Source organism: Oryzifoliimicrobium ureilyticum, assembly GCF_037199735.1.
Taxonomy (GTDB): Bacteria; Pseudomonadota; Alphaproteobacteria; order Rhizobiales; family Rhizobiaceae; genus Rhizobium; species Rhizobium ureilyticus.
The window spans coordinates 162,197-217,172 of the sequence record NZ_JBBBVQ010000009.1 but is presented as its reverse complement, the minus strand read 5'-3'; the positions used below and the strand labels follow the sequence as shown (position 1 = coordinate 217,172).

At 58.1% G+C, this 54,976-nt stretch carries 56 protein-coding genes and 1 pseudogene (1 of these 57 only partly in view); 33 read left to right on the top strand and 24 right to left on the bottom strand.

The window, feature by feature from the left end:
- Positions 1 to 275 carry the 5' portion of a DUF2000 family protein gene (locus tag VQ830_RS14505; protein ID WP_337268839.1) on the bottom strand. It extends 133 nt beyond the left edge of the window, so the window shows 275 of its 408 coding nt (coding positions 1–275); the start codon lies at positions 273 to 275; its stop codon lies beyond the left edge, outside the window.
- Positions 276 to 539: 264 nt separating this feature from the next.
- On the opposite strand from VQ830_RS14505, the gene VQ830_RS14500 reads away from it, so the two are divergent.
- The 3 genes from VQ830_RS14500 to ligD all read left to right on the top strand — a co-directional run bounded on the left by VQ830_RS14500 (position 540) and on the right by ligD (position 2,978).
- A complete protein-coding gene (locus VQ830_RS14500) occupies positions 540 to 1,331 on the top strand; it encodes an AraC family transcriptional regulator (protein ID WP_438617955.1) in 792 nt (263 codons plus the stop codon).
- A 130-nt stretch (positions 1,332 to 1,461) separates the two neighbouring features.
- Positions 1,462 to 1,779 (top strand): DMT family transporter, encoded by a 318-nt coding sequence (locus VQ830_RS14495; protein WP_337268837.1) that lies wholly within the window; start codon positions 1,462 to 1,464, stop codon positions 1,777 to 1,779.
- A gap of 140 nt (positions 1,780 to 1,919) precedes the next feature.
- Positions 1,920 to 2,978, top strand: coding sequence for a non-homologous end-joining DNA ligase (ligD, locus tag VQ830_RS14490; protein ID WP_337268836.1), 1,059 nt, complete (start codon positions 1,920 to 1,922; stop codon positions 2,976 to 2,978).
- 376 nt (positions 2,979 to 3,354) lie between these two features.
- Here the strand turns inward: ligD and VQ830_RS14485 are convergent, their stop codons facing one another.
- From VQ830_RS14485 to VQ830_RS14475, 3 genes are all read right to left on the bottom strand, one after another.
- Positions 3,355 to 3,852: a DinB family protein gene (locus tag VQ830_RS14485; RefSeq protein WP_337268835.1), complete on the bottom strand. Its 498-nt coding sequence runs from the start codon at positions 3,850 to 3,852 to the stop codon at positions 3,355 to 3,357.
- A 236-nt stretch (positions 3,853 to 4,088) separates the two neighbouring features.
- Positions 4,089 to 4,679, bottom strand: coding sequence for a hypothetical protein (locus VQ830_RS14480; RefSeq protein WP_337268834.1), 591 nt, complete (start codon positions 4,677 to 4,679; stop codon positions 4,089 to 4,091).
- Between the two features lie 403 nt (positions 4,680 to 5,082).
- Entirely contained in the window at positions 5,083 to 10,314 is a 5,232-nt protein-coding gene (locus tag VQ830_RS14475; RefSeq protein WP_337268833.1) for a beta strand repeat-containing protein, read from the bottom strand.
- Positions 10,315 to 11,104: 790 nt separating this feature from the next.
- On the opposite strand from VQ830_RS14475, the gene VQ830_RS14470 reads away from it, so the two are divergent.
- From VQ830_RS14470 to VQ830_RS14450, 5 genes are all read left to right on the top strand, one after another.
- On the top strand, positions 11,105 to 11,950 hold the full coding sequence (locus tag VQ830_RS14470) for a glycosyltransferase family 2 protein (protein WP_438617945.1): 846 nt from the start codon (positions 11,105 to 11,107) through the stop codon (positions 11,948 to 11,950).
- 181 nt (positions 11,951 to 12,131) lie between these two features.
- Positions 12,132 to 13,169, top strand: coding sequence for a glycosyltransferase (locus VQ830_RS14465; RefSeq protein WP_337268832.1), 1,038 nt, complete (start codon positions 12,132 to 12,134; stop codon positions 13,167 to 13,169).
- 89 nt (positions 13,170 to 13,258) lie between these two features.
- Positions 13,259 to 14,194 carry a hypothetical protein gene (locus tag VQ830_RS14460; RefSeq protein WP_337268831.1) on the top strand — a complete coding sequence of 312 codons (936 nt, stop codon included), beginning with the start codon at positions 13,259 to 13,261 and terminating at the stop codon, positions 14,192 to 14,194.
- Between the two features lie 47 nt (positions 14,195 to 14,241).
- Positions 14,242 to 15,162: a PRC-barrel domain-containing protein gene (locus VQ830_RS14455; protein WP_337268830.1), complete on the top strand. Its 921-nt coding sequence runs from the start codon at positions 14,242 to 14,244 to the stop codon at positions 15,160 to 15,162.
- Between the two features lie 121 nt (positions 15,163 to 15,283).
- Positions 15,284 to 15,610, top strand: coding sequence for a hypothetical protein (locus VQ830_RS14450; protein ID WP_337268829.1), 327 nt, complete (start codon positions 15,284 to 15,286; stop codon positions 15,608 to 15,610).
- Here the strand turns inward: VQ830_RS14450 and VQ830_RS14445 are convergent.
- Positions 15,601 to 16,509: a DMT family transporter gene (locus VQ830_RS14445; RefSeq protein ID WP_337268828.1), complete on the bottom strand. Its 909-nt coding sequence runs from the start codon at positions 16,507 to 16,509 to the stop codon at positions 15,601 to 15,603. The genes VQ830_RS14450 and VQ830_RS14445 overlap by 10 nt on opposite strands.
- Before the next feature lie 138 nt (positions 16,510 to 16,647).
- Here VQ830_RS14445 and VQ830_RS14440 point away from each other — a divergent pair, with 138 nt between their 5' ends.
- The 3 genes from VQ830_RS14440 (at position 16,648) to VQ830_RS14430 (ending at position 19,002) form a co-directional block, all read left to right on the top strand.
- A complete protein-coding gene (locus VQ830_RS14440; RefSeq protein WP_337268827.1) occupies positions 16,648 to 17,085 on the top strand; it encodes an Lrp/AsnC family transcriptional regulator in 438 nt (145 codons plus the stop codon).
- Between the two features lie 230 nt (positions 17,086 to 17,315).
- Positions 17,316 to 18,110, top strand: a complete 795-nt coding sequence (locus VQ830_RS14435) for an aldolase (protein WP_337268826.1) — start codon at positions 17,316 to 17,318, stop codon at positions 18,108 to 18,110.
- A 61-nt stretch (positions 18,111 to 18,171) separates the two neighbouring features.
- Positions 18,172 to 19,002: an EamA family transporter gene (locus VQ830_RS14430; protein WP_337268825.1), complete on the top strand. Its 831-nt coding sequence runs from the start codon at positions 18,172 to 18,174 to the stop codon at positions 19,000 to 19,002.
- 31 nt (positions 19,003 to 19,033) lie between these two features.
- Here VQ830_RS14430 and VQ830_RS14425 read toward each other — a convergent pair whose 3' ends face one another.
- Positions 19,034 to 19,564 (bottom strand): P-loop NTPase family protein, encoded by a 531-nt coding sequence (locus VQ830_RS14425; protein ID WP_337268824.1) that lies wholly within the window; start codon positions 19,562 to 19,564, stop codon positions 19,034 to 19,036.
- A 121-nt stretch (positions 19,565 to 19,685) separates the two neighbouring features.
- Here VQ830_RS14425 and VQ830_RS14420 point away from each other — a divergent pair, with 121 nt between their 5' ends.
- Positions 19,686 to 21,578, top strand: a complete 1,893-nt coding sequence (locus VQ830_RS14420) for an ABC transporter ATP-binding protein (RefSeq protein ID WP_337268823.1) — start codon at positions 19,686 to 19,688, stop codon at positions 21,576 to 21,578.
- Between the two features lie 19 nt (positions 21,579 to 21,597).
- On the opposite strand, the gene VQ830_RS14415 is transcribed toward VQ830_RS14420, so the two are convergent.
- The 3 genes from VQ830_RS14415 to VQ830_RS14405 form a co-directional block, all read right to left on the bottom strand.
- Positions 21,598 to 21,972, bottom strand: coding sequence for a hypothetical protein (locus tag VQ830_RS14415; RefSeq protein WP_337268822.1), 375 nt, complete (start codon positions 21,970 to 21,972; stop codon positions 21,598 to 21,600).
- Positions 21,973 to 21,992: 20 nt separating this feature from the next.
- Positions 21,993 to 23,006, bottom strand: coding sequence for a glycoside hydrolase family 5 protein (locus tag VQ830_RS14410; protein WP_337268821.1), 1,014 nt, complete (start codon positions 23,004 to 23,006; stop codon positions 21,993 to 21,995).
- Between the two features lie 141 nt (positions 23,007 to 23,147).
- The gene (locus tag VQ830_RS14405; protein ID WP_337268820.1) at positions 23,148 to 24,116 is read right to left on the bottom strand and encodes an alpha/beta hydrolase; all 969 of its coding nucleotides are present in this window, start codon (positions 24,114 to 24,116) and stop codon (positions 23,148 to 23,150) included.
- 713 nt (positions 24,117 to 24,829) lie between these two features.
- On the opposite strand from VQ830_RS14405, the gene VQ830_RS14400 reads away from it, so the two are divergent.
- The 3 genes from VQ830_RS14400 (at position 24,830) to glf (ending at position 27,953) form a co-directional block, all read left to right on the top strand.
- A complete protein-coding gene (locus VQ830_RS14400) occupies positions 24,830 to 25,495 on the top strand; it encodes a glycosyltransferase family protein (RefSeq protein WP_337268819.1) in 666 nt (221 codons plus the stop codon).
- A gap of 196 nt (positions 25,496 to 25,691) precedes the next feature.
- The gene (locus tag VQ830_RS14395; RefSeq protein ID WP_337268818.1) at positions 25,692 to 26,672 is read left to right on the top strand and encodes a UDP-glucuronic acid decarboxylase family protein; all 981 of its coding nucleotides are present in this window, start codon (positions 25,692 to 25,694) and stop codon (positions 26,670 to 26,672) included.
- A 150-nt stretch (positions 26,673 to 26,822) separates the two neighbouring features.
- On the top strand, positions 26,823 to 27,953 hold the full coding sequence (gene glf, locus VQ830_RS14390; RefSeq protein WP_337268817.1) for a UDP-galactopyranose mutase: 1,131 nt from the start codon (positions 26,823 to 26,825) through the stop codon (positions 27,951 to 27,953).
- 72 nt (positions 27,954 to 28,025) lie between these two features.
- On the opposite strand, the gene VQ830_RS14385 is transcribed toward glf, so the two are convergent.
- Positions 28,026 to 28,808, bottom strand: coding sequence for a glycerophosphodiester phosphodiesterase (locus VQ830_RS14385; protein WP_337268816.1), 783 nt, complete (start codon positions 28,806 to 28,808; stop codon positions 28,026 to 28,028).
- A 476-nt stretch (positions 28,809 to 29,284) separates the two neighbouring features.
- On the opposite strand from VQ830_RS14385, the gene VQ830_RS14380 reads away from it, so the two are divergent.
- From VQ830_RS14380 to VQ830_RS14370, 3 genes are all read left to right on the top strand, one after another.
- Positions 29,285 to 30,043: an outer membrane protein gene (locus VQ830_RS14380; RefSeq protein WP_337268815.1), complete on the top strand. Its 759-nt coding sequence runs from the start codon at positions 29,285 to 29,287 to the stop codon at positions 30,041 to 30,043.
- Positions 30,044 to 30,269: 226 nt separating this feature from the next.
- Positions 30,270 to 30,902 (top strand): histidine phosphatase family protein, encoded by a 633-nt coding sequence (locus VQ830_RS14375; protein ID WP_337268814.1) that lies wholly within the window; start codon positions 30,270 to 30,272, stop codon positions 30,900 to 30,902.
- Positions 30,903 to 31,025: 123 nt separating this feature from the next.
- A complete protein-coding gene (locus tag VQ830_RS14370) occupies positions 31,026 to 31,463 on the top strand; it encodes a YqaA family protein (RefSeq protein ID WP_337268869.1) in 438 nt (145 codons plus the stop codon).
- Between the two features lie 56 nt (positions 31,464 to 31,519).
- On the opposite strand, the gene VQ830_RS14365 is transcribed toward VQ830_RS14370, so the two are convergent.
- The 7 genes from VQ830_RS14365 to VQ830_RS14335 all read right to left on the bottom strand — a co-directional run bounded on the left by VQ830_RS14365 (position 31,520) and on the right by VQ830_RS14335 (position 36,947).
- Positions 31,520 to 31,777 carry a hypothetical protein gene (locus VQ830_RS14365; RefSeq protein WP_337268813.1) on the bottom strand — a complete coding sequence of 86 codons (258 nt, stop codon included), beginning with the start codon at positions 31,775 to 31,777 and terminating at the stop codon, positions 31,520 to 31,522.
- Between the two features lie 21 nt (positions 31,778 to 31,798).
- Positions 31,799 to 32,281: a GNAT family N-acetyltransferase gene (locus tag VQ830_RS14360; RefSeq protein WP_337268812.1), complete on the bottom strand. Its 483-nt coding sequence runs from the start codon at positions 32,279 to 32,281 to the stop codon at positions 31,799 to 31,801.
- Between the two features lie 124 nt (positions 32,282 to 32,405).
- Positions 32,406 to 33,452: an alpha/beta hydrolase family protein gene (locus VQ830_RS14355; protein ID WP_337268811.1), complete on the bottom strand. Its 1,047-nt coding sequence runs from the start codon at positions 33,450 to 33,452 to the stop codon at positions 32,406 to 32,408.
- 105 nt (positions 33,453 to 33,557) lie between these two features.
- Positions 33,558 to 34,394, bottom strand: coding sequence for a protein-L-isoaspartate O-methyltransferase family protein (locus tag VQ830_RS14350; RefSeq protein WP_337268810.1), 837 nt, complete (start codon positions 34,392 to 34,394; stop codon positions 33,558 to 33,560).
- A 110-nt stretch (positions 34,395 to 34,504) separates the two neighbouring features.
- Positions 34,505 to 35,260 (bottom strand): nucleotidyltransferase domain-containing protein, encoded by a 756-nt coding sequence (locus tag VQ830_RS14345; protein ID WP_337268809.1) that lies wholly within the window; start codon positions 35,258 to 35,260, stop codon positions 34,505 to 34,507.
- Positions 35,261 to 35,296: 36 nt separating this feature from the next.
- A complete protein-coding gene (locus tag VQ830_RS14340; RefSeq protein WP_337268808.1) occupies positions 35,297 to 35,977 on the bottom strand; it encodes a hypothetical protein in 681 nt (226 codons plus the stop codon).
- 250 nt (positions 35,978 to 36,227) lie between these two features.
- Positions 36,228 to 36,947, bottom strand: a complete 720-nt coding sequence (locus VQ830_RS14335; protein ID WP_337268807.1) for a DNA helicase — start codon at positions 36,945 to 36,947, stop codon at positions 36,228 to 36,230.
- 268 nt (positions 36,948 to 37,215) lie between these two features.
- Here VQ830_RS14335 and VQ830_RS14330 point away from each other — a divergent pair, with 268 nt between their 5' ends.
- Positions 37,216 to 37,545, top strand: a complete 330-nt coding sequence (locus tag VQ830_RS14330) for an HNH endonuclease (protein ID WP_337268806.1) — start codon at positions 37,216 to 37,218, stop codon at positions 37,543 to 37,545.
- Positions 37,546 to 37,548: 3 nt separating this feature from the next.
- On the opposite strand, the gene VQ830_RS14325 is transcribed toward VQ830_RS14330, so the two are convergent.
- The gene (locus tag VQ830_RS14325) at positions 37,549 to 38,211 is read right to left on the bottom strand and encodes a TetR/AcrR family transcriptional regulator (RefSeq protein ID WP_337268805.1); all 663 of its coding nucleotides are present in this window, start codon (positions 38,209 to 38,211) and stop codon (positions 37,549 to 37,551) included.
- A gap of 70 nt (positions 38,212 to 38,281) precedes the next feature.
- Between VQ830_RS14325 and VQ830_RS14320 the strand changes: the two genes are divergently transcribed.
- The 4 genes from VQ830_RS14320 to VQ830_RS14305 all read left to right on the top strand — a co-directional run bounded on the left by VQ830_RS14320 (position 38,282) and on the right by VQ830_RS14305 (position 41,120).
- Complete coding sequence (locus tag VQ830_RS14320) at positions 38,282 to 38,851, top strand: SDR family NAD(P)-dependent oxidoreductase (RefSeq protein ID WP_337268804.1); 570 nt, start codon at positions 38,282 to 38,284, stop codon at positions 38,849 to 38,851.
- Positions 38,800 to 39,012 carry a Rossmann-fold NAD(P)-binding domain-containing protein gene (locus tag VQ830_RS14315; RefSeq protein WP_337268803.1) on the top strand — a complete coding sequence of 71 codons (213 nt, stop codon included), beginning with the start codon at positions 38,800 to 38,802 and terminating at the stop codon, positions 39,010 to 39,012. The genes VQ830_RS14320 and VQ830_RS14315 overlap by 52 nt, the downstream gene beginning before the upstream one ends.
- Positions 39,013 to 39,201: 189 nt before the next feature.
- Positions 39,202 to 40,551, top strand: a complete 1,350-nt coding sequence (locus VQ830_RS14310; protein ID WP_337268802.1) for a DUF7256 domain-containing protein — start codon at positions 39,202 to 39,204, stop codon at positions 40,549 to 40,551.
- 323 nt (positions 40,552 to 40,874) lie between these two features.
- Positions 40,875 to 41,120, top strand: a complete 246-nt coding sequence (locus VQ830_RS14305) for a hypothetical protein (protein WP_337268801.1) — start codon at positions 40,875 to 40,877, stop codon at positions 41,118 to 41,120.
- Between the two features lie 127 nt (positions 41,121 to 41,247).
- Here the strand turns inward: VQ830_RS14305 and VQ830_RS14300 are convergent, their stop codons facing one another.
- Positions 41,248 to 42,429, bottom strand: coding sequence for a low temperature requirement protein A (locus VQ830_RS14300; protein ID WP_337268800.1), 1,182 nt, complete (start codon positions 42,427 to 42,429; stop codon positions 41,248 to 41,250).
- Positions 42,430 to 42,652: 223 nt separating this feature from the next.
- On the opposite strand from VQ830_RS14300, the pseudogene VQ830_RS14295 reads away from it, so the two are divergent.
- A pseudogene (locus VQ830_RS14295) lies at positions 42,653 to 43,477 on the top strand (DoxX-like family protein).
- Positions 43,477 to 43,959, top strand: a complete 483-nt coding sequence (locus VQ830_RS14290) for a DUF2269 family protein (RefSeq protein ID WP_337268799.1) — start codon at positions 43,477 to 43,479, stop codon at positions 43,957 to 43,959. Before VQ830_RS14295 ends, VQ830_RS14290 begins: the two are co-directional and overlap by 1 nt.
- 6 nt (positions 43,960 to 43,965) lie before the next feature.
- On the opposite strand, the gene VQ830_RS14285 is transcribed toward VQ830_RS14290, so the two are convergent.
- Positions 43,966 to 44,622 carry a glutathione S-transferase family protein gene (locus VQ830_RS14285; RefSeq protein WP_337268798.1) on the bottom strand — a complete coding sequence of 219 codons (657 nt, stop codon included), beginning with the start codon at positions 44,620 to 44,622 and terminating at the stop codon, positions 43,966 to 43,968.
- 87 nt (positions 44,623 to 44,709) lie between these two features.
- Positions 44,710 to 45,564: an alpha/beta fold hydrolase gene (locus tag VQ830_RS14280; RefSeq protein ID WP_337268797.1), complete on the bottom strand. Its 855-nt coding sequence runs from the start codon at positions 45,562 to 45,564 to the stop codon at positions 44,710 to 44,712.
- Positions 45,565 to 45,691: 127 nt separating this feature from the next.
- On the opposite strand from VQ830_RS14280, the gene VQ830_RS14275 reads away from it, so the two are divergent.
- The 3 genes from VQ830_RS14275 to VQ830_RS14265 all read left to right on the top strand — a co-directional run bounded on the left by VQ830_RS14275 (position 45,692) and on the right by VQ830_RS14265 (position 47,551).
- Positions 45,692 to 46,189, top strand: coding sequence for a GNAT family N-acetyltransferase (locus VQ830_RS14275; RefSeq protein ID WP_337268796.1), 498 nt, complete (start codon positions 45,692 to 45,694; stop codon positions 46,187 to 46,189).
- A 19-nt stretch (positions 46,190 to 46,208) separates the two neighbouring features.
- Entirely contained in the window at positions 46,209 to 46,700 is a 492-nt protein-coding gene (locus tag VQ830_RS14270) for an NUDIX domain-containing protein (protein WP_337268795.1), read from the top strand.
- Between the two features lie 218 nt (positions 46,701 to 46,918).
- On the top strand, positions 46,919 to 47,551 hold the full coding sequence (locus VQ830_RS14265; RefSeq protein ID WP_337268794.1) for a LysE family translocator: 633 nt from the start codon (positions 46,919 to 46,921) through the stop codon (positions 47,549 to 47,551).
- Positions 47,552 to 47,561: 10 nt separating this feature from the next.
- Here the strand turns inward: VQ830_RS14265 and VQ830_RS14260 are convergent, their stop codons facing one another.
- The gene (locus VQ830_RS14260) at positions 47,562 to 49,235 is read right to left on the bottom strand and encodes a flagellin N-terminal helical domain-containing protein (RefSeq protein ID WP_337268793.1); all 1,674 of its coding nucleotides are present in this window, start codon (positions 49,233 to 49,235) and stop codon (positions 47,562 to 47,564) included.
- A 388-nt stretch (positions 49,236 to 49,623) separates the two neighbouring features.
- Between VQ830_RS14260 and VQ830_RS14255 the strand changes: the two genes are divergently transcribed.
- Positions 49,624 to 50,352, top strand: a complete 729-nt coding sequence (locus tag VQ830_RS14255; RefSeq protein WP_337268792.1) for a haloacid dehalogenase type II — start codon at positions 49,624 to 49,626, stop codon at positions 50,350 to 50,352.
- Between the two features lie 46 nt (positions 50,353 to 50,398).
- Here the strand turns inward: VQ830_RS14255 and VQ830_RS14250 are convergent, their stop codons facing one another.
- Together VQ830_RS14250 and VQ830_RS14245 are read right to left on the bottom strand one after the other, a co-directional pair.
- Entirely contained in the window at positions 50,399 to 51,139 is a 741-nt protein-coding gene (locus tag VQ830_RS14250; RefSeq protein ID WP_337268791.1) for an SDR family oxidoreductase, read from the bottom strand.
- Between the two features lie 243 nt (positions 51,140 to 51,382).
- Entirely contained in the window at positions 51,383 to 51,787 is a 405-nt protein-coding gene (locus tag VQ830_RS14245) for a (R)-mandelonitrile lyase (RefSeq protein WP_337268790.1), read from the bottom strand.
- Positions 51,788 to 51,886: 99 nt separating this feature from the next.
- Here VQ830_RS14245 and VQ830_RS14240 point away from each other — a divergent pair, with 99 nt between their 5' ends.
- From VQ830_RS14240 to VQ830_RS14225, 4 genes are all read left to right on the top strand, one after another.
- A complete protein-coding gene (locus VQ830_RS14240; RefSeq protein WP_337268789.1) occupies positions 51,887 to 52,783 on the top strand; it encodes a LysR family transcriptional regulator in 897 nt (298 codons plus the stop codon).
- A 97-nt stretch (positions 52,784 to 52,880) separates the two neighbouring features.
- Positions 52,881 to 53,345 (top strand): aminoglycoside 6'-N-acetyltransferase, encoded by a 465-nt coding sequence (gene aac(6') / locus VQ830_RS14235; RefSeq protein WP_337268788.1) that lies wholly within the window; start codon positions 52,881 to 52,883, stop codon positions 53,343 to 53,345.
- 29 nt (positions 53,346 to 53,374) lie between these two features.
- Positions 53,375 to 54,217, top strand: coding sequence for an acyl-CoA thioester hydrolase/BAAT C-terminal domain-containing protein (locus VQ830_RS14230; RefSeq protein ID WP_438617928.1), 843 nt, complete (start codon positions 53,375 to 53,377; stop codon positions 54,215 to 54,217).
- A gap of 346 nt (positions 54,218 to 54,563) precedes the next feature.
- A complete protein-coding gene (locus VQ830_RS14225; RefSeq protein WP_337268787.1) occupies positions 54,564 to 54,893 on the top strand; it encodes a hypothetical protein in 330 nt (109 codons plus the stop codon).
- Positions 54,894 to 54,976: the final 83 nt, after the last annotated feature.

Genomic DNA, 54,976 nt, shown 5'->3' with positions numbered 1-54,976 from the left:
GTTGAAAACATTTCCTCCACATAGGCGGAGGCTTCAACGCTGCGTTCCAGGCAGCGGCGGTTGATGGTGCGCAGAGTTTCCTGGTCTGCGGCCAGCACCACCATTGGCTGTATGGCCATCGGATGATAGGAATTGCCGCTAGCGTCGCGATAGGCTTCGCCAGTGATCGTCGGATTCGCCGCCACGATGCCGCTCGTCAGGAACGCAGTGACATTCAATGCCTGCCAAGCAAGAAGATCGTTGCGCAGCACGATGGCAATCTTGGTATCGAACATGAAGAAAAGCTCCGTTCAGGAAATAAGGTCGAAAACTGGCTCGGAGCGGATCAGACTGGTGCGGCTCGGAACCATATGTGTCCCGCAGTTGTCGCTGCAGCTTGCAACGCCTATCTCTACAAGATGTCCCTGATGTCTCAGCGCAGCCTTGCTTCGAAATCGCACCAGCCGGATGGTCCGGACCAAGTCGGTCAACATCTAGCCGCCGCAGGCGGAAGCGGTATTGAACGTTCGTGCGGGCTGCTCGGTCCTTCCGAAAGCCTTGTGCAGGCGCCGGTCGTGCGCGGCATCGAGCGGATCGAGATGCGCTTTCATGGTGTGATGTACGAGCCGCATCGCCACGACACCTACGGCTTAGGCCTGACGCTTTCCGGAGTGCAAACCTTTCGCTATCGCGGTGCCTCGCGCGCCGGCACGCCCGGCGACATCATCATTCTGCATCCCGACGAATTGCATGATGGCGCGGCCGGTGACGAACAGGGCCTCTCCTATCGCATGCTTTACCTGCCGCCGGAGCGGCTGATCGAAGCATCTGATGGCAGCGACCGGCTGCCTTTCGTGCCTGCCCCTGTCATCAGGGATGAGGCTTTTCGTCTTTGCCTTGCCGAAGCTCTGATCGACCTGGAAGGCGAACCCGCCGATCTGGCGCTCGACGATTTGATTGCCCGGATTGCCGCTAGTCTTTGGCAGCATGCGGATGCGGCAGGTGGTGCTCGCATGAGCGCTGTTGCGCGCGAGGCAGTCTTTCGATGTCGCGACTATCTACGCGATCATCTCCACCGCAGCGTTTCCTCGCAGGAACTTGAGGCCATCACCGGCTTCGACCGCTATACGATCGCGCGCCAGTTTCGCCGTGTTTTTGGAACCAGCCCACACCATTATGTGGTGTTGCGCCGTCTCGACTATGCCAAGACCTTGCTGTTGGGCGAGGAGCCGCTTGCTGGCATTGCCGTCCACTCCGGCTTTGCCGATCAGGCGCATTTCACGCGTCACTTCAAAAAGGCCTTTGGCATAACGCCCGGTCATTGGCGCCGGCTTGCCGGCGTCGCGGTGTAACTGCGGCAGATCTTGCCCTTTGCTTGAATTTCGTATGCGCAGTCTCTAAATCGAGATGTAAGAGGCAACGCCCTCTTCCCATCTGGGTATAGCTGACCGGGACGGCCCGGCCTTTCGAAAGGAGGGCTCTGTGGCCTGGTTTTTACTCATCTGCGCTGGTCTGCTGGAAATTGTCTGGGCATTCTTCATGAAGCAATCCGAGGGCTTTTCGCGGCTCTGGCCTTCGGCGATCACGGTCAGTGCCATGCTTGGGAGCTTCTGGCTTCTGGCCCTTGCCATGCGCATCCTGCCGCTTGGCACCGCCTATACGATCTGGACCGGTATTGGCGCGCTCGGCTCGTTCCTGATCGGTATCGTCCTGCTTGGCGAGCCTGCCAATCCAATGCGCCTTGCCGCCGGCGGCCTCATCCTGTCGGGTCTCGTCTTGATGAAGCTCGCTACGCCTTAATGCCTGTCGGCTGTGCGTCGCGATCTTCTTAGCGATGGCGTCGCGAATTTCCCGTTTTCCACGCCGATGCTCCAGGTGATCCGCTCCGCTTTCGCGCTTCATGCATGAGTTGTTAAGCTTTGCCTGCTGCAATGGCCGGCATGGTCAAACCACCTCGGACAAAGACGCTTCTGGGCGACGACAAGGTGCTGCGCTCGCGCGGACGGCGTCAGCGTGACAAAGAGCAGCCCAATTTGCCGCTCGATCCGCTGCCCGATCGCATCGCGCCGTGCCTGGCACAGCTGCGCGATCGTCCGCCACAAGGCGAAAAATGGGCCTATGAAATCAAGTGGGACGGCTATCGGCTCGCTATTCATAAAGAGCTGGCAGGCGTTCGCGTTTTGACGCGCGGCGGTCATGACTGGACGCATCGCTTTCCCGGCATCGTCGAAGCGGTCGAAAATCTTGGGGTGGCCACGGCGATCTTCGATGGCGAAGCGGTGGTGCTCGACGAGGCTGGCCGCTCGGATTTCGGCCTGCTGCAAAAGGCGCTTGGCGGGCGCGGCGGTAAGAAGGCCGCCGGTGAAGCGCTCTTTATCGTTTTCGATCTTCTTTATCTCGACGGCTTCGACCTTCGTTCACTCGGTCTTACAGGTCGTCGCCAGCTGCTCGAAGGCGTCGTGCCGCCCGGCGAAAGCGGGATCATCCGCCTTTCGGAAAGCTTCGAAACCGATGGCGAGACGCTTTTGGAAACGGCCCGTCAGCACGGCCTGGAAGGCATTATCGCCAAGGACCGCAATGCGCCGTATCGATCCGGGCGGACTGGCGACTGGATCAAGGTCAAATGCATTGCCAGCGACAGTTTCTTCATCGTCGGCTACGAGCCATCGGCCGTTGCCCGCGGCGGTGTCGGCTCTTTGCTGCTGGGTGCTTATCAGGACGATGAGATCGTGCATGTCGGCGCTTGCGGGACAGGCTTCGGCGAAGATGAGGCGCGCGCCCTGAAGAAAATGATGGACCGGCTCGTCACCAAGAGACCGCCTGTCGTCTATGACGGTCGGCAAAAACATGTGGTTTGGCTGGAGCCGACGCTGATCGCGGAGATCGAATATCGCGCCTGGACTGACGACGAGAAGCTGAGGCACGCGTCCTATAAGGGCCTGCGCGATATTCAAGACAATGCCGAAGTCTATCGCTTCGACGCTGATCCTGCGCGCTGAAGCTCCGGCTCCGCGGCAAGCGACCTGCCGTGAAATCTTTCCTTGCAAGGAACCGCGGCTATGCGTGCCGGTTTGACGCGCGGCATCACAACCGGGATTCTTCAGCATGTCCGTCGAGGCTCACCCCAAGAAACGAAGCGATCTCGTCATTCAAAGCGCGTTACCACCTTGGCTGATCAAAGTTCTGCGCAACAACGGCGTGCGCCGTCTCAGCCGTCTTGAAGGCCTGAGCGACAGCAGTTGCTTGCTCTCAAGGGCATCGGCCTCAAATCCATCTGCATGATCCGCACCGAGCTTGAAAACAGCCAAAATGATCACAAGGCATACTGAGCAGGCAAAGGCCCTGCTCGGTATGGCGGTATTCTCGCAGATTACGCTATGCCAGAAGATCGAGGTCCGTTGGATCGGGCTTTGCGCCTGCTGCCGTCAGCATAGCGTGGATCTGGCCCCTGTGATGCGTCTGGTGGTTAAAGAGTTGCATGGCGCAGAGGCTTTTGGGCTTTTCGATCCGCGTGTAACCATCGGCGGCATACCAGGATATTGCTCCGCCGAGGTCAGCGCCCCGCAAATTCAAGGACCAATCCTCGATCTCATCGTTTCTGTTTGCACGCAGGGCCTTGAAATCATGCCAATTAGATGGGCTCGTGAGCGAGTGTTTGATCGTTTCATGGGGGCGTTCATTTCCCTTCAGTCGCGCCAGGATCAAGCCATCCGCCCAGTAAAGATGATTGAAGGTGGCTGCGATCGATCGGAAGAACGCGCCACGATCCTTCCACCGTTCCTGGTCTGTAAGATCATCGGCAGCCGTCACCAGAGATTTGTTCTGCCAACTGTTGTATCGAGACATAAGACGACAGTATTCAGGCGAGATCATTTTCTCATCCTCAAAACGGTGAAGTGATCGGAAGAAGCTTGGCGGCTTGTTTGCGTGTGACGCCTGCGCGCGAATGCGGAAGGGTCTCGCACACGCGTCGAACGCATGCATCAGATTCCCAAAAGATGAGGACCTCGCTGGCTCACCGGACTGTCGCACTCGCCGCGACGTGGATCAAGACATCGCTGATCAAGACATCGCTAATGCGTATTTCAAAGCAGGCGCGTTGCAGCCCGTTATAGCTCGAAGGGGTCGGAGGCGCTGTTGCGGCGTTGGGGTTCGGATGGGGTGGGCGGGGTTTCAGGTGCCGGTTTGGAAGCATATTTCCTCACCGCGTCCTGGCAGTCCAGCATCTCTCTCACCGCTTCGGAGGAGCTTTTCAATTTCAGGGCGGCAATGCTGCGTCCCATGAATGTCACGCGCATGCCGAGCTTGCGGCTGAAGTCGATGGCGAAATTCGAATCCGTGGTTGTGACGACCAGAAACTTGACGTTGTCCCGCTCCGCCGCGGCGGCCGTCGCCTTCCAGGCTGGGTTGTCGTCAAATTGGAATTCGAGAGGATAGTCCTTGCCGGCCTCCAGCGATTTCCACTTTGCGTTCCCAAGCGAAAGATAGATGAGGGTCTGCTTGTCGGTAAAATCGAAGCCGAGACGCAAATGCGTGCCGTCCTCATAGCCGCTCTCTATGAAGCAGCCGTTGCCGGTGGCCGGTTCCATTCCCACTTCCCAGCCATTGATGGCTTTCCAGTGAAGCGGTTGCTGTGCCGATAGCGGCGATACTGCCATGAGCGAGCAAAGGAGCGCTGCTGCAAGAACCTGAGTTTTCATGGCTCGATCCCCGATGCCTTTGGACCCATGACAGCGACCGCATCCCCTTAAGGGCCTCGATACCGCCGCTGTCGTTTGACGTCCTGATTTTCATTTGCCGAATGCATGGCATCCGAGCGAGGAAGGTTTAAGTGTTGCGTGTTTTCGCGTTAAAGTCGAGTATCTTGCCGCCGGCTTGTCATCCACCGCACAGATTTGCAGCGACTGATCCAAAGGACGGTCTGCCGCGCTCACCATTTTCATTTGCGAGCGCGGCAGGGATCGATCAGTAGGAGCTGTAGGCGGCGACCAATGTTCTGACCTGATCGTTGGTCATCGCATTGATCTGCGTCTGCGTTATCGCGCCGCGCNAGGACGGTCTGCCGCGCTCACCATTTTCATTTGCGAGCGCGGCAGGGATCGATCAGTAGGAGCTGTAGGCGGCGACCAATGTTCTGACCTGATCGTTGGTCATCGCATTGATCTGCGTCTGCGTTATCGCGCCGCGCTGGTCGCTGGACAGGTTCTGAATATCGTTTGTCGATAGACCGGCGATCGCAGAGGTCGAGATCGAGGCGATATCGTCAAGCGAGAAGACGGCAAGGTCCGAGGTCGTCAAGGCCGAGACCTGGTCTGCGCTGAGGTTGGCTACCTGCGCGGATGTCAGAGCTTGCGCCTGATCGGTTGTCATTGCACCGATTTGCGCACCGCTGAGGCCCATTAGCGAACGCGGTGCGATTGCCGCAACCTGGGATGTCGTCAAGCCGCTGATGCTGGCTGAACCGAAGGCCCCGATTTGAACCGCATTCAGCGATCCGATCTGTGCCGTTGTCAGCTGGCCGATTTGTGCTGAGTTGAGTGCGCGCAGTTGCCCGAACGAAAGTGCGGAAAACTGTGCTGTCGACAGGCCGGCGAGCTGATCGGTGGTTAGCGAAGCAAAGTTCGTTGTCGAGATGCCTGTGAGCGCTGTCGGCTGGATAGCCGCAAGGTCGCTCGTCGACAGGATTGCCAGATCCGCTGATGTCAGGCCGCCGATCTGCGCGGCGCTCATGGCGCCGAGCTGAGCCGTCGTCAGAAGGTCAAACTGGGCCGAGGACATGCTTGCGATCTGCGTCGCACTGAGGCCAGTTATTGCCGACGTGGAGAGCGCCGCAAGCTGGTCGTCGCCAAGCGCGCCTATGGCCGCTGTCGACAGGCCCGCCACAGCACCGGAGCTGATAGCCGATACCTGCGCTGTCGATAGATTGGATAGCTGGTCCGTACTCAGCGCGCCAAGCTGCGAGGAGCTCAGATTGGCAATTTGCGACAAGCTCAGGGCAGTCAGAACGTCGGTGCTGAGCCCTGAAATATTGGCCGATGTCAGCCCAGGCAGAGCCGCTATCGAAATCGCTGCGATATCGTTGCTCGATAGTCCAGCAAGAACGGACGAGCTGAGGGCTGCGATCTGATCGGAGCCAAGACCGGAGATTTGGGTCGGCGTTAGCGCGGCCAGCTGATCGCTGGAGAGTGCGCTCAACTGATTGCTGTTCAGCCCTGATACGCCGGATCTCGAAAGGCTCGCGATCTGATCGGTGGAAAGGCTTGCAATTTGCGCCGTGCCAAGACCTGCGATCTGTGATGCCGTCAGCGCACCGGTTTGCGCTGTCGTCAGCGCGCCGATCTGGTTTGAGCTTAGGGCCTGCAGCTGGCTCGCTTGCAGAGCAGCGACCTGCGCCGGCTTCAGAACGGCGATGTTGTCGGTCGTTATGCCGGCAATCTGGTCGGTGCTCAGCCCGCCAATGCCAGAAGCGCTGATCGCCGCGATCTGGTCGGTCGACAGCGCACCGAAATCAGCGCTTGTCAGAGCGCCAATCTGCGCCGATCCGAGGCTCGCAACCTGCGATACGGAAAGGCTTGCAACCTGGCCGGTCGACAGCGCGCCGATCTGGGTCGTCGTCAGACCGGGGAAGGCTCTGGCGTTCAGAGCGTTGATCTCGTCGCTCGTCAGGCTGGCGATTTGTGCCGTGCTGAAGCTTGCAACCTGTGTTGCGTTCATCGCAGCGAACTGGCTCGATGTCAGCGCCGCGAACTGGCTGGTGGTCAAAGCCTGCAGCTGGCTGGAGCTGAAGCTGCCGACCTGACCGGACGTCAAGGCGGCAATGCCGTCGTTGGAAATGACGGCCAGCTTATCGGTGGTCAGCGCCGAGATACCTGCCGCACTGATGGCCGCAAGTTGATCCGTTGTGAGGATTGCAACGTCGGCCGAAGTGAGCGCTCCGACCTGCAGCGAACCAAGGCCCGCAACCTGTGCGGTTGATAAGCCGCTGATCTGGTTGGTGGTCAGCGAAGCGATCTGCGTCGATGTCAGTCCCGCCAAAGTTCTCGGCGAGAGCGCGCCGATCGCATCGCCCGAGAGGCTTGCGACCTGGCCCGATGTCAGGTTTGAAAACTGTGCGGGACTCAGCGATGCGAGCTGCTGGGTCGTCAGACCCGCCAGCTGATCCGTGCTGAGCGCCTGCAGCTGGGAAGACTGGAGGGCCGCCAGCTGGCCGGCTGTCAGAGCTGCCAGAGCGGACTGATTGAGAGAAGAAATAATACCCGTCGATAGGCCGGCAAGTGCAGCGGGCTTGATTGCGCTAATCTCGCCTGTGGTGAAGCCAGCAAGATCGGCGGAGCTGAAGGCGCTGATCTGCGACGAATTCAACGTGGCGATCATGGTCGCGTTCAGTGCCGCTGACTGGTCCGGCGTCAAGGCAGCGATCTGGTCGCTCGACATTGCTGCGACTGTCTTGGCTTGCAACGAGCCGACCTGATCGAGCGTCAGAGCGGCGATCTTGTCGGTCGACAGAGCCGTCACCTGGTTGGCGTTCAAGGCTGCGACCTGTGCCGTGCCGAGGCTTGCCAGACTGTCGGCTCCAAACGCACCGATCTGAGCGCTGCTCATGGCGGCAATCTGCGATGCCTTGAGCGCCCCGACCTGTTCAGCGCTCAGCGAAACAAGAACGTCGGTGGTGAGTCCAGTTACGGCGCCAGGGGTAATGGCGGCGATCTCGCCCGTCAAAAATCCCGCAATATCGGCGGAGCTGAGAGCCGCAATCTGATTGGACCGAAGGCTGGCGATCTGGGCTGAATTGAGGGCCGTGACCTGATAGTCAGACAAGGCGCCGATCTGCGCGGTCGAAAGGCTTGCAACCGCCTTGACCGTCAGCGCCGCAATCTGATCCGGCGACAGGGCGTTCAGGTTGCCTGTCGAAAGCGTGCTTACCTGCCCGGCCGACAAAGCACCAATTTGCGCCGTCGTCATGACAGACAGCTGATCGGAGCTAAGCGCGCTGATCTGGCTCGTCGTGATGGCCGAGATGACCCTGACATTCAACGCGGCCACCTGCATGGCGGAAAGGCTTGCGATGTTTGCGGTCGACAGGCTCGAAAGCTGAGACGCGTTTAAGGTGGCGATCTGCTGGGTGCCGAGGGCTGAGAGCTGGTCGGAACTGAGCGTGGCGATCTGCGCCGTCTTCAAGACGGCCAACTGCGCTGTCGTCAATGCGGCCACCTGAACGTAATCAAGCGCTCCGATGGCGTTGGTCGTCAATCCGGTCAAGGCGGTCGGCGACAGGGCAGCGATCTCATCCGGCGTGAAGGTGGCGATATCCAACGTGCTCATGCCCGCAAGCTGCGTGGCGCTGAGGGCTCGCACTTGCGATGAGGTGAGCGCGTCGATCTGATCCGACGAAAACGCGGCGATTTGCGCCGAGCTGAGGCCGGAGATCGTTCTGGAACTGATGGCGCTGACCTGATCTTGTGAGAGCGCAGCCAGGCCGTCCGTCGTCAGTGCCTTGATCTGGGTGGCATTCAGCATTGCCATCTGCGCGGTCGTCAGGGTTGAAACCTGCGAAGAGCTCAAAGCGCTGATCTGGGTATTTTTGAGCGTCGCGATCTGGCTGGTCTTCAGCGCTGCGATCTGGTCGGAACTCAGCCCAGCCAATGCGGCGGTGCTGAGGCCCGGCAGGGCCGAGAGATTGATGGCGGCGATTTCATCGGTCGAAAAAGTTGCAATGTCAGCGGAGCTGAGAGCCCCGATCTGCAGCCAGTTCATAGCGCCGATCATGGCTGGCGTCAGGGCCGCGGCTTGATCCGTCGAAAGCGCGGCGAGCTGGCTGGACGTCAGGCCGGACACTGCGCGTGTGCTGATGGCGGCGATCTGGTCCGTGCTGAGTGCCGGGACTTGCGAAAGGTTCAGCGCCTTCAGCTGCGAGGCATTGAGGGCTGCAGTCTGTTGCGTCGAAAGAGTAGCGATCTGATCGGTGCTCAGCGCCCCAATCTGGTTGGGCCGCAGTGCCGCGATCTGGGTCGTCTTGAGAGCGGCAATATGGTCGGTTGGGAGCGCAGCAAGGGTCGCCGTCGAGATGTTGGATACGGCGATGGTGTTGATCGCAGCCATCTCACTTGTGGAGAATGCCGCGAGATCGTCGCTGCTCATCGCGAGGATCTGGGGAGATGTCAGCGCCGCAATCTGAGCCGAGCCGAGCGCCGCGACCTGATCCGTGCTGAAGGCATCGATTTGCGTCGATGTCAGGAACGAAATGCTTCTCGCGTTGATCGCTGCAACCTGATCGGTGGACAGGGCCGCCAGATTGTCTGTGGAAATGGCCTTCAGCTGGATGCCGCTCAAGGTTGAGACCTGCGCCGTCGTCAAGGAGGCAAGCTGGCTGCTTGTCAGGCTTGCCGTCTGGCTGACCTTCAGGCTGGCGATCTGGCTGGTCTTCAACGCCGTGATCTGGTTGCTGGACAGTGCAGCAAGGCTGGTTGTGGACAGACCCGTGACAGCCAACGGTGTCAAGGCGGCAATATCATCCGTCGAGAACGTTGCGATATTGCTGCTCGACATCGCTGCGATCTGAAGCGGTGAAAGAGCCGCGACCATATTCGTGGTCAGCGCTTCGGCCTGATCGGTGGACAGCGCTGCGACCTGTGCGGTGCTGAAGCCTGGAACGGCTTTTGCGTTAAAGGCCGCGATCTGCGCCGTCGAGAGGGAGGCAATGCTGTCTGTCGTCAGCTGCTTGACCTGCGCCGCCGACAAAGCACCGATATCGGCTGTCGTCAGCGCCGCCACCTGCGTGCTGCTGAGAGCTGCAACCTGGCTGGGTTTCAAGGCGGCGATCTGGCTGGTCGTAAAGCCGGCAACCTGGCCCGTGGTCAAGGCGGCGAGAAGATCGGTCGACAGACGCGGAATGACCGCTGGCATGATGACCGAGATCTCGTCCGACGTGAATGTGAGAATATCGTCTGAACTGAGCGCAGCGAACTGGCCGGCCGACAGCGCGGCAACCTGGCCAGAACCCAGCGCGCTCACTTGCGCCGTATCGAGTGCTCCGATCTGGCTTGGCTTGAAAGCTGCGATCTGGCCTGCCGAAAGGCCCTGAATTCTATCTGTCGCCAGAACCGAAAGTTGATCGGCGCTGAGGCCGATCATGCTGCTCGGCATAATATAGCTGATCTGCGATGCGGTGAGCGTCGCCACATCCTGGGTATCGAGCGCGGCGATTTGCGCGGCTGAAAGCACCTTCAGTTGCGCACTGGACAACTGGCTGACGTCATCCGTCGACCATGCGGCGACCGACGTGGTGGTCAGCCCTCTGATCTGGGTCGGCGTAAGCGTGGAAATGATCGACGTCATGAACAAAATCCTCTGGTGCTGTCCATTGCTGAATGGGTGCGCCTGCAAACCGCATGCGTCGGGAATCGACGCGGCCTGTCATCGCCATTTGGCAGGGTCTCAGTGGATTGCAGGCCCGAGGGCCCTCCGAGACGCAGGCTGTGCATTCAGTGCATTCCCTGCAGTAAAGCAGCTCTTATGCTGCGAGCCTTGCGCCGCGCTGGTGAAATAAGGCGCGACAGCCGGGAAAAACCGGCTCATGTGCAAGGTCAGATTTTATAGAGAACGAAGAATAGGGTGCCGGCCTAGAGTGCCGGGCATACATGGCTTTGGTGCTATGTACCCGACGAGCTCATGCCCTCATGGCAACGGCTCTTTTGCGCGCCCCGCTGTTGATCGCCTTGATCTTGCTCTGCCAGCGGGTATGTGCTCCCCAGCACACAGCCTGCTTCATAAAGTATTAACCAGTTAAAACTTTACTCAGTTGACGTGGATGCTCATAAGAAAACCGATGGAAACAAGAGAAACCATCGACAAGCCACCGATGATGGCAAGTAATTCTCCGAGCATGTACCTTTCAAATCTTTTTCTCATTACTGTGTCCTCCCGAGTAAAACCTGACACAAATCTGTAAATTTGTCGTTATAACGAAAAGTTGAATTGTATGCACCAACCGAATTTACCGATGCTTGTGCCAAGATTGGTCGATGTTTGCCGGCAAAAGGTGCAATCCATCAGCCTTTCTACCTAGGGGCTTTTTTCCAAGCGGTTTTTTCCATAACAGTGGCCTGGTCTTGAACCGGAACTGGAAATGATGACTACGCCGCGTCCCCTTGAGCTTTCCGCCTTCATCATCTGCCTGAATGAGGAGGAATATATCGGCAATTGCATCGAAAGCCTCGCCGACTGCGCCGAGATCGTCATTGTCGATTCCGGCTCCACCGATGCGACCGTCGATATCGTCCGGTCGTACGAGCAGCGCGGCTTTCCAATCCGTTTTTTCGTAGAGCCTTGGCGCGGCTATGCCGGGCAGAAGCAATTCGCGTTGGACCAGTGCACAAAGCCCTGGTGCTTCAACATCGATGCGGATGAGCGTCTCGATGCTGCTCTGCGCGCCTTGCTGCCAGAGCTTTTGGCCGCGCCGGACGATATCGTCGGCTGGCGGGTCGCGCGCCGGCCCTATCTCATCGGCTATGGCTATGTTCCAGAAAAGGTGCGCGAGCGGCAAAACCTGCGATTGATCCGCCGCGGCAAGGGCGCCTATGATCTTTCCCAGGCCGTGCATGAGGGCATCGTGCCGACCGGCCGGGTGGAGAAGACGAAGACGGGCAGCATCTTGCACTACCGTCCGCTCAGAATGGACGAGCAGATCCTCAAGGAAAACAAATATTCGACGCTGAAGGCCGACCAGCAATTCCAGGAAGGCAAAAAACCGAAGCTGTCCAAGCTGGTCTTTTCGCCAATTGTTTATTTCCTGCGGCTTTATTTTCACAACGGCTTGTGGCGCTGTGGCGCAGCCGGCTTTATTGAGGCCGGGACAGGCGGCGTCTATGCATTCCTGACGCAGGCGAAGCTTTATCAGCGTCACGGTCTTGCCCGGATGCCGAACCGGGATATGGCCGGCCCTCAAGGTTCGGCGACCAATCCAAAGATCTAGAAACCATCGTGCCTGTGACGCTGCATGGAGCAACGAGCGCCAGCCTCGCGATCTATGATCGTCTCATGCGCCTGGCTTGGGGAACGAGCCGGCTGGCTTGCCAGCGGTAACTGCGTTATAGCCCTTCGCCCAAGCAATGGCGGATCAGCGCGCCCTCTCGTCCCTTTTTTCAGGAGCGACCATGAAAGTTATGCATTTTCACTTCGGCAAAGATGGCGGCGCAGAGCGTTTTTTCGTGCATCTGGTGAACGGCCTTGCCCGGCGCGGCGTGGAGCAGACCGTGGTAATCCGTCCGGGTCGTGGCTGGCGCAGTCAGATCGAAAATGCAGCAACGATCATCGAGAGCAATTTTCGCAATCTTTCGCCTGATCGGCTGCTGTTGCCGATGAAGGTATCGTCCATCGCGCGTCGCCAAAAGCCGGATGCCTTGATGTCCTGGGCAACGAGGGCAAGCCGACTGATGCCGGCCTATGGTGGCTGCATCAAGCTTTCGCGGCTTGGCGACTATCCGACCAATCTCGGCTATTTCAAGAATACCGATGTGCTCGTATGCAATCAGCCCGATATCGGCGCGCATGTGCGCAGATTGGGCTGGAAGCGCGGTGTCGAAGTCATTTCTAACTTCACCAATACGGAAAAGGTCGCGCCTGTTGCCCGCCAAGAGGTCTCGACGCCAGATGGTGTGCCGATCGTGTTTTCCATGGGGCGCTTCGTGGCGCGCAAAGGCTTTGCCATGCTGATCGAAGCCGTCTCGCGCCTGCCTGACGCGCATCTGTGGCTGGCTGGCGACGGTGAGGAAAGACAGAACCTGGAGGCCGTAGCGGCGAAGTTCGGCATGACCGGCCGCGTCCATTTCCTTGGCTGGCAGGCAGACGTTCGGCGTTTTCTTGCCGCAGCCGACCTCTTCGTCATGCCTTCCAGCCATGAGCCGCTCGGAAATGTCATTCTGGAGGCCTGGGCGCAGCAAAAGCCGGTTATTTCAAGCCGCGCCGAGGGGCCGCGCTGGTTCATGCATGAGGCGCAGAACGGTCTTCTTTTCGATATCAACGATACCGAGGGCCTTGCCGTTTGCCTGAAGACTTTGGTGGCAGATCGCGTTCTTGCCGAAAAGATCGCAGCCGGCGGCCATGAGACGCTTATGCGGCAATTTTCTGAGCAGGCCGTGGTGGATTCCTACCTGGATCTTTTTACCCGCAAACCGGCTGACTATAGGTCCTAAGTCCGATTGCTTTTTCTGCCGCAAGACCGTCATGCAAAAGGCGAAATTGTATCGTTTTTTGCAAAGACTTTATTGTTGGGCGTTTTATTTTGCGTATTTTTATCAAGCCGATCGGTAATCTCGGCAACCAGATGCTTCAGTATATGCTGGCAGTCAATTTAGGGCAGCTTGCTGGCGGCGCTGAGATTTTCGGATATCACCTGCCAGACTGGAACCTCTCAGCCGGAAACCCGACGAGCTTTGCGCGCTTCCCGCTCGAGGTGCACGGGCATTTCATCGACGTTCACCAACTGGCGCGGCTCGCGCGCCGGGGCATCGTGAACGATATGGTCTTGGCGGGCCTTGGCTTCAAACTCGCCAATCTTGCTTCTGTCGATGTTTACCGTGGCATTTTCCGCGCCGATCATCTTGATGTGAAGGGGTATGGCGATGATCATCTTGTGATCAATGTCCGCGGCGCCGAGATCCTGAGCGATGTGCATTGCGATTACCGGCCGATGCCGTTCGCCTATTACGACACGCTGATTTCCGAAACCACGGCGCAGCCGGTCTTTCTGGGACAGATTGGCGACGATTTTTATTCGCAGAAGCTACGGGAGCGCTACCCGAACGCGGTGTTCCAACCAAGCCGGGGCGCCCTGATCGATTTTGAGGTTTTGCGGCGCTCACGCAATATCGCCTTGAGCGTCAGCACCTTTTCCTGGCTTGCTGGATGGTTTTCCGAAGCGCGGACGATCCATTATCCCCTTTGCGGAATGCTGAACCCTTTGCAGCGGCCCGATATCGATCTGACGCCGATCGACGATGACCGCTACCGGTTCTACGATTTTCCGGTCGAAACCTGGCACGCGAGCCCGGCCGATATTGAGGCACTTTGGGCGCCCGGCACCTGTGCCACCATCGGCACCACCGAACTGCGTCAGCGCCTCGATCAGGCACGTGCTGCAACTGCCGCACAACGGTGCTGGAAGCAAATGAAGACGTCCGTGCGCGCCTATGTATCACGGGCCATGGCCGTCGTTTAAAAATAGGGATTTTCCCGTTTTTCGCTTGGCGAGCATTTTTCTTTCCGATGGTCAGCGGTTCTGTCGGAACCAATCCCGACATCATCGGTTCGGTTTTTATGGTGTCTGCTGAGGACAGCGTGACGCTGCTAGCGCGCCGGCAGTATGGGCTTCGGAAAGGGATTTCCGAAAGCCTGGTGCTTCGATCTAAAGAACGACCCGCCTTCCCATTGCATCTTTTCGCATCGGTGGCGCCGACGTTTTTCTTGATGGCGCTTGCCTTGTTCCCGGGTTCTGGAGGTTTTGCGATGAAATATCTTCCTTCCGCGTTCTTTTTTGCTGCTTTCCCGCTCGCGGCGTTGGCGCAAGCCCCTGGCGGGCAGCCGCCGGCCGCGGAGACGAACCAGAACAATGCGCACGGCGGCATCAACGATATGCGGCCGCAAGCCGAGACAATGGACGGCGTCGCAGGGCAGTCCACGCAAACGCCCTTCGTCAGCGCACCAATGGCAGGTGCAGCGCGTTTCAGCGATTTTGAAGGTAAGGATGTCTATGGCGCCGAGGGTTCGAAGATCGGCAAGATCAACGACATTCTCATCGGCGCGAATGGAACGGTCGAGGCCGTTGTCATCGGCGTCGGCGGTTTCCTTGGAATGGGCCAAAAGGACGTCGCTGTCGATATGAAGGCGCTGCAGCTTGACTCCGGCCTCGGCGCGGGCCGTGCCGACGCAGCGGTGTCGGGAGAGACAACAGCCTCAACCACAGATCGCGGCAAGGCAGAGGGTGCTGTGCCACAGGGAGAAAATAGGGGTGGGGCGACGGCGACGATGGGCGGTGGCAATGCAGGCGCTGCCCGACCCGGCGCGCCCCAAGAAGCGGCGGAGAATACCGGTAAAGGTGCGCTCCCGGATCGACTCACTCTTAAGGTCACCCGCCAACAGCTACAGGATGCGCCGGCCTTCGAACGGGCGGCCGATAAAGCCAAGTGAGCCAGTGGCGGCTTAGGTCGATGTTGTAACAGTGGCCTTTCGGGATCAGACGGCAGGCTGCAGGCGCATCGGGAGCCCGATGCACCACATGCCGGGATGGCCAGAGTGAGGAGATATTAAGATGACCAATTCCAGAAACATCGCCTGCTTAACCTTTGCAGCCTTTGTCTTCATGGGCGGCGCGGCGCCGCTGATGGCGCAGCAGGGTAATCCTTCGGCACCCGGGAGCAATTGTCAGGCGCCGCCGCAAGGACGCACCAGTCCCACGCAAAATGGGCAAACGGCGGCTGGAGGTCCCAGCCTCAATGACTGCAATGGTGTTCTAGCGCCACCTGCTACAGGCGATCACGGCCTTGTCACGCCGGCGCCGCAGAGCGGGAACATGCCTGTCATCAAGCCCGGCGACCAGCCAAAGTCGCAGCCTGGCGAAACAGCGCCTCAGCAGTAGCGCCCATGCTGCTTCAGGCGCCGACGCCGGATCGGTATCGACCAGCCAAAGGTCGAACCCGCGGCTGCGATGAGAACAAGGCCAATCCCGGCGAGCTGGACAAGAGCCAGGCGCGTGCCCAGAGCGCCTGCGTCAACCAGAAGTGCAACGACAGGATAGATGAAGGAGAGGGCGCCTGTCAGCGCCGTCGGAAGTTTCTGAATTGCCCCATAAAGCAGAATATACATGAGACCGGTATGGACGATGCCGATCGAGGCGAGCACAGCCCAGCCAGCAGGCTCTGTTGGCCATGACCCTAAGCTCGCAAACGGCATCATCATGAATGTGCCGATCGTCAGCTGGATCAGCGCGATGAGATGCGGCGGCGTGCCTGCAAGTTTCTTGGTAATGATCGCCGCGACGGCATAAAAGAAGGCAGCGCCCAAAGCCAGAACGATACCACGGGCATATTCGCCGGGGAGAGATCCAGTCGGCGGATTTGCTTCGACGATGGCAAGCACGCCGATAAAGGCGAGAGCCAACCAGCCAAACTTGCTTGCCGTCAGGCGCTCCTTGAAAAGAAGGCCGCCCATGAGGGTCAACATGAAGGGCTGTGTGTTGTAGACAGCGGTTGCGACCGAGATAGAGATATGCGGGTAGGCGGCAAAGAGCAGCAGCCAGTTGACGACGAGCGCAGCGCCGCCGATTGACGCAAGCCCAATCTGCCGCCAGCCCATGGCATGCCGATGAAACAACCCCATGACAGCACAGACGACAAGCAGGGTCAGCGCTCCGATCAGGCAACGCGCGAACACGATGGTCGGGATTGGCTGGTTCGACAGCATCACGAAGAGGCCAATGGTTCCTGAAATCATCATGGCGGCGCTCATTTCCATGACACCACGGCTGCGGCTGTTCATCTTCCAAATCTCCACTGACGATGTGGCAATCCTAGTAAGGCCGAGCTTCAGCATCCATATCTTTTCGAAAGTCAAAGACTTGATCTGCCTATCATATGAAGGCAAATTCATCTCTTTATCTGGTAAAGGGAGGTTGGGATGCTTGATGCCGTTGATCGCCTGATCATCGATGCGCTCACGAAAGATGCACGAATCTCCCTCAAGGAACTGGCGCAACTCGTGGGCCTGTCTTCTCCCAGCACCTCCGAAAGAGTAAGGCGTCTTGAGGAGCGTGGCGTGATCAGCGGTTTTACAGTCGAGCTCTCGCACGAAGCCCTTGGATACATGCTGCAGGCTATCGTGCGGATCAGGCCGCTCCCCGGCAAGCTGCATATCGTTCAGGACCTCATCAATGAGACGCCCGAAGTGGTCGAATGCGACAAGATCACCGGAGACGATTGCTTCATCGCGAGGTTGTTCGTGCGCTCCATCAGTCAGCTGGACGAGATTCTCGATCGGATCGCCGATAAGGCGGAGACGAACACATCGATCGTTAAATCCCAGCCGGTCAAGCGCCGGCATCCGCCGCTCGCTTGACCGTCAAACAGGCAAGCATGGCGTATCGCCGTAAAGCTTTCCGATCCTCATTGCGACAACCATTGAGCACGTTGCGTGGCTGTTTGCCACACCGCAGGTTCCTGCTCGGATCCGCCTGTTGAAATATTCCGAGAGGGAAGGATGTTTCGCTGGAAATCGGACTTCGGAAACTGCTTTTATCGAGATATAGCATCTTCCTTAACTGAAATTGCGAACCTTAGGAGGCCGGTTTGGCTCATCAGCTTTCGACGTCCAACCTGGCCTCTTCCAGAGGGCCGAACCAGCCGGACTTGGAGACAAAGGAAATCTGGCAGGCGCGTGTCGATCTTGCGGCCTGCTTTCGCATGGCCGCCGAATATGGGCTGGAAGAAGGGATCTGCAATCATTTCTCTGCCGTGGTGCCCGGTTATGACGATCTCTTCATCGTCAATCCCTATGGCTACGCGTTCCGGGAGCTGACGGCATCGATGCTGTTGGTCTGCGATTTCCACGGCAATGTCGTTTCCGGAAACGGAACGCCAGAAGCCACGGCCTTCTACATCCATGCGCGGATCCATAAGAACATTCCCCGCGCCAAGGCCGCGTTTCACACGCATATGCCTTATGCGACGGCGCTATCGATGACCGAAGGCGACCCGCTGATTTTTGCCGGCCAGACTTCGCTCAAATTCTATGGCCGGACCGCTGTCGATAGAGATTACAACGGTTTGGCGCTGGACGAGCGTGAGGGAGACCGCATCGCGGCTGCGATCGGCGATGCCGATATCGTCTTCATGAAGCATCATGGCGTGATGGTCTGCGGTCCGACCATCGCCGAGGCCTGGGACGATCTCTATTATCTGGAACGCGCTTGCGAGGTGCAGACGCTCGCGCTGTCGACGGGACGCAAAGTCGTGCCGGTGGCGCACGAGATTGCAGAAGCTGCTTACCGACAGATGCGCGAAGGCGATCCGGAATCAGCGCGCCTTCACCTGGACTCCATCAAACGCGTGCTTGATCGCACGCAGCCCGATTATGCGCAGTAATGACAATGCCTGACAAAGCGCAAGAAGCCGCTGCGTTTCAGGCGCGGACAGGCCGAAGACGATGAGCCCCGTCGTCATCGCCCTGGCGCTGTTTGCCGCCATTCTTCACGCCAGTTGGAATGCTTTTCTGCATCATGGCGGCGACAGGCTCTGGACGGTGACGGTCATGAGCTTTGCCAGCACGGTGGCGGCTATCCCCTTGATGCTGCTTCATCCCCTGCCGCCCGGCGATGCCTGGATCTACATAGTTTTGTCTGCCGCGCTTCAGACGGCTTATAGCGTGTTTCTGGTTGCTGCCTATCGGTTCGGAGAGCTTGGACAAGTTTATCCCATCGTGCGGGGGACAGTGCCGCTGCTGGTCACGGTGATCGGCTTTCTGGTCACGCGCGATCTATTGGCCTTCCATCAGGTTGCCGGCGTCATTCTGGTGGCCCTCGGCATTTTGAGCCTCCTCATTGGAAAGGCCAGGGCATCTGCGCCTTCGATCCTGCTTGCCATGTTGACAGGCGCAATTATCGCGACTTACGCAACCGTCGATTCCATCGGTGTTCGCCGGGCCGGCGATAGCGGCGGCTATGCCGCCTGGGTGCTGTTCATTTACGGGCTTTTCCTGCCAGCGACTTTCATGGTGATCCGCAGACGGCTTTCCGTCGATTTCAGGTCGCCCGCCACCTGGAAGGCGCTTGGCGGCGGCCTAGTTTCGATGCTCGCCTATGGAGCAGTCGTGGCTGCCTTCGCGCTTGGTCCGGCCGGACCGATTTCAGCACTGCGTGAAACAAGCGTCGTCTTTGCCGCACTGATCGGATGGCTGTTCCTCGGAGAACGACTATCGGCGCAGCGTGCACTTGCCTGCGTCATCGTCGCGGCGGGGGCGATTCTCATCGGGCGCTGAGGTTCAAACGGTAACTTGGCCCTGCGCCTCATCAACGGAGCTGGGTCTGGTTCTCCGCTTTTTCCAGAAGCGCAGTCATGCCAGCCCTTTGTTTGATCTGCAGCTTATTACCTTTAAAGGCTTCGAACAGCCGCAGATGGCCGATATGGCTGCTGGAGTTGTCGCGGATCCTGTACTCGCTGACCCAGGTGACTAATTCTTCAAAGGATTCCTGGCTGCCGCCGCCCTGGATACCGCGTTGCCTGATATTGGCAATGCATTCGGCTTCCGGCAGGTCGATCCAGATGAGAGTCGTCGCCCGCTCCAGCACCCTTGAAGCAAGCCAGCCATAAACACCTTCGATGATCCAGGCCTCTGCTTTTCCTGCTTCCTCGACTTTGCTGACAACGACATCATTGCTGCGCGCAATCCCATAGTTTCCTGGCTCCCAGCGAAGATCGTCGAGATGGATGACGGGCAGGCCCGTGTGCCTCGCGAGCTTGCGGGACAGCCAAGTCTTTCCGCTACCGCCGTTGCCGATGATCAGGATACGGGGCAACTCAAGGTCGTGTTGATCGTGCATATCATCTCATTTCGTGGTCATAGCCATCATCTTTTTAAATTTGAGATTGCAACAAGAAGATGATCCTATCGCCTCTCGCGTCACTTGAGTCCTTCGGTGTTGAACAAGAAGAGAGCAGTCGATGTCGTTTTCCGATGCTATCTACCGCCCTTTTGAAAGGCTGATCCGTCCGCTGGAAATCCCGTACCGTCCGCTTCCCTCGAAAGGGCCGGTGGCCGTTTTACTTCATTTTATTTCGATGTTTCGTTGGCCGCTCGCGGGCTTGGCGTTTTCCTCTATGGCTTTTGAGGTCATGAATCTTGGGATAGCCTGGGCGCTATCAAAAATCATCGACGGGGTTAGCCAGCGCGGCGCCAGCGCCTATCTCATCAGCGATTGGCCGATCCTTGCCTTTCTTTGCCTTCTGATCTTCCCGGCAATCCCGATCGTCAGTTTTCTGATGAATACGCTTAATTCTCATACTCTAAGCGTGGCCATGCCAGCAGCGATCCAGTGGCAGGGACACAAGGCTGTCGAGCGGCAGGATCTTTCTTTCTTCCATGACCTCTTTGCTGGCCAGGTAGCGTCACGCCTCCAACAGGTCGCATCCGCCGTCCAGCAACAGATCCTGCTCGCCTTTCAGACGGGGCCGCGTTTTGTGGTGCAGATGACCGGCTCGCTCGTTCTTCTGTCCGCCTTGGCATGGCAATTGGCCATTCCGGTCCTCTGCTGGATCTTGGCGAATATTGGTCTTGCTGTGAAGATGGCGCCGCTCTTTTCCGAGCGTGCGCGACGCACGGCCAAGCAGCGGAGTATCGTGTCCGGTGCCATTACCGATCTTTACAGCAACATGCAGATGATCAAGCAGTTTGCCGCGGAGGATAGCGAGGCTGGCGCCATTCGAGGGATCATTCAGACGGCGGTCAAGACTCAGCACCACGAGCAGCGTATCTATCGGAGTTCAGAAGTTATCGTCGTGGTTTTTAACACCCTTCAATGGCTTGCCGTCTTTATCATTGGCTTTTCGGGGCTGCTCAAAGGCTTCCTGACGATCGGGGAGTTTGTCGCAGCGATTTATGTTCTGCAGCGGCTTTCGACACAGACCTTCGCTTTCCTGCAGATGGGCCAGCAGATCTTCCAGGCGATCGGGACGATCAAGGATGCCATGCCCGTGATGACGACACCTCCCACAATCACGGACAAAGCGGATGCCGTGCCGCTCCATGTTTCTCGGGGCGAACTCCGCTTCGATGCGGTGCACTTTGCCTACAAGAACGGAAAGACTGTCATCAACGATCTTTCGCTGACCGTTCGGCCTGGCGAGAAGATCGGACTTGTCGGGCTCTCAGGCGCCGGCAAGACGACGCTCGTCAGTCTTTTGCTGCGGTTTTACGATATTCAATCGGGCGCAATTCTGATCGATGGGCAGGATATCAGGGCTGTTACGCAGGCGAGCCTTCGCCGCGCCATCGGCGTCATCGCCCAGGATGTCGCGCTGCTGCACCGCTCCGTTGGCGACAATATCCGTTACGGACGGCCGGAAGCGAGCCGAAAGGAACTAGAAGACGCCGCCAAGGCGGCAAAAGCCGACCTGTTCATACACGATCTCGTCGACGGCGAGGGGCGCAGAGGCTATGAGGCCTTCGTCGGCGATCGCGGCATCAAGCTGTCCGGCGGCCAAAGACAGAGAGTAGCAATTGCGCGCGTGCTTTTAAAGGACGCACCGATCCTCGTCCTCGATGAGGCGACTTCATCACTCGACAGCGAATCCGAAGCAGCCATTCAGGAAAAGCTCGACCTCGTCATGGAGGGAAAGACGGTGATTGCCATTGCGCATCGTCTCTCCACCATCGCCAGCATGGACCGGATCGTTGTCATGGATGCAGGCCGAATTGTCGAACAGGGAAAGTTGGCGGAGCTTATCGAGCTCAACGGTCTCTTCGCCAGACTGTGGAAGCGGCAGACCGGCGGTTTTCTTCCTGAGACCATCGATGGCGAAGAAGCGGAAGATAGTTCCGCCAGCTCGAGGCCATGACGCTTTTGCGAGGGTCCTACTACGGCAGCGCCGTGAAGTTCGAGCAGATGCTTTGAGCAAGCGGGCGCAGCTTTTCGCCGCGCGCGGCAAACCGGATGTCGGCAAGATTTGCGCAGGCCGCTCCGGCTGTTTCGTTTTTGCAGGCAAGGGTTTCAGCCGATGCCATTTGCTTTTGGACGCTGGCTGGCTGGCCGTCCTTGTATTTTTCCAGCGCATCGCGGAGGTCCGCCGGCTTGAGCTGATCGAGTTTCTTGTCAGGGCAGATCTGTTGCAATTGCTTGGCATAGGCATGCCAGGCCGGGGCGGTGGGCTGCGTCGCGTTCTCGGCCATGGCAGGGAAAACGAAGGCGGAACCTGCGGAGAGGGCAATGATGCTGAAGGCAATGTGTTTCATAGGATTTTTCCTTAAAAAAGCTAATGCAGTATCGTATTGGTGCTTGGAATAAGGGCTGTGTAAATGGGTTTGATCCAGCTATCGCTTTTCAGGTCATAGGCACTAAAGCTGCTCTCGAACTGCCAGTAGGCCCAGGCAAAATGATGGGCTTCTGCGGTGCGTGCGATGGCTGCAGTCCACGCCGCACGATCGGGCATCGCGGCCTTCTCGTAAGCGCCGAACTCGCCCACGAAGATCGGTCTGCGATGCTCTTCAGCCCACCGCGCCATGACCGCAAAATTGTCCTTCATCTTGTGTCGGTCGGCTTGGCTGCCCCAGGGAACGCCGGTCATGTTCTCGCGGCTCGGATTGGTCCAGGTCGCCCCCTGGTGGGTGAAAGCGAAGGGGTCGTAATAGTGGATCGTCACGATGATGTTGCGATCTGCCGCGGGCAATTCCAGGGCATCGAGAGAGCGGAAATTATTGGAGTTGGCAGGACCAATGACCACCCAGCGTTTCGGGTTTGTCTTGCGCACGACGGAAAGAAGCTCCGGGATCATGCTGTTCCATAGAGCGGGCGTGATGGCTTTGTTCGGCTCGTTCATCAGCTCGAACAGCACGGAGGACGGCGCGTCCTTATAGCGCGGGGCGATCTGTTGCCAGAATGCGAAAAGCTTCGTTCGGCAAAGCTCAAAATCCTGCCCGCAGACGCGATAGTCATGCTCGTCCAGGATCACGTTCAGCTTTGCTGCCGTGGCTTGATGCACCACGCTATTAAGTGTTTTCAGCCAGGCTTCATCGAGGCGGTTTTGGGCATCCATATGGCAAAATGCCTGAAGATTGACCCGCACCGTCTGAAAGCCGCTGTCGTGGAGCATCTTGAAATAGCGCGGCTTGAAGTGTGCTTCGTCCGGATTTTTCCAGATGGGATCGTAACCGAGAATATTGATCCCGCGTCCGAGCCGAGCGGCGATATCAGAGGATGTTTCGGCGACCGCCATCGAAAGCGCTATGCTTGCGAGAAGATAAAGTGCGATGATCAGAAGCTTCTTCATGCTCTCTCCAATCCATCCTCGGGCTGCGGACAACAGCCGATGCGCTATGGAACCAGATATCAGACGAAGGCTCGCGCCCTCAGGCGCGGCGCCTTTGGCACAAACTGTTGATCTTGCTTGCCGCCAAAAAGGCGACAGGTATCAATTGATCTGACGCGGAGCCTGTTGGGGAAGCGCCTTCAACGTGTCGACAATTTCGCTTGTCGGTTTTCCCGCCGCGCAAAGCCCTGTCGCCGTTTCGGCGGCATCCATCAGGTCATGATATTCGGGAGGCGGCGCTTTCTCGAGAGGCAGGAACGTCACGTCCTGGCCCGCCTTTTTCAAGGCGTCCACATAGGGTTGCTGAAGCGCGAAACGCACATTGGTGTCGCGGGGGTCGGCGAGCACAAAAATGCGGCGCGCTGGATCCGGTTTGAGCGCGCTCGTCTTAGAGATCGGATCGATTATCTGCGGGTCGCCGGCACGCTTGTTCTGCCGGGTAAAGCCGCGCCCGCCTGCAGGTGCAGACGAGATCACCGCGCAGGCAAGGTCCTTTCGGTGATTGAGAAACTCAGCCACCAGCATGCCGCCGCCGCTATGTCCGCCAAGGGCTAGGCGCTCGATATGATACTTGCGCTTCAGCGCATCGAGCGTGGCGGAGACAATGCGCGCTTCGAGCGTCGTGTGGCGCATGTGGTGGTGACGCCCGGCGCTGCCGTAGCTGCCAGGTCTCGCGATGAAAATATAGGGGACCTTGAAGCGTGCAAAAAGCGCGGCTTCCTGATCGATGATCTGGTTGACGCCAACCCCTGCAAGGTGTTTCGTCGCCGGCCTCTCGTGAGGGCCCATGATATCGCCATGCAGCCAAACCGCGGCGATCGGATTTTTGTCATCGGTGCGAAGTCCCGCCGCATAGTAGCGTATGCAGTAACCGGTCCCATCGATCCGAACCATGATGCCGCTATTTTGACGCTCCAGCGCCAGGCATGCCTCGTAGCCGATCTTGATGTCGCCGGCCGCAGCAGCCGGATCAAACATTTCGCCGCTTTTGACGGACTGACCGAACGCATTGCCGGCCATCAGCAATAGGCCGGCGAGGCAGGACATCTGCCGAAATATTCTGGCGATCATCGGGTGTATTCCTGCTCGATCCGACAACGCCCGGCATCGACCTGCTGATGGGCCGTCAGTTGGCTTAAAAATTGACGATCGGCAAAATGGAGAAGGTCGGCAGGGCAAATCATGAGATGCTCGCAAACAAAAGGCTAAAAATGCAAATCGCTAGATCTAAGTCTTCACTTAACGCCCTTTTTTGGGCAGCCACAAGACAATTGTTGACGAGTTGAATTGCAGCGATTGTGTCAAGAAAATTAGAGCTGCGCTCATCCATCAGGGGACAACGAACTTGTCCGATAAACTACATTTTGTTGCGGGGCTTTGATCTCCCCAAGGACTGATAGACGCATCCTCATAATGTCCTGGTGCTTGGCCTGAAGCCTGGGGCTTCTACTGGAAGGCTGAGGCGTAATCTGCTCACCATCCGAACAATAAGCGTGCTATCTTTCCAGACTGTTCTTTAACGCACGGTCTCGATGCTGCGCTCTACTTGGTCTCTGCTTTTGCAATCCAGCTTCGGTCAAGCAACACAGTCCATCTTTGAGGGAATTGCCGCACGAGGACATGAGGACCAGGTGCGTACTGCATAAGACGGCTGCACGAAACTAGCGTGGCTCTACGAGAGCGTGATGTCACGCCGGCTTTATTCGCGACGAAACGAGATCGGCGAACGGATCTCTGCGGCGCGTGGTCAGCGACCTGCTTCTTTCACTCCACGAAGGCTTATCATGAAAGACACCAAGCTTATCTTTATCACCTGCACCTATAACCGGCCGCTCCGCCTGGCTTATATGCGCAGGCACATCGACCAGATCTTCTCCAAGATCGACAACTACATCTGGATCATCGTGGAAGATGGTGACAGCCTGGACCCTGCTGTTGTCTCTCTGACCGCAAACCTCAACGTCGAATATATGGCGATCGGACCGACCAAGGACAAAGGTCACGTTCAGCGCAATGCGGCACTCGAATATGTGCGCGACCAGCGGCTGGAAGGCGTTGTCTACATCATGGACGATGACAATCTCGTCTATCGTCCCATGGTCGATGAGTTGCGTAAGGTTAGCCGCTTCTCAGCGTTTCCTGTCGGCAACTTGGGACCTGTTGGCATTGAGCGTCCCGTCGTCGTGAATGGCAGGGCTGTTTTCTGGAGCGCCAACTGGCCCGAGCGGCCTTTCCCGATCGACATGGGCGGCTTTGCCTTTCCGTCGCATCACCTCTTCGAGCAGGCATCGCCACTTTGGACCTATGCCGGGATGGGTGGGGAATCCGAGTTCATCGCCCGCTTTGTCCAGTCAAGCGACGATATCGATGTAAGCCTTTGCCACCACAATCGCGTTTGCCTCGTCTTCCACAACGAGCCGATCGATTCGGCTTCGCGGATGGAGTTCTAGGCATGATCTTCAAGCGCGGCCAACGGCCGGTGCGGCAATGCATGGTCACTTCGACGGGGTCGGACCTTTGCGCATGGGCCGGCCAGCACATTCGCCGCGCGGATGTTCTGACGCAGCATCAGATCGAGCAACGTTCGGTTTGGTGCTGGTCGCTCTCGTTCCATGACTTGAACCGCCGGAGAGGGGATCAGTTACAATGACAGAAAAGCGTAGGGCGCTCGTCGCCGGGGGCGCGGGTTTTCTGGGGCTGCATGTGTGTCGCAGGCTGTTGGCCGAAGGCTTTCAAGTCGTCTGCCTCGATAACCTTCAGACCGGTCGCATGACGAATATCGTTCCGTTGATCACCGATCTGAAGTTTTCGTTTGTTCACGCTGATGTCCGCGGCGATCTTCCCGACGGCGACTTCGACGAGATCTGGAATCTCGCTTGCCCGGCTTCGCCGCCGCATTATCAGATAGACCCTGTCGACACGCTGCTGATCAACGTGCTCGGCATGAAAAACCTGCTCGACCTTGCGGTCAGAACGGGAGCACGCATCTTTCAGGCATCCACCAGTGAGATCTATGGCGATCCAGAGGTGCATCCGCAAACCGAAAGCTATCGCGGCGCCGTCAACACGATCGGGCCGCGCGCCTGTTACGACGAGGGCAAGCGCGCTGCCGAAACGCTCTGCTTCGATTATCACAGAAGACATGGTGTCGAGATCAAGGTCGCCCGCATATTCAATACCTATGGGCCGCACATGGATCCACGGGATGGACGCGTCGTATCCAACTTTATCGTCAGCGCCCTCAAAGGCGAGCCCCTCGAGCTTTACGGTGGCGGAACACAAACCCGTTCGTTTTGCTATGTCGACGACCTGATCGACGGCTTCTTCCGACTCATGCGGTCGGACGCCTCGATCACCGGACCGGTGAATATCGGCAATCCGGGTGAGTTCACGGTTCGCGAACTGGCAGATATCGTCCTCGAAATGACCGGCAGCCGCTCCGACATTATCGATAAGCCGCTTCCAAAGGACGATCCTCTGCAGCGTAAACCGGACATTACCCTGGCGGGCCGGTTGCTCGGTTGGTCGCCCAAGATTTCGCTGCGCGAGGGCCTAAGCCGTTGCATTCCTTATTTCGCGGGCGAGGTCGGTATTGCCTTCGAAGACATGCGAGCCACTGGGACCTGACGGATCGGTAGAACCAAAAGAGGTGGCGGAACGAACTCGACAACTCGTTCTGCCACACAAACGACCGGCCTTTGGGTCGGCAAGTGTATTGCAAGGATTTCCCGCAGAGGCGCATCAGGCCTTTCCGGTTCATAGGGGCGCAAGGGCATTATGAAGAAGCATTACGACTGGCTCATCGTTGGAGCGGGCTATACCGGCTCGATCATCGCAGAGCGGCTCGCAACACAGGCTGGCAAGACCTCGCTCGTCATTGATCGTCGCAACCATATTGCAGGCAATGCCTTCGATCGCCGCAACGATGCCGGTGTGCTTTACCACCAGTACGGCCCTCATGTGTTCCACACAAATGCGCCTTCGATCGCGACCTATCTCTCGCAGTTTACCGAGTGGCTGCCTTACGAACATCGCACGCTGGGCTCCATCGATGGTCGTCTCGTGCCGATTCCGTTCAATCTCACCTCGCTGCAGATCCTCTTTCCAAAGGCGGAAGCCGATCGGCTGACGAAGATCCTCATCGAGACCTATGGCATGGACCAGAAGGTAACGATCCTGAAAATGCGCGAGAGCCCGATCCAGGGCGTGCGTGATCTCGCTGAATTCATTTATCAGAACGTCTTTTATGGCTATACGACCAAGCAATGGGGTCTCACGCCTGAGGCCCTTTCTCCGTCGGTGACGGCGCGTGTCCCGGTTTACGTTTCCTACGACGATCGTTATTTTCAAGACACATTCCAGAACATGCCGAAGCTCGGCTACACCAAGATGTTCGAGCGCATCCTTGGCCAGCCGGGTATCGATGTCTCGCTGGAAACCGATATCAAGGATCTCGGCAGCGAGGTTACCTACGACCGGTTGCTTTATACGGGGGCAATTGACGAATATTTCAATTATGCACTCGGCGAACTTCCTTATCGCTCTTTGCGCTTTGACTTTCAGACCTACCGACAGGGCCGGCATCAGGCGGCCGGCCAGCTCAACTATCCGATGAGCCACGATTTTACCCGTATTTCAGAAATGGCGTATCTGACGCAGGAATGGTCTGATGTGACGACCGTTGCCATCGAGTATCCGATGGCGCATGTGCCCGGCAAAACCGAACCTTATTATCCGATCCCACGCGACGAGAATCACGAGTTGCACAACAAATATATCGAACTCGCTGAACGGGAGGCTGCCAATGTGGTGTTTGCTGGCCGCCTTGGCGATTACAAATACTACAACATGGATCAGGCTGTAGGCCGCGCGCTCAGCGTCTTTGAAAAGACGATCATGGGCCGATAGGCCAAGGCAGGCAGGTCGCGACGGCGCAGCTCTCGCGGATTGTGGCGCCGCATACCTCCGAGGCTTTAAGCCTCAAGCCCAGGCGAAGAGGCCGCTGCGGTGTTCTGATCTGGCGGCGATGGCCAGATCCGGTCGGTCGCTGGTAAAGCTGGCAATGCCCAGGCGAAACATGGTGCGTGCGGCTTCGCTCGTATGGGCGGCCCAGGCGTGAAGTTTGATATCATGGGCGTCGAACAGAGCGGCGAGATGGTCGTCGATCGCATCGGCGCGCAGCCCGATCTCCCGAACATCGAATGTCGAGAGACAGGACAGAATGCCTCTGAAACCGAGCTGGGCCATGGTGCTGGGTGAACAAAGCCATAGGGCGCCGAGAAGATCGTCCGAGGCCAGACCATGTTCATCGAGGGCGGAAAGAAACGCTTCGAGCGAAGGCAGCTGAAACGATGTAATCATGCTTCGGGTCGCCATGCCACTTTCGGAGAGCAGGCGCAGGAGGTGACGCTCCATATTGTCATAGGTCGTGCCGTCCTGGCGCGCCTTGATCTCGACCCGCAGATTGACCTTAGACGGTCTCATGATGTCGATGACTTCCACCAGCGTCGGAATGGTCTCGCCGCCTGTGCCAATGATGATATGGCGTGACAGTTCTTCATAGGTCATGTCGCCAATCGGCCCGTGCCCGCTCGTCATCCGGTCGATCGTGGCGTCGTGATGAACCACCAGCACCTCGTCCCGTGTCTGGTGAACGTCAAACTCCACGAGGTCGACATCCATTTCCGCGGTGTGACGAAAGGCCAGGCGGGAGTTTTCCGGCCACAAGTCTCGACCACCGCGATGAGAAGCAATCAGGGTCATCGGCAACTCTTTCCTATCCAAACAGCCGGAGATCGGGATTGTCCCAATATCAGGTCATCTCAAATATTGGTCGTCTTCCAGGCGAACGAAGATCCGTCGATCTGCTGTTGCCTGCAACTGCTGCCAGTCGTGTTCGCGTCCGACAGCAGTAGGCCGTACTTTGTCGCTGCAATCAACGTCACAGAGCGGAAAATTGTTCGTGAACGGCGGCCTACCAACCAAGGAAGTCAGATGGAACGATGTGGAAAATGATCAGTAAAAACCGCTCCTTCACCGTTAAGTGACTGAAGCCGTGCAGAAAAACTTATTTTAACCACGATCCTCAGTAGTTTTGTGGCAAAACTGCAACTTCAAGGGGCCGTCTTCGGGCAATGTCCCAAAACCGTAATGCATTTTCTGGTTATTTCCGCAGAGCATCCTATTATTGAACCCATAAAGCGGGGCAAGGAAATTGCCTCAAGAGCAGGGATATGATCATGACCATTGCGACACGCCTTCTCGTAGCAGCGCTGCTTTCGACGGCAAGCTTCTCAGCTGCCAGCGCAGCTGATCTCATCGCGCCTGTCGAACAGCCGGTCGCAACATCGACATCGGGCTTCTACCTGGGATCGATCAACGAGATCAATTTCCTCAATAATACCAACTTCGCTTCTGGTGGCTTTGGCGGCATCAGCGTGAACACGGATTATGACGTCGGCTTCTACAGCGCGCTGCGCGCCGGTTACAACTTTGGCTCGATGGGTTTTGTAGCGCCCCGCGCTGAAATTGAACTTGGCTATGGTTCGGCCTCTGTCGACGAACACAGCGTATCGGGCGTAGGGGGCGTTGGCTCCATCAATTCCTATGGCGACGCCCGCACCTTCCAAGGTTACCTGAACGGCTACCTCGACATTCCGCTGGCGACCGATGGCGCCTTCAGCGCGATCACGCCCTATGTCGGCGCCGGTGCCGGGTTTATCAACCTTGATCTTCGCAAGCAGGGCGTCGGCCTCGCAGGTGTTGGGACGCTAATCGACGATAGTGCAACGAAGTTTGCCTATCACTTTGATGCCGGCGTTGGCGTGAACCTCCAGAACATCTTCAAGAATACATCAGTGTTTGAAGGCACGGTTCTGGATATTGGCTATCGTTACACTGGAGCTGACAGCTTCAACTTCACGGCGGTTGATGGCACCGAATCCAAGACGAATTTCAGCACCAACGCGATCACGCTTGGCCTGCGCAAGCAGTTCTAATCGACTTTGCCTGAATGACTTGTGCGCCGGGAAGAGACCTTTCTTTCCGGCGCAACTGTTTTTAGCGACATGACAGGTCATCGCTTGTCTCGGCTCCATCTTGTCCGGTGCGCGCTGTGCGTTGACAAGAGGATCCGTGACAACAGCGGGAAGCGTGTTGTCGGTCTTCTGCCGGGTTCGCTGACAAGACACGGGCTCTCTTGGCCTCAACAAATAGAAGCGCGCCATGGCGATCAAAACCATCTTTGTCGTGACCCATCCGCAGTCTGTTCACCATGTCGAGGGCAGGGTGGGCGGCTGGTACGACACGCCGCTGACGACGCTTGGCCGGCGGCATGCCCAGGACATCGCTGAGCGGCTTGCCACGCTCACGGCGGATCATACTGTCGAGATTTTCACATCGGACCTTTTGAGAACAGCCGAAACCGCGGCGGTGATCGGGCAGCGCCTGCGACAACCGGTTGAGGCGATGCAGGATCTGCGGGAAATCAGCTATGGGGTTGCCGGCGGCAGACCGCAAAGCTGGCTTGACGCCAACCGCGTCGCTCAAGGCGGCGATCGGCTGGATGACGATGGCGGCATTGAGGGCGCGGAATCTCGCCGCGCGTTTGCGACGCGTATTTATCGTGCGGTTGAGGTTATTATCGAACGGCCGGCGCCGGTGCAGATTGTAGTCACGCATGGCTTCGCGCTGACGTTTGTGATCGCGGCCTTCATCGGCTTACCGATAGAGGCCGTCGGCAAAGTGCATTTTGCTTGCGCATCGGGCAGTATCACGCATCTTGCCGAGGACGCGCATCGGCGCAACCGTTCTGTGGTGCAACTTGCCGATATCTCGCATTTGACTGCCGTTCTCTGATATCAGGTGCGTCGATCACCGCTCCTTGAAAGGAACTCGCACCATTTTTCACCTTGATAAGCTAAGGCGGTCGCCCTGGCCCGCCGCTCGATGCGGCCTGTGGCGGAAGGCACCATCCCCATGATGATCGAGCTTGCGGGCTACGGCGGTCTTTTCCTGACGGCGCTTGGTGCCGCCACCATCGTACCGATGCAATCCGAGGCTGTCTTGGTCGGGCTTATCCTCAGCGGCCGCTATGAGGTCTGGCTGCTGGTGGCTGTCGCGAGCCTCGGCAATATCCTCGGCTCGCTCGTCAACTGGTGCCTCGGCCGCTTCATCGAGCGCTTCCGCGACAGGCCCTGGTTTCCGGTTTCGGAGAAAGCCCTGGCGCGGGCGGAGGGGTGGTATCGTCGTTATGGCAAATATTCGCTGCTCGGAAGCTGGCTGCCTATCATCGGCGATCCGATCACGCTGGTTGCCGGCATCCTGCGCGAGCCTCTGCCGTTGTTTCTCCTGCTGGTCACCATTGCCAAGCTCGGTCGCTACATCGTGCTCGCTCTTGCGACGACGGGCGTGATGTAGCGCATCTCCTCGGGGAAGTGGAAAGAGCTTACTCTCTCATCTGCGTTTCGACTCCTTCAGGATCGCGATCTGTTGCTGCCACGCTCGGCGATGACAAGACTGGCGGAAAGCTGGTGGCTCAGGTGCGCGCAATAGGCACGTTCGTCTTGTCCAGGAATGATTGCGGCAACACCGGCGTCGTCGAGGTGTGCGAGCATGGCCGATACAGCTTCATCGCCAATTGTCGGCCCATAGGTCGCAATCCATGTCACCTGCCACAATTCTAGCAGGTCTTGATGGTCGCTCGGGGTTACTTCGCGAATTGCCAACGTCATCTTGCTCCGCCTATTGATCGCTCAAGCTGTCGGCAAATCACTCGCTTTGGACGTAGCTTGTAAAGTGTGCGAACGGTTCTTCGTAAAGCGAATGATATGGCTGTGCTCGATGCGCTTTCTCGGCTGCCAGCCACGGCGGATCAGGAATTGCGCGGCGCGGCTTTGGCCGTTGGTTTCGAGCCATATCCGTTCGTGCTCGGCAAAGAGAAATGTCTCTGCGTGCGCCAGCAGTTGTGTGCCGATGCCCCTGGCTTCATGCTGCGGGCGCACGAAGAGCGCAAAGAGCGATCCTTCCTTCCGGTCGGCCATGGAAAAGCCAAGTGCCTTTCCCCCGTCTTCCGCGATCCACAGACAGGGCGAAGCGGCCAGCCTTTCGCGAATGCTTTCTTCGGTGACATCTAGCGTTGCCAGCTGCTCTCGATCTATATCATTGTCCCGGGCGCTCATCCGGATTGCAAAGATTGTCTCGATATCCTCAGTCTTTCCCAGTCTGATCGTGCTCATGCTTCAGGCTCCTCTTCCCGCCCCAATCCCTGCTTTTCATTGGAATATGACAGGCGATTGACAGGAGATCGGGAGGGTGCGCCACTGATCAGTTCGTCGGATTTTCTATCTTGCAGTTGGCGGCTCAGACATCGCCTGTCGTACCGATGCGTTCAGGTTGGCGCGCGAAAAACCGGATCGCGCATTCGGCAACGTGATCGTGAACTTCTCTGCGCTGAATGCCGGGAGGATCGGCAAATAGTTCGGGCTCAGAGGCGAAGCCTGGCAGCGCGGCTTCCGGTAAGAAAACATAGTGGTCGACCCCGCCATGTACGATGTCGAGCTCGGGTTTTGTGGTTTTTGGGCTTTCGGTAGGCCCGCCGACATTGTCATGGAGGAAGCGCCAGCACTCGGCGGGAGCCTGCCGGTCGGCATCTGCGGCCACCAGAAAGACCGGACGTTGGATGGTGTGAAGGCTGTTTCTATCAAAGCCAAGAACGGATCGGCCAGGAGCAATGGCAAAGGCGCTTTTGATGCGATTGTCGCTATGATCATCGCGGCGGCGCTCCCATGCCTCGCGAAAGACGGGATTGTCGAAAAGCGCCGGCAGGCGGTCGGCGAGATCGGGAAATTCTCTCGGCCCACGGATGGGGCTTTTGACCGGGTTGTCCGGCTCGAACTGGGAATAGGCAATACGCGCCCCTACCATCAGCATCGCGGTGTAGGCGCCGGCGGAAAAGCCAACCAAGTGGGCGTCTTCGTCGATGTTTCCGCCCAAGGCTGCGCGCCAGGAGAGGTCGGACAGCAGCGCTGACAGATCGCGGGCGCGCTCCCACATACATAAGAAGCCTTCCGCCCGATAGGTTTCGCTGCCCGTATGGCCGTGGTGATCGACGCCCAGCACGACATAGCCTTGCTGAGCGAGACGATGGGCAAGCCACTCGAGCGCCAGCGCCGTTGCGCCAGTGCCATGCGACAAAAGGACGAGCGGAAAGCTTCGCGTGGATGCAGCAAGCGGCGCTTCGACGGCAACCGCCTCCCGCCTGAAGAGCGATTTCAGGGAAGAGCGCGTCGGCACCGCATCCTCGGCAGCCGTATACCAGGCTGTCCAGGCCAGAGGACGCGGCCGGCTTGCGTCCCAGGCCAGTCGTGCCGGATCTTCGCTGACGCCTTGCCTGAAACCAACGGACATACGCACGATCTTCCCAGAGCCTTCATTGGCCTTGCCTATAGAAATTGATGCCTGTTCGCGTTGTCGACTTCTTCGCCAGCGCCAGACATCGTCCAGCTTTATGGCTTAAGCGACGGAGCGCTTTCCAGACAGCCAAAGGTCCTTATAGACGGCAACTGCCGTCTCGTCCGGTTCTCGCTCGTCCCTTAGCCAAAGCCTCGCAATCGACCGGGCCTCAATCGCGTCGGGAGCCCGAGTGCAGATCTCCATATCGGATGCGCCCTGGCAAGAAATGAAATAGGCAGGCTGGAGCGCCTTTGCATCAAAACTCTCCGCCGTACGGGTGATCAGAACGGCAAGGCCGATACCCCGCGCCGGCGCCCAGGGAAAAAGCAGACGCCCGCCGGGCTTCAAAGCCTTCAGCCACGAGGCAGGCGGCGCAACGGCTCCGGCATTGACATAGATGACATCGGCAGGTGGCAGCGGAAGACGCGTAGCATCACCCTGATGCACGGTGATCCCCTCATAAGGCCTTAAATTTTCGCGGCTCCGGACAGCCAGCTCCGGTTCAAACTCGAAAGCATGGACCTCGCCTTTCGGCAGAACAAGCATGGAGAGGATGGCGGTATAATAGCCAGCGCCCGCGCCGATGTGGACGACGGTTTCTCCCGCTTTCGGGGCAACCGCACCAATAAAGGATGCATGTAAGAAGGGCTCGCCATTGTTGATACCCTTTGCGGGATCAATGCCGACCAGTACGTTCTGATAGATATAGGTGGGATCGGCGCTCGGTGTTTGCACGTAACGCCCGTCGAGACAGATCTGCCATGGACCCGGCCCGACAAAGGCTTCACGCGGCACCAGCTCGAAAATTCGCTCCAAGCGACCGTCGCTGGAATTGCTGGCGAGTGCCATCAGCTTGGCATGAAAGGCTCGCAGCTCATCGGAATCGGCCTGGCGCATCAGAGGTATCTCCTCAATCTGTCTCGCGAAGCGTTCCCTTATCATACAGGCAATAAGCGTCGCAGCATCCGAAAATTTCGGTCGATGGCTGGAAGGCGCGCCTGCTGCGCTCATTCGGATCTACGGCGCGCCTCCAGCGGTGCTTCGAGCTTGAAACCGTTAAAAAAATGTCCGCCATGGCTTTCGAGTTCTCCCTCGACGAGGCCGATGAGCCGTTTCGTGTTGCCCTGAAACGCATCGGCAAAGGCAGCATTGAATTTGGCGGCAAGCTTGGCGTCCAGATCGTTCAAGGCGCGGGGTATCCATTTGCCGCGGGCCGTCCATCGGCCGCGCCCCAAAAGAATGAGATCTGCAAGCTTCTGGTGAAGCAAGGCAGCGATGGCGACATGTTCTTCTGCCGGCCGCTCGCCCCGCAAATCATCCGCATGGTCGCTGATCTGATAACGGAGCGTTTCATAAGACGGCCCTTTGAATGGCGGCGGCCCGGCCGCCATTTTAGCCCGCGCCTCGGCCTGAATGACCTCTGCACTTCTAATATCGGGCCCGAGGATTGTGCCGGTCGCAACCATGCTGATCATGATAGGGCAGCGACTTTTGAGGTCTTCTTCCATGAAATAGTCAAGTGTTTCGGGGTCTTGGACAAAGGCCTCCACCGGAAGACCATCGAAGAAGAAGGATTCCCGCCAGGCGCGCGCCAAAGCGGGATAGACGACGACAAGGTCTATGTCAGAATGGCCTGTGCCTTGGCCGCGAATGAGCGAGCCCGCCGCAAAGGCAAATGCTGCGCCGTCAAAGCGCTGCGGCAGCAGCCGCGCGGCTACGGCGTAGGCCTGCTGCGCAAGTTGATCTCTCTCGTGGTCAGCCACTGCGACACCTCAACGCCATGGATTGGCACAATCATGTTAATGCAAGGGCATGATGCTGCCGGTTGCATACAGCCTTTGTTCGATCGCTTCGATAAGCTCGGCTTCGTCAAGGGCTGCCTGACGACCGAGACCAAGTTTCAAAGCGAGTTCGCGCGGGCCTTTTCGCGGCAAGGTGTGTTTGCCGTCATAGGTGTCGGAGAACGAGGCGAGGCTGGAGGCATAGCCGTAGCCATAGTCCATATTGGCAAGGCCCCCAACCGAGGCCCAGATATCGGCGCCAAGAAAGATGGGCGTGGTGAAGTCGCCGCCGATGATGAAGGCGGAATCTTCGCGCGCCGCAAAGCACCAGTCGTAGGCGCGGCAATCGCCGGCGATCACAAGAATGCTGGCCCAGTCATTGACAAGGCTTGCACAGTCGAGATCGCCAAAGACGATCAGGGTGGCATTGCCGTCAGCTCCATCGACAGCCTCGGTCGAGAGCTTGCCGGTAACCGTGAGATCGCCGAGGACGGCGCAAAGCTGCGTCGGCGGCGTGAAGTCCCCACTGACGGCAAGAGGTCCTTCATGCACCGCGGCGCTGATCTCGCCTTCAGGAAAACCGCTGGGGACCAGCGAGAAACGCTCGAGGATGCCAGCAATCTGCCGGTTTGCCATGCCCTTGCTTTCCGCCGATACGCGCTCCTGCCAGGTCTCTACATCCAGCTGACGCCACGTCATCTTAGACCTCCTATGCGACGGCATAATTTTTCGAACCGGATCGGTTCGGCGAAAATTATCCAGCGTCTTCCAGAGTGTCCGCGCTCTGCTTATGCGGAATGCGGTGGGCGGTCTTCCTGAGCGATGCCATGCCAAAGTGGCTGCCGCCGGAAAAATACACCCGGCGGCAAATGTTGCGCGCAAGCTGCCAACGTCAAGGACAGTGTGTCAGCTATATGACCTGCGGTCTCGTTTGTCCGTTCATCGAGCTCTACGCCGCCAGATGCCGGAGCGCCGCCATACCGTCATGAAGGAAGCAGGCTTTGCTGAAGAGGTTGAGATCAATCTGGTTCGGCAGTCTGATATCGGCAAGTTCGGGCAGGGTTTTCCCGTCTCCATCGAAGGCGCGATCCAGTTGCGAGATGAAGACGAAGATCATGCCGCTCTTTGCGGCATATGCCTGCAGTTTTTCCATCTGGTCGCGCAGCGGTGGCTTGCTGCGCTGCTGGTCGAGGATCTGCAGGTAGTCGACGACAGCTATGGCTCCCGGTTGTCCATCGCCGAGATGATCGAGGATGTAGCCAGCGGAAATTGCCTCTGAGGTGACGATCTCGATGGCGTCGGGCTTGAGCCCTCTGGCGTGCCCCAGTCGTTCAATCTGCCACAGTGCCTGCCGCTCGGTATATTCCAGCGTATAGAAAATACTCCTTCGGCCGGATTTTGCCGCCTCGACGAGAAGCCTGAGGGCAAGCATTGTCTTGCCGTGACCTCGACGGGCGGCAAGCAGGATCAGGTCGCCGTCTTCAAGGTCCTGCAAGATGATCTCGGGTGAGCTTTCGGCCTTAGCCAAACGGGAGGATAATAGGCTCCAGCTGGCAAAACCTTCTTCACGGGCGATGGCGTCCAAGGCAAGGTGAAGGGCAGTACCTTCTCTGCGCGCAGTCAGTTTCGCCCGTCTTTTGAGTTGGAAAAGGGGAGCAGACAATTTCATTCAAACCTCCATTGCGAGCCGGAACGCAATCCCTCCTTATGCGATGCTCGAACAGATGGTTCGCTCGTTAAGAAACCCCGTATGTGCGATACTTCCCCGAATGGAGGGAGGAGGCGCGGGCCAAGCCTGTTCCTGAAGGCTAGCTTCGATGTCGATTCGTCGCAAGCGCGAGATGCGCTTGAGAAGCGGGCTCTTTCATCCCATATGCCGTCCATGTCGCAGACCGCTCAGGGCATGCATCATCTGAAGACAGAGGCAAGCTAAATCCATGGCGAGAAAGATCAGAGCCGAAGTGGTGTCCTGGTATCAGCCGCCGGAGCCGGTGATCTGCCCGCTGTGCGGACGTCACATTCCCGAGAGCCAGCGCGACGAGCATCACCTCGTTCCCAAGAGCCGGGGCGGGCGGAAGACGCAGTTTCTCCACCGCATCTGCCATCGCCAGATCCATGCGCTTTTCTCTGAAGTGGAACTTGAAAAATCCTACTCCACCATCGAGGCGCTGCTCGAGCATCCTGAAATCCGCAAATTCGCCGATTGGGTGGCAAAGAAGCCGGATGGTTTTTACGACGGCACGAAACGCAGTCACCGGCGGCGATAAGACTTACTCGGCCGTTTCAATTATTTGTTTGCGTTGAGCTCGTGCTGCCGTCGTAAGATAAGCCTTGCACATCAGTTTCAGCTCGCCGCGCAGCGCGCGCTCCGCCTCCCCGCCGAGATTTCTCTCAAAGGCGTTGCGCACCGTTCCGAAGATGACGGTGAGAAGGGCGAGATTCACCTGCGGCAGATCGGCAAAGGCCTCTTGCGGGGCCGTGTCGAACATGGATAAAGTGGCGGCATCGACGCGTTTTGCGAAGGCTTCGATAAGTTCCTCGTTGTCTAGCTCGGCCACGGAGCGGTATAGCGCGCGCGTTACCTCCGGCCGCTCGGTCTTGGCGTCCCAATAGGTATCGATCAGCGCGTCCACCATGGTTTGAACCGGCGCGCCTTTATGTCTTTGGCATGTCGCTTCGATCTTCTCGGCAAGCGCCTCCAGATAGCGCTCGTTGAGGGCGTAGATCAAAGACAGTTTGTGCGGAAAATACTGGTACATCGTGCCGACCGAGACGCCGGCACGTTCGGCAACGCGGGTCGTCGTCAATCGATGCAAACCATCGGACAGCAAAAGCTGAATGGTTGCCTCGAAGATTGCGTCAAGCGTCACCTTTGCCCGCGTCTGACGTGGCTTTTTACGGGGGTTTAGGGGGTGCGACCCGGCCTCAGTCAAATGCGAATCCTCAAACTGAATGATCCTTCATATTATGAACGGGAAACCTGCATGAAGAAAGGATCTTATCATGGAAGGAAAAAGGCTTGCTCTTGTCACGGGCGCCAACAAGGGCATCGGACTGGAGATCGCCCGCCAGCTTGCCGAGGCCGGCATCGCCGTTATCATGGGAGCGCGGGACGCGGGACGAGGACAGGCCGCGGCTGAAAAGCTGGCAAGCGAGGGACATAGCGTCGAGGCTGTTCATCTCGATCTTGACGATGAGGAGACCATTGCAAAGGCCGCGGCCGACATTGGCGCGCGCCATGGGCGGCTGGATATCCTCGTCAACAATGCCGGGATTTTCGATCCGGCGGACGCACCGCCCGGATCGGCAGCGCTTTCTGCTGTGCGCCGCGTCATGAACACCAACTTCATCGGAACGCTTGCGGTCACGCAGGCCATGCTGCCTCTGCTGAAATCTGCATCCGCAGCGCGCATCGTCAACCTTGCCAGTTCGCTCGCTCGCTCACACTCAACGGCGATCCGTCATCGACCTATTATCAGGCGCAGTTTATCGGCTATAACGCCTCCAAGGCGGCCCTCAACATGCTCACCGTCCAGCTTCATGAAGCATTGCGCGGCACCGGCATCGTGGTGAACTCGGTCAGCCCCGGCTTTGTGAAGACTGATCTGACGGGGTACGGAGTGATGACGCCGCAAGAGGGCGCAAGGCTGCCGGTTCTTTATGCCCTCGGCGAGGGTATCGAGGCAAATGGTTCAGGGCTTTTCGTCGAGCCCAACGGACCGACGCCCTGGTAGGTCTCCGGCAAATTCGGGAGCGGCGCTGAACCTGTTGCGATCATGGGCCGCTCTTGACGCTAAAGGTTGTATGGCCGTCAGCCCATCCGGTTGCAAAATTCGACCTCCCGCCCTTGTCCGGTTGCAAAATGCCGCCAGCTTAAAGGCTATATCAGGTTCGATTTTTGACGCTTCGATGGGAGGACAATCATGGATATTGCCGCGCTTGGCCGCCTGCGCCCGATGATGCCGCTGGAGGAACTGGCAAGTCTGATACCGCCCGGTACTTCCCTTTCCCAAAATGAGCGTGGTTATATTGAGGGTATTGGTCCTGACGGCTTCGGCCTTTACGTTGATCTTGCCGGGAAAATAGGAAGGATCGGCTTTTACGGCGTGTTTCCTCATGACATCGAGATTATCGGGCTCCATATCGGCATGCCCCTTGCCGAGGTAATCAAGCTCTATCCCGATCTTCAGCATCAGCCTGGTGATCCCGAGGATGATGTGCCCTGGAGCGAATATTGTGGCCGTACGTCGGATGGCTTTCAGCTGATCGTACGCATGAAAGACGAGGCTGTGCTTGCCATCGAAATCGCCAATCCAGATGCGGCCTTTCCAGAGCCGCCCAAGCTTCTTGCAGACCCTTCTCTCAAAGTCGCCTACGACTTCTTCCGGGGCAGCCAGCGCCGTCAGCCTGTCGAGGGCCGGGACGCCAGCTGGTCGGGCGGCTGGAGCCTTGGCCTGCCGCCGGGCATAGGATCGGAGCAGTGGCCGCTCAGCCCGGTTTTGGGCCATCCCTTGCGGCATGCCTTCACACTTGCCATCCCCGAGGAATATCGCAAACAGGGCCGCGAATTCGTCGCGCTCAGCCTCTTTGTCGACGATCAGCTAGAGGAGTTGCCGGAAAGTCCGGCCGTCGCAGCCTTCTTTCGCGAGCCGCTGACATCAGATCCGCCAGCCGATCCGGCGCTTGCGCCGTTCTGGTCCTATCGCAGGGCGCGCCACCCGATGCTGTTCGATATGACGGATATCCTCGATACGCATTATGCGGCGATCTGGCTGACGCAGGCGGAATTCGAAGGCGCGCTGTGCATGCCGCCTGATCTTGCCGGCAACCCTTATCTTTCGACAGCGCCGTCATGGATAACAGGAAGCTATGGTCGTTATTTGCGTCATTCCAAGATTCGCCCCGGCGGCGTTGCCGATGCCTATGAATGGATGGGTGGCGAAGGCCCGGAGGCGGGCATCATGACGGCCTTTCCCATCCGTGCCGAACTGCGCGAGGGCGATCCCAATATCGGTAAGCCCGCACGCGAATGGGACCATGAATGCAGGGATAGCGGCTATATCCGTGCATATACGGAAGAAGCTAAACCGTTTGATCTCGAAAGATTTTTCGGTCGCAATCACCTTGGCGGGACGATGTTTCCCCAGCAAGGCTATCCAAAGTTCGGTCCCTATTACTTCGAGTTCGAGGAGGATTTCGGGGGCTTTAATTTCGGCGGAGGTAACGGACAGATGGATCTGGAAAAAATGGTCCTGGATTGGGCTTGCGGGTGATCAAGTATCCCTTTTTGTTCTCCCTCAGGTAGAAGACCGATAGGGCAGCGGAATGGGGGCACATTATGACAGAGCAGACCAAGCTACCTTTGCTGAGCAAGCCAAGGCCAGATCGATGGTGTTTCGGGCGGGTCGCGGTTGTCGCATTCCTGGCGGTTTTATTTTTCGCGGCTGACACAGTCGTCAATTTTTATCCCGTCGGTTACGCATAGCGATCCTGGCTTGATGGTGAGCTTATGCTGCTTGAAGTCTTTTTTCTCCTTTTCCTGGCTATTTGGTTGATCCTGGCCGTTGTTGCCTTGTTCCGACGGCGCTTTCGGCGGATGGCGAGCAGTCTTCTCGCCGTCGCGATGGTGCCTGTCGTTCTGCTGCTCAGCAGTTTTTCCATCTTCAATCCCTGGTATTGGTACGTTGTCTTGAACAAAGATCGGCTGGAACAGATGGCTGAGACCAAACCGGTTGCCGATGACGGCAATTACAAGATCCTATCGGACTGGGATATTGTCGCGAGGCATCGCAGGGCTCAACACCAACACCTTCGTTGCCTTGACCTATGGAAAAGCGCCTGACACGCAAAAGGCCAATTCCATGACGCGGAGCTTTCCGGTCTACGGCAACTTCTACCTCCGCTATACGGAGATGTGAGCCACGATATCTGGCTCGAAAATATGCGGACGTTCGATGAATACCGCCGGCTCAGCCTGACGACGAGATTTTGCGCAGCGCGACATATTCCCAAAAGGCGGTGACCAGAAGGATCGCGGTGGCGCTGAGATTGAGCATCCAGTTTGCCATCGCCATGCTTGTGATGGCCATCAGGCCCAGAGCGCAGACACCGACGATATGCGAGAGCGGAAAGCGCGACCCGGCGGCGATCTTCACCCAGATATTGCCCAGCAGAAACAAGGCAGGTCCGCCAAGCATGGCGACGGCATGCCTCCATTCGACATGTTCGTCGGCATGGGAAAGGGCGAATTCCTCACCGACGGCGGTAAAGATGATGCCAGCAACGATCGGCAGGTGCCCATAGGTAAAGAGACTGTGCGCCATCGTCTCCGGGGCCGATGTGTTTTCCGCGGTTTCGGCTGCCTTTACCTGTCCGTGATGGAAGTAGATCCACCACATCGTCACCGTGCTGAGAAACGCGCTGCAGAAGACGAGGAATGTCAGGTCGGCCGACATGTACGCAACGGCATTGCGCCCTGTCGTGAGGATCGTCTCGCCAAGACAGATGATGACGAAGAGCGCGCAGCGCTCCGCCATATGTTCCCCCGACAGGCTCAAGGTCTCCTTGGGCGCGCGGCCCATTCCCGGCAGCCAATAACCGACCAGGGGAACGATGTATTCGAGGAGAATGGCAAGGCCCCAGAGAAAGATGCGTCCCTCAAAGCCGGCGACCGCGCCGGCAATCCAGATGACCCCGGCGATGACCTGCCAGATCGTGATGCGGGTGAAGGTGCGGGCAGAGCGTTCGTCTATCCCGTAAAAGGCATAGGCGGTAAAGGCGGACCGGCCGATCTGCATGGCAGCATAGATGCCGGCGAAGATCAGCGCATGCTCGCCAAAGGCTTCCGGCAGGGCGATGGCCATGAGGATGCCGGCGAACATCAACGCAAAGAGCAGATAGCGCACCGGCTCACGCTCGGTGTCGAGGAGATTGGTGACCCATGTCGTATGGATCCAGACCCACCAGATGGCGAGAATGAGAAGGACGGCTTCTCCCGCAGTCGCAGAGGTGAAATCCGATGCCAAAGTATGGGACAGCTGGATCAGCGCGAAGACGAAAACGAGATCGAAGAAGAGTTCGGGAAAGCTTGCCTTCGAGCGCTCGGCATCTTCTTCGCGGATCCAGTGATGCCTGACGGTTTGGGTGTGCATAGGCAGGATTTCCTTTTGGCGATGCTGCTCTGGCCAATCTGCTGCATGCAAATAGATTGCAGCGTTGAAAAAGCGAGAGCCGCCCAAACGATGCAGCCAATGAAGAGCGGCCTTCGCAATCAGCGGTTAAGCATCTGCCCTATCACTCGCACGCAATCCTTGTTCTTTGATCGCGGGTTTGATTTATCGGTTTTGGGGATGACGAAAGACGCGACAGATTGCCATGAAAATATTGGTGCTTGGGGCAAACGGCTTTATCGGCTCTGCGGTGCTTGCGCGGCTCATGGCCGACGGGCATGCGCTGAGCGGACTGGGACGTAACATTGCGCGGGCAAGGCACGCATGGCCTGAGGTCGAATGGATTGCCGCCGATCTTGGCGAGATGCAAAACGCTGACGATTGGCGCGCTCTCGTTGAGAGCCATGATGTCATCGTCAACTGCGCGGGAGCCTTGCAGGATTGGCCGACGATCTGGCCGCCACGCAGGAAAAGGCAATGCGGGCGCTTTATGCCGCCGCCGCCAAGGCTGGCGTTCTCCCCTGCGCTCAACGGCCATGGCGGTGATGGAGCAGGGGGTCACGAGACCGGCGGGAATTATCGATCTGCCCGCCGGTGTAACCCTGCAATCTGCCGCACAAGTATTGCGGGACAATCCCGCCGGCGTGCATGACCTGTGGTTTGTCCGGCTTTACCTGTTGAAGCCGGTCGTTTTCCTCTGCCTTTCGCTGTTCTGGCTCCTGTCGGGTCTGATCCCGCTTCTCGCGCCATCTCTGGCAGCGGCGCTTTTAAGCCCTTCATGTCAGCGAAGATGGCAACGAGCCTGACGCTGATCACCTGCCTGGCCGATGTGGCGCTTGGGCTTTCCGTTCTGGTGCGTCCCTTTGCGCGTAAGGCTCTCATCGGCATGCTGCTGGTCTCGGCTGCCTATCTCGGCGGGGCAACGCTGCTCGAACCGCATCTGTGGCTCGATCCCCTCGGGCCGCTCGTCAAGGTCCTGCCGTCCCTTGCGCTGACGCTCGTCGCGCTTGCCATCTTGGAGGAGCGCTGATGGATTGGGAGCCCTGGCTTCGACTGGCGCATGTGATTGGCGCGACGGTCTTGTTCGGCACCGGCATGGGCATTGCGTTTTTCATGGTGATGGCGCGGCGCACGAATGATCCGGCCTTGATCGCGCATGTCTCCAATACGGTGGTCATCGCCGATACGATCTTCACAGCGACGGCGGCCATCCTGCAGCCGGTGACCGGCTATCTGTTGATGAGATCGATCGGCTGGTCCTTGAACGAAGGTTGGATTGCCCTTTCGCTCGGCCTTTACGTCTTCACCGGCCTTTTCTGGCTGCCAGTGGTCTGGATTCAGATCCGGTTGCGCAATCTGGCAAGGCTTGCAGCGGCATCGGGCGAGGGGTTGCCGCAGCAATGGTATCGGCTTTATCGCATCTGGTTCGCTTTCGGCTTTCCAGCCTTCTTCGCCGTTCTCGCGATCATCTGGCTGATGCTGACGAAGCCGGATATCGCGCTCTGGCCTTGAGCCTCATCAATCCCGGTCTTCAGGCGCACCGAGCGGAAACATATGCCGGTAAGGGCGTGCTTCATCGACGGCGCGGGCATAGCTTGGGCGCGCCAGAAGGCGGGCGCGATATGCCTTAAGATTGGCGTAGCCGTCGTTGATCGGATAGGTCCAATCAGCATAAAGAAGCGCTGGGGCTGCCGCACAATCGGCAAGGCTGAAGTGATCGCTCGCTACCCATTGTCGGTTTTCCAACTGCTTGTCCAATATTTGATAGGCCGTCTCGAAGGCGTTCTTCCAGCGCACGTCCTCGTCGTCCCGCTTGGCCTCGCGACCAAGCGCAGAATAAACGGCGCGCTGCTGCGGATATTGGATATAGTTATCGAAGAACCGGTCCCACATTCGCACATTGACGGCCACCATGGGATCGCGCGGAATGAGCGGTTGATCGCCTGGATGAAGATGGTCGATATAGTCGATGATCGCACTCGCCTCGAAAATCAGCTGTCCGTCATCTGTCAATACCGGAAAACGCCCGATCGGCCAAAGCGTGGCAAACTCGCTCGCAACGGGCTCACTGCCATCGAGCATCCTGGTCTCGAAGGCGAGGTTCTTTTCATAGAAGGCCGTCTTTGCTTTTTGCGAGTATGAGGAAAGCGGATGCAGATACATCACCAGTGACATTGCCGGTGTCCTCCCTGATCGGCCCGCTCACTCTATCGCTCAAAAGCCCTCGGGATCAACGTCTGTCTTACCCGAACGCATGGTGGCTCACTTGCCGCCGAAGAAAGCCCTGATGGCGGCCGTATAGCCGGCAGGATCCTGCAACATGGCAAAGTGGCTGGCATCCGGCAGGATAACCAGTTTCGCCCCGTGGATATGGCTCGCCATATATTCGGTGTGGCCGCGGTCGACCGCCTCGTCGTGATCGCCCAGAACGATTTCCGTCGGCGTTTTGATCGTCGCGAGGTCGGCATCGGACCAGTTGGGCTGGCTCGCCCACATGCCGCTGATTTGCTCCACAAAGGCGTCATACTCGCCCGGGGTCGGCGAACTCTTGCGATAGACTTCGCCGCTGCGGTCGATATAGGCCTTGAACGTCTTGTTCTCCATCACGTCCGCCTTGACGCCTTCCGTCTTGGTGTTGGCGGCCTGCGCGAAAAGTTTGTTCAGCCTTTCCGGATGATGCATGGCGATATCAAGCCCGATAATGCCGCCATCGCTCCAGCCGACAAGATCGACCTTCTTGATACCAAGCGTATCGAGCAGAGCCAGATAATCCGATGCCATCAGATCATAGCCGAAAGGCTGCGAATTGCGGGTGGAACGACCGTGACCGCGGCTATCCGCGACGATCACGGTGTGATCCTTCGAAAGATCCGCTACCTGATTTGCCCAGATATCGGCGTAACCAAGGCCGCCATGGATCATCAGTATGGGCGTGCCGGGCGCCGTGCCATAGACCGCATAATACATCTTGATGCCATTGACCGGCGCTGTGCCCGATTTGACAGGCTGAGGCATGGCCGGCGGTTCCGGCAGACTTGCCCAACGCTCATCGGCTCTAGCAGACTGAGCAAGCAATCCGGAAACGGCAAAGGCGAAGGAAATGAGGAACTGGCGCATCAAAGATCCTTTCTCTTTCGGTGGCAGGCATGGCAGCATTTTTGCCAGTCGATGCTAAAGCCTTGTTCTTGCGCGCTGACTGTTCCAAACATGCTCTGCAATGATGGCAGACAGGAAGAGCAAAAACGTGCGTGAAACGACCCAAAACGATATTTCTTTTCTCATAAGGCGTGAAGATCCGGCACAAGACGACATCCGGCGTCTTTTGAAGAACGGAGAGGATGAATCCGATCGTCTTTACCCTGCCGAGAGCAATCACCATCTGCCGCTTGACTTGTTGCGCAAGCCGGAGGTTTGGTTCCTTGTGGCGCGTACGTCCGAAGGGCTGGCTGTAGCGACCGGTGCTTTCGTGGTCAAAGGCGACTGGGCAGAAATCAAGCGGATGTGGGTAGAGGAGGACTGGCGTGGGCAGGGGCTTGCACGGCGCATGCTTGGGCAGTTGATCGAAGAGGCAAGAGCGCAGGGCGTTCACAGGCTTCGACTGGAGACAGGCATCGAAAGCCATGCGGCAATCGCGCTTTATGAAAAAGCGGGCTTTGTGAAAATCGAGCCCTTCGCCGATTACGAGCCGGATCCGCTGAGCGTCTTCATGGAGCTGGCCTTGATACCAAACGCGCAAGCCTAGATCCTGAAGGAGACGAGATGTGAGTTTTGCCGATAGCTATCTTGGCACCTTGCGGGCGGTGGTCGGCCACCGGCCGCTCCTGTCCGTTGCCGTGCGCGTTTTGGTTGAGGATGATCAGGGCCGCTTCCTGCTCGTCCGACGTACCGACGATGGGCGCTGGGGTCTGCCGGCTGGAGCGATGGAGCTTGGGGAATCGCTGAGCGATGCCATCCACCGCGAGGCGTTTGAAGAAGCCAATGTCACGTTGCGCAAGGTAACGCCCTTCGGCATCTCGTCCGATCCCATCCGCGAGCGTCATGTCTATCCGAATGGCGATATCGTCCAGAACGTCGCGCTTCTGGCGCATGCCTACTTGCACACCGGATCGCCCGCCTCAAACGATGGGGAAACATCGGATTTTCGCTTCGTCACCGAAGACCAGATCGATGCCGACAGCTTTGCCGGAAACGAATTCCAGACCTTCCGGCTCTGGCGGCAATTTCAGGAGACGAAGGAGTTTGTGTTCGTTTGAGGGGGCGAAGCCGTTCCGTCTTGGAAACAAGCCGACGTCCCGACGGCCTCTTGTCACGACATCAGACGGACGGGGACACCACACAGGGAATGGATGCTTTTCATCCTTTTCGTAATCGCATTGGCCTCATGCAGATGATCGACCATTGAAAACCGTTCTGGCAGGTTTACGCCATCTGTCATAGGGTCGCCGCCGTTGCGCTTCGAAAAGGAAAAACCATGCCGGCATTCGACGTTCTCCTTGCCTTCGTGGTCACGACGGCGCTGTTTGCATTTATCCCCGGACCGGCCATGTTTTATGCCGCCGCACGGACCATGGCGGGCGGCCGCAAGGCTGGGCTGATGGCCGTGCTTGGCATTCATCTCGGTGCTTACGTCCATATCATCGCCGCTGCCGTGGGTTTATCCGTCCTGCTGCAAGCTGTTCCGACCGCCTATCTCGCCGTAAAATTTCTCGGCGCGCTTTATCTCGTCTGGCTCGGTTTGTCCCTCATGAGGAGCAAGAGGTTAAGCGAAGACATGGCCTTGCCGGCAGAGGCACTCTCCCGGCGGCGCGCCTTTTTGCAGAGCATTGCTGTCGAGGTTCTGAATCCCAAGACGGCGATTTTCTTCATGGCCTTTCTGCCGCAATTCATCGACAGCCATGCGGCCTTTCCGGTCGCGCTCCAATTTGCCATCCTTGGTGTGGTGGTCAACGCGATCTTTACCCTTGCCGATCTTCTGAGTGTCCTACTAGCCAGCCTGATCCTCGGCCGTCTCAAGAATTCCGTTCGGGTCCAGAGGCTGATCCAGCGCGCTGGCGGTGCGGTCCTGGTTGGGCTCGGTGCCAACCTTGCGCTTCATAAGGGCTAAGACGGCTGCTTTACGCGCGGAAGAGCGCGAGCAGGTTTTGCGGCGCGTTGTTGGCGATCGACAGGGATTGGATGGCAAGCTGCTGTTGAGTTTGCAGGGCAGTGAGGCGCGACGATTCCTCTTCCATATCGGCATCGACCAGTCTGCCGATGCCGCTTGCCAGGCTTTTCGACAGCGCGTCGGCAAAGTCGGCCTGCATGCCAATGCGAGTTTGCAGCGTGCCGACGATGGCAGCCCCTGATGTGGCCCGTTTCAACATGCTCTCGACACCCATCAGGTAGTTTTTGACGCTGGCCCCGGGCTTGGTGATATCGACGTCGAGAATGTCGAAGTCCGCCAGGGCGCCAATATTGTCAGTGACATTGCCAAAGCTGATCCGCGAGCGTGCCCCCATGGCCGGGTTTGCGGCAGGGTCTGCCTGCAAGGTAAGAGTGCCGCTATCGTCTGCGAACTGCACGCCTTTGCCGCTGACTGCCGCATTCAGCACCGTGGCAAGCTGGGCGGCCGTGTCGATTTTGCCATTTGTCGTGCCGAGCGCGGCATCGACCATTGCGCGGTTGACGGTAACGCCCTGCGTCGCGCCGCCATTCACTGCAAAATTGAACGAGAAGGTCGCCTCGGCATGGACGCGAAAGGCGGTAAAATCGAAGCTCGCCGTCGCATAGGCGCCGTTGCGTTTGCCGGAGGCGGTATTTTGAAAACCGAAGGCTCCACCTGCTGCGGTCGACACGACATTCGAGACGGCGATGCTAGAGCCTGCCTCGCCGCTTGTCTCGGTCGTCGAGATGCCCACGGTGCTGCCATTGGAATGAACGGTCGCAAGCGTGCCGACGCCGGCATCCTGCATGCCTTGCCGTACCACGGCCTGCCAATCGCTCGATGTGTTGATCCGCCCATCGCTGGTGCCCAGCGCCGCATCTACAGTGCTCTTGTTGATGACGACATTGAAATTCTGGCCGCTCGATTGAGCGCTCTGGTCGATCAAGAGATCGAAGGATACTTGCTGTGCGCCGATAAATTGTCCGGGGCCTGTGAAGTTGAAGTCCTGATAACCGGCGCTGCTCGTGAGATCGCGCGTTTGGTCACGCAGCCCGCCGATGAGACCGAGGCTGCGCTTGTCCACCTGCAGGGCTCCCCCGCCGGTCGCATTGAGCAGCGATATTTTTGAAAGATCGACCGCGGTCGCGCCGACGTGCACGGTGCCATCGGAATTGCGGGTAAAGGCAGAGGCGACCTGATCCTGGTTCAGCGCACTGTCGTCCATATCGGCTATATCGGTACTGAGCCAGTTCTGGCCGTTGAAACTCGCCGATTGTGCGATGGTTTTCAGCTCGTCTTTCAATTGGTCAAGCTCAGCTTGTACTTTGGTCGGATCGATCCCCGCTTCTGTGGCACTGACGAGGCGGGCCCGGAAGTCGGAAAGGACCGAGATGGTTTCACTCATGCCGGCATAGGCTGTATCGGCCTTTGCGGCTCCGATGCCAAGCGCGCTCGAAACGGCCGAAACTGCCTTTTCATCGGAGCGCATCGTGGTGGCGATCGACCAATAGGCGGCATTGTCGGAGGCTTGCCCGACCCTCAATCCCGAGGATATGCGCTGCTGCGACACAGAGAGGCTATCGCCGGTTTTGCGAAGCGTCTGCAAGGCCGCCATAGCGGAAGAATTGGTGAGGATCGACGACATCGCACTCTCGACACAGGTATAACAGTATCAATCGATGCCTCATGCATGCAGACCCTCTATCTTATTCAGATTTACGATTAAAAAGCCGTTACTGCCGGTGGTTGCTGTCGGCATTTTATGCGGAGGGCTCTAAGGGGCTGGTTTTATTGCAGCACTGAGTTGCGACGCTGCCCTTTTACAATGCTCCTTGACCAGTAGGAGGAGAGGCAAGCGTTCGGTTCACTGGCGTACGCAAAGCTTGGCATAAGGCCTTCATCCACTACTTCCTCAGCAGTCTCTCATGTTGGGATGCCGCAACGGTCCGCGCGCATGCGTCGACAAAGATCCCTGGCCGAGGGAGGCATTTGCGCCACTTGGTTCACTTCCACGAGATCAGCAGGTTCCTTCAATGCCAGAGTTCACGACACCGGCCTTTCAACTTGCTCCCGCACCGAAGATCATCACCTTCGATTGTTACGGTGCGCTTGTGCAATGGTATGAGGTGCTCCTGCGAGAAATCCAGCGTGTCCTGGTTGCGCATGGTATAACCGGCGTCGATGCTTCCGCCATTCTGGACACATTTTCCGCTGAGGGAAGGCGCTTGACGGGACAAAAGCCGCATTGTCTCTACAAGGAGATCCTGCAAACCGGCTTTACGACGGCCTTTAACAATCACGGCATAAGACCAAGCGAAGAGGAGATTGCGCAGATCGCATCGGCGCCAAGGATGATGGGCCCGCATCCGGAGGTTCCAGATGCCCTGAAGCGATTGCAGGGGCGGTATAAGCTGGCGATTTTTACCAATTCCGACGACGACCTCATCGCACCCACGGTCGAGCGGATCGGCGTGCCCTTCGATTATGTCATCACCGCCGAACAGGCCCAAGCCTATAAGCCATCGCGACAGCTGTTCGAATATGGCTATCGGAAAATGGACGTTGCGCCGGAAGAGACGGTGCATGTTGCGATGGGCATGTATTGGGACATGAAGGCTCGCCACGAGCTTGGCTTGCGCGGCATCTGGGTGAACCGGCGCGGCGAAGAAGGCATTCCCGACTGGCTGCCCTATGCCGAGGTCGGCAATCTTACAGAGGCGGCTGATCTTCTGTTGGGCGGATCGGACGGAAAGACGCAATAGGAGCGGTGAGACCTGGCGCCGCTTGGGCGCCAGGCCGGTATGTTGATTAGAGTTCCTGCACCGTCGGACGGAACAGGATCTCGTTGATATCGACATTCTCGGGTTGTTCGATGGCAAAGGCCACCGTACGGGCGAAGCTGTCAGCCGGAATGGCATTCTTTTCATAGAAGTCGGCGATGCCGGCCGCGACGTCCTTTTCAGTGACGCTTTGCGGCAATTCGCTTTCCACCGCGCCAGGAGAAATGATTGTCGTGCGGATATTGTAGGGTTTGACTTCGAGACGAAGGCCCTCCGAGAGCATGCGCACGGCCGCCTTCGTTGCCGCATAGACGGAGCTTCCGGCCCGCACTTTGTGACCGGCAACAGAAGAAACATTGATGATGTGGCCGCTTTTCTGCTCTTTCATATAGGGCAGGGCGGCGGCAATGCCGTAGAGCACGCCCTTGATATTCACGTCGACCATGCGGTCCCAATCCTCGATCTTCAAACGCTCGAGTGGTGAGTGAGGCATCAGGCCGGCATTGTTGAGGATAACATCGATCCGTCCGTGCATTGCAACAGCCTTATCGACAAGGTTCTTCACCTGGTCGGCTTTGGTCACGTCTGTCTCGATGGCAGCGCCGTCCGGCAGGCCAAGCTCGCCGGCAAGGCCTTTCAGGCGGTCAATGCGACGCGCGCCGAGCACGAGTTTTGCGCCCGCCTTAGCAAGACGGCGGGCTGCCGCTTCGCCAAGCCCGCTGCTGGCACCTGTGATGACAATGGTTTTTCCTTCAATGTTCTGAGACATAGATCTTCTCCTTGCGTGATATGATGGCATGCGGCCATGGCTAACTCTGCCAACTGGCACGCATCTCTGTTTCACCCGCCAAGATCGGAAGAGCCCCGTGGGGTCACGAAATTTTTGCTCGCCTTGACGTTCCTGGTTCCGACCACGGGCCGACAGCGGCGCGTACGACCGAGCGCCGTTAGCATTGACGATCTGGCATGAGGAAGCGCTGCTGGCTTCAGGGGATGATGGCGTTCAGGCTCATCAGGCTGATCTCGCCCGATATTCTTCGTCCGTCACTTTTTCCAGCCAATCGACCTGACTGCCATTCAGCTTTTCGGCAATCGCGATATGGGTCATTGCCGTGGTGGCCGTTGCACCATGCCAATGTTTTTCACCGGGCGCGAACCAGATGAGATCGCCAGGGCGGATTTCCTCGATCGGGCCGCCTTCGCGCTGCGCCCAGCCAAGCCCTGCCGTGACGATCAGCGTCTGGCCGAGTGGGTGAGTGTGCCAGGCGGTGCGAGCGCCGGGCTCGAACGTGACGATAGCCCCGCCGAGGCGCGCCGGTTCATCGGCGGAAAAGGGAGAGTCCAGCCTGACAGTTCCGGTGAAATAGGCTTCCGGTCCCTTGCTCGATGGCTGGGAGCCGCTCCGCTTGATGTCCATGCTGATCTCCTTTCTTGTTTCCTGAAGAGCAATGTAGGCGCTGGTCCTCAAAGCTATAAGACAGTAAAATCGGCATGAACTTATAAGGACAGCTTATAAATGGCGAAGCCGGATTTCAACGACCTGTCTGCTTTCATGATGGTGGCGCGCGAGGGAAGTTTTACAAGGGCGGCTGCTCTTCTTGGAGTTTCGCAATCGGCGCTGAGCCAAACCGTGCGGCATCTGGAAGAGACCATGGGGTTGCGTTTGTTGATGCGCACGACGCGAAAGGTTTCGCCGACAGAGGCGGGAGAGCGGCTCATTTCATCCATCGGGCCGCGTTTGGAAGAAATCGAGGCCGAACTGGCGCAGCTTTCCGCTCTTCGCGAAAAGCCGGCGGGGACGGTGCGCATCTCATCTGCCGAATACTCGGCCGATCTCATCTTGTGGCCAACCGTGCACAAGCTCTTGCCGCATTATCCCGATATCACCATCGAGATCCTGATCGACAATGGACTGACCGACATCGTGGCGGAACGGCTCGATGCGGGCGTGCGCCTCGGCGAGCAGATCGCAAAGGATATGGTGGCGGTGCGCATCGGCCCCGATATTGAGATGGCCGTGGTCGGAGCGCCCGCTTATTTTGCTGACCGCTCCCTGCCGCAGACCCCGCATGATCTGACCGAGCACCATTGTATCAATCTTCGCCTGCCGACAGCCGGGGGGCTTTATGCCTGGGAGTTTGAGAAGGATGGCAGAGCCTTGCGGGTGCGCGTAGAGGGACGATTGATCGTCAATACCTCGACGCTTGCCATCAAGGCAGCCTTGGCCGGCGCAGGTCTTGCCTTTGTTTCGGAAGAACGGGTCCGCAGCGAGATCGCCGAGGGTTCGCTGGTTCGCGTTTTGACCGACTGGTGTCCGTCCTTTCCTGGCTTTCACCTGTACTACCCCAGCCGCAGGCAGGTAACGCCAGCCTTTGCGGTGGTGGTGGAGGCGTTGCGCTATCGCGGCGCATAGGCTTCCACTTAAGGCAATGCTAAAGCTGGTGAAGCGGGAGGGCAGATGATGCAGATTGGCGAGGTGCGGCGAAGATCGGTTCTCTCGGGAGGTCGCTATGGAGCCTGATCCGACGCTCAGGATCGAGCGAGCAACTCGCGGGCATGTTGCGCAATGGGCGCAGATGCGCGCAGCGCTTTGGCCGTCATCACCCACGGACAAGCATGCCGCCGAGATCGCGGCCATCCTGGCCGATGAAGATGGGCGGCTTGCCGGCTTCCTGGCGATCGATGAAGATCGAAGGGCCGTCGGATTTGCGGAAGCCTCGCTGCGCCACAACTATGTCAATGGCTGCTCCAGCTCGCCGGTTCTGTTTCTCGAAGGTATCTATGTCGAGCCGGACCGGCGGCTGAGTGGGGTAGCAAGGCTTTTGTGCGCGGCGGTGGAGGACTTCGGGCGGCAACGGGGCGTCAGCGAATTTGCCTCCGATGCACGCGCGGATAACAAGGCAAGCCACGCCATGCACGAGGCTCTCGGCTTTCGCGAAACCGAGCGGGTCGTGTTCTTTCGCAAGGTGTTGTGATGGAAGAGATGGTGTGAGGGCAGAACCCCATGAGCAAGTTCGCCATTGATATGCTGAACGGGCCGATCATCGGTGCCATGGCCACGGGCTCGCAAAATGCGACGACCGGCGTTCTCGTTCTAGCCGGCTCAAGCGGGCGGGTCGATATCCAAAGAGCGGAGCTGTTTGCTTCAGCCGGGACGAAAGCCCTGGCCCTCCAATGGTTCGGCGGCCCCCATCAGACGCCGGGGATCTGCGAGGTCCCGCTCGAGACCTTCATCTTGGCAATCGATTATCTTGCCGCACGCGGCTGCCAGCGCTTCGTGATAGTCGGAACGTCCAAAGGGGCCGAGGCTGCGCTTCTTGTTTCGATCATCGATCCGAGGGTTGACCTTGTGGTCGCCATCAGCCCGAGCTCCGTGGTCTGGGGCAATGTCGGACCTGGCATCGACGGCGTTTCCTGGCCCGAGCGCTCATCCTGGAGTTTTGAAGGCAAGCCCTATGCTTTCGTTCCTGCCGATCCGGAATTGACGCCACGATACCGGGACGGGCTCGTCTCTTATCGAAGCCTCTTCGAGCACTGTCTTCAGCATGAGCAAAATGCAATCGAAAGCGCAGTCATTCCGGTTGAGAAGACGAGCGCCCATCTTATCCTCGTGGCCGGTGGGGACGATGCGCTGTGGCCGTCCGATATCTTTGCGCGCCAGATATCGGAGCGACGTCAGCGCCACGGCCTTTCCGTCGAGCTCGTCTTCGATGCCGAGGCCGGTCACCGCGTCCTTTTGCCCGGAGAGACAACACCGCGCTCCACCAAACACGCTCATGGCGGGACAGATGCTGCCGATTCCGCGCTTGGCAACGCCGCCTGGCAGGCCATCGTCAAGCACCTTTGATCACATATTGACTGTTATCCTTGCAGATGAGGCGGTTTTCGCATAGGGAAGGCGCATGCATCGGGTGAGGCCGGATGGCCTTCGGGCATCTGCCATTTAAACCCGACGCGACAGTCGCTTGCGAAGCAGACTATTGCTGGCGCTCTGACATATCGGTCGCATCTCGCCCAAGTGCCCTTGCGGACTTGATTTCACGACAGCCGTGAACGGGAGTATGATCCGCAGGCCGCAGGCGAAAGCGCTGCCGCCTTCGGTCGATATGCCATATGCGCAGCAATTTTCGCCGATCGGTGCTGTCGAATGAGCAACGAATATATTTGAACATGCGAGAGAAAGCAGAAAGACGATGACTATCCCTGAGAATGCAAATGCCAATGCAGCCGCGCTTGCCGTGGAGCTGACGCCAACTCAGATCAAGGGCCTGAAGCTGGCGAAAGATGGCGATCTTCATCCTCAGGACGCCAAGAGATGGACCCATCTCAATGCGACCGTGACCTATGCCAAGAGCGACCGGTTCAAGGAGCGGCCGATCAAGGTCAAGTTCGCGACGACGCAGACCGTCAATGAATTACGCAATCACGGCCTGGTCCGTGCCCTGGACGAAGGTGTCGAGGCTGATCAGTCGGCGCACAGCATCACCATGGCCGGCAAGATCTGGCTGATGAAAAACGTTTAAATGCATCTTGCGCTTAGATGATTTCATCTGAGCCAAGCGATGCATTGCCTCAAAACTGACAGCGAGCAGTGTATCCAACTGCT

Excerpts from the sequence above, each read along its gene's own strand:
- ligD (WP_337268836.1), top strand. The coding sequence starts at position 1,920 with ATGGTCAAACCACCTCGGACAAAGACGCTTCTGGGCGACGACAAGGTG.
- VQ830_RS14485 (WP_337268835.1), bottom strand. The coding sequence starts at position 3,852 with ATGATCTCGCCTGAATACTGTCGTCTTATGTCTCGATACAACAGTTGG.
- VQ830_RS14480 (WP_337268834.1), bottom strand. The coding sequence starts at position 4,679 with ATGAAAACTCAGGTTCTTGCAGCAGCGCTCCTTTGCTCGCTCATGGCA.
- VQ830_RS14475 (WP_337268833.1), bottom strand. The coding sequence starts at position 10,314 with ATGACGTCGATCATTTCCACGCTTACGCCGACCCAGATCAGAGGGCTG.
- VQ830_RS14470 (WP_438617945.1), top strand. The coding sequence starts at position 11,105 with ATGATGACTACGCCGCGTCCCCTTGAGCTTTCCGCCTTCATCATCTGC.
- VQ830_RS14465 (WP_337268832.1), top strand. The coding sequence starts at position 12,132 with ATGAAAGTTATGCATTTTCACTTCGGCAAAGATGGCGGCGCAGAGCGT.
- VQ830_RS14455 (WP_337268830.1), top strand. The coding sequence starts at position 14,242 with ATGGTCAGCGGTTCTGTCGGAACCAATCCCGACATCATCGGTTCGGTT.
- VQ830_RS14450 (WP_337268829.1), top strand. The coding sequence starts at position 15,284 with ATGACCAATTCCAGAAACATCGCCTGCTTAACCTTTGCAGCCTTTGTC.
- VQ830_RS14445 (WP_337268828.1), bottom strand. The coding sequence starts at position 16,509 with ATGAACAGCCGCAGCCGTGGTGTCATGGAAATGAGCGCCGCCATGATG.
- VQ830_RS14440 (WP_337268827.1), top strand. The coding sequence starts at position 16,648 with ATGCTTGATGCCGTTGATCGCCTGATCATCGATGCGCTCACGAAAGAT.
- VQ830_RS14430 (WP_337268825.1), top strand. The coding sequence starts at position 18,172 with ATGAGCCCCGTCGTCATCGCCCTGGCGCTGTTTGCCGCCATTCTTCAC.
- VQ830_RS14425 (WP_337268824.1), bottom strand. The coding sequence starts at position 19,564 with ATGCACGATCAACACGACCTTGAGTTGCCCCGTATCCTGATCATCGGC.
- VQ830_RS14420 (WP_337268823.1), top strand. The coding sequence starts at position 19,686 with ATGTCGTTTTCCGATGCTATCTACCGCCCTTTTGAAAGGCTGATCCGT.
- VQ830_RS14415 (WP_337268822.1), bottom strand. The coding sequence starts at position 21,972 with ATGAAACACATTGCCTTCAGCATCATTGCCCTCTCCGCAGGTTCCGCC.
- VQ830_RS14410 (WP_337268821.1), bottom strand. The coding sequence starts at position 23,006 with ATGAAGAAGCTTCTGATCATCGCACTTTATCTTCTCGCAAGCATAGCG.
- VQ830_RS14405 (WP_337268820.1), bottom strand. The coding sequence starts at position 24,116 with ATGATCGCCAGAATATTTCGGCAGATGTCCTGCCTCGCCGGCCTATTG.
- VQ830_RS14400 (WP_337268819.1), top strand. The coding sequence starts at position 24,830 with ATGAAAGACACCAAGCTTATCTTTATCACCTGCACCTATAACCGGCCG.
- VQ830_RS14395 (WP_337268818.1), top strand. The coding sequence starts at position 25,692 with ATGACAGAAAAGCGTAGGGCGCTCGTCGCCGGGGGCGCGGGTTTTCTG.
- glf (WP_337268817.1), top strand. The coding sequence starts at position 26,823 with ATGAAGAAGCATTACGACTGGCTCATCGTTGGAGCGGGCTATACCGGC.
- VQ830_RS14385 (WP_337268816.1), bottom strand. The coding sequence starts at position 28,808 with ATGACCCTGATTGCTTCTCATCGCGGTGGTCGAGACTTGTGGCCGGAA.
- VQ830_RS14380 (WP_337268815.1), top strand. The coding sequence starts at position 29,285 with ATGACCATTGCGACACGCCTTCTCGTAGCAGCGCTGCTTTCGACGGCA.
- VQ830_RS14375 (WP_337268814.1), top strand. The coding sequence starts at position 30,270 with ATGGCGATCAAAACCATCTTTGTCGTGACCCATCCGCAGTCTGTTCAC.
- VQ830_RS14370 (WP_337268869.1), top strand. The coding sequence starts at position 31,026 with ATGATCGAGCTTGCGGGCTACGGCGGTCTTTTCCTGACGGCGCTTGGT.
- VQ830_RS14365 (WP_337268813.1), bottom strand. The coding sequence starts at position 31,777 with ATGACGTTGGCAATTCGCGAAGTAACCCCGAGCGACCATCAAGACCTG.
- VQ830_RS14360 (WP_337268812.1), bottom strand. The coding sequence starts at position 32,281 with ATGAGCACGATCAGACTGGGAAAGACTGAGGATATCGAGACAATCTTT.
- VQ830_RS14355 (WP_337268811.1), bottom strand. The coding sequence starts at position 33,452 with ATGTCCGTTGGTTTCAGGCAAGGCGTCAGCGAAGATCCGGCACGACTG.
- VQ830_RS14350 (WP_337268810.1), bottom strand. The coding sequence starts at position 34,394 with ATGCGCCAGGCCGATTCCGATGAGCTGCGAGCCTTTCATGCCAAGCTG.
- VQ830_RS14340 (WP_337268808.1), bottom strand. The coding sequence starts at position 35,977 with ATGACGTGGCGTCAGCTGGATGTAGAGACCTGGCAGGAGCGCGTATCG.
- VQ830_RS14335 (WP_337268807.1), bottom strand. The coding sequence starts at position 36,947 with ATGAAATTGTCTGCTCCCCTTTTCCAACTCAAAAGACGGGCGAAACTG.
- VQ830_RS14330 (WP_337268806.1), top strand. The coding sequence starts at position 37,216 with ATGGCGAGAAAGATCAGAGCCGAAGTGGTGTCCTGGTATCAGCCGCCG.
- VQ830_RS14320 (WP_337268804.1), top strand. The coding sequence starts at position 38,282 with ATGGAAGGAAAAAGGCTTGCTCTTGTCACGGGCGCCAACAAGGGCATC.
- VQ830_RS14315 (WP_337268803.1), top strand. The coding sequence starts at position 38,800 with ATGCTCACCGTCCAGCTTCATGAAGCATTGCGCGGCACCGGCATCGTG.
- VQ830_RS14310 (WP_337268802.1), top strand. The coding sequence starts at position 39,202 with ATGGATATTGCCGCGCTTGGCCGCCTGCGCCCGATGATGCCGCTGGAG.
- VQ830_RS14305 (WP_337268801.1), top strand. The coding sequence starts at position 40,875 with ATGGCGAGCAGTCTTCTCGCCGTCGCGATGGTGCCTGTCGTTCTGCTG.
- VQ830_RS14300 (WP_337268800.1), bottom strand. The coding sequence starts at position 42,429 with ATGCACACCCAAACCGTCAGGCATCACTGGATCCGCGAAGAAGATGCC.
- VQ830_RS14290 (WP_337268799.1), top strand. The coding sequence starts at position 43,477 with ATGGATTGGGAGCCCTGGCTTCGACTGGCGCATGTGATTGGCGCGACG.
- VQ830_RS14285 (WP_337268798.1), bottom strand. The coding sequence starts at position 44,622 with ATGTCACTGGTGATGTATCTGCATCCGCTTTCCTCATACTCGCAAAAA.
- VQ830_RS14280 (WP_337268797.1), bottom strand. The coding sequence starts at position 45,564 with ATGCGCCAGTTCCTCATTTCCTTCGCCTTTGCCGTTTCCGGATTGCTT.
- VQ830_RS14265 (WP_337268794.1), top strand. The coding sequence starts at position 46,919 with ATGCCGGCATTCGACGTTCTCCTTGCCTTCGTGGTCACGACGGCGCTG.
- VQ830_RS14260 (WP_337268793.1), bottom strand. The coding sequence starts at position 49,235 with ATGTCGTCGATCCTCACCAATTCTTCCGCTATGGCGGCCTTGCAGACG.
- VQ830_RS14255 (WP_337268792.1), top strand. The coding sequence starts at position 49,624 with ATGCCAGAGTTCACGACACCGGCCTTTCAACTTGCTCCCGCACCGAAG.
- VQ830_RS14250 (WP_337268791.1), bottom strand. The coding sequence starts at position 51,139 with ATGTCTCAGAACATTGAAGGAAAAACCATTGTCATCACAGGTGCCAGC.
- VQ830_RS14245 (WP_337268790.1), bottom strand. The coding sequence starts at position 51,787 with ATGGACATCAAGCGGAGCGGCTCCCAGCCATCGAGCAAGGGACCGGAA.
- VQ830_RS14240 (WP_337268789.1), top strand. The coding sequence starts at position 51,887 with ATGGCGAAGCCGGATTTCAACGACCTGTCTGCTTTCATGATGGTGGCG.
- VQ830_RS14230 (WP_438617928.1), top strand. The coding sequence starts at position 53,375 with ATGAGCAAGTTCGCCATTGATATGCTGAACGGGCCGATCATCGGTGCC.
- VQ830_RS14225 (WP_337268787.1), top strand. The coding sequence starts at position 54,564 with ATGACTATCCCTGAGAATGCAAATGCCAATGCAGCCGCGCTTGCCGTG.